Source organism: Flavicella sp. IMCC45668, from assembly GCF_057219105.1.
Genome location: NZ_CM170114.1, coordinates 922,067 through 979,737, shown reverse-complemented (window position 1 = coordinate 979,737; position 57,671 = coordinate 922,067). Strand labels below are relative to the sequence as shown.

Sequence of the window (57,671 nt, the reverse complement as noted above, 5' to 3'; positions counted from 1 at the left end):
TACTAAGGCAACAATCGCTAAACCACTCTCTACTTGAAGAGGTTCTACTTTTCCTAATGCAATTTCGTAAGCAAAAGCTTCGTCAATGATTTGTTTCGCTTTCGCAGCATCTGAATCATTGATACCAATACAAATTGAATGTTCTGAAGAGGCTTGTGTGATTAGTGTTACATTTATTTTCTCTTGTGATAAAGTTTCAAATAAACGCTTAGAAAAACCAGGAATTCCAATCATTCCATTTCCTTCAAGGGTGATTAAGCTTACACCGTTGATATGGCTAATTCCCTTAATCAAGGTTTTACTTTCATTGTTGTTTTTTGAAATATAAGTTCCTGGAGCTTCTGCATCAAAGGTGTTTTTAATCACCATTGGAATTTCTTTTTTAAGCACAGGTTGTACCGTCGGAGGGTACAAAACTTTTGCTCCAAAATGAGATAATTCCATAGCTTCTTGATACGAAATAGCAGCAATTGGGTAAGCTCCTTTTACTAGTTTAGGGTTAGCAGTGTACATTCCACTAACATCTGTCCATATTTCTAAAATGGAAGCATCCAAAGCAGAAGCAATAATTGCAGCAGTATAATCAGATCCTCCACGTCCTAAAGTTGTTGTTTCTCCTTCTTTGTTTGCAGCAACAAATCCAGGCATCACGATAATTTGAGAATTATTTTCTTTAAAAAATGAAACGATGTTTTTAGAAGTAGTATCAATATCCACAGAAGCTTGGGTAAAGTTATCGTCTGTAAGAATTAATTCTCTACTATCTTTGATATCTACATTTTCTACTTTTGCTTTTAATGCATTTACTACAATAAAAGAAGAAAGTCTTTCACCAAAACTTACAATTTTATCATGGGTTTTGTTAGAAAATTCTTTCAACAAAGAAATTCCTTCCAGAGTGCTTTGTAATTCATTTAAGATTTTTTTCAAACCTCCAAGAACACCAGATTGTTTGTCGATAGGAATCAACGAACGTACTGCTTCAATATGTCTTTTTTCAATAGCTTCAAAGCTTGCCGTAAAGGAACTATCTCCGTTCTTCGCAAGGTCTCCAGCTTCAAGTAAAGTGTCTGTGGTACCTCCAAGGGCAGATACAACTACCACTAATTTTTCTTGTTGAGAACTTTCATTAAGGATATTGATTACCTTCGATATGTTTTCTGCATTTGCTACCGAAGTTCCTCCGAATTTTAAAACTTTCATTTTTTATTTTTTATAACCCTCATTTAAAAGAGAGTATTTGTATTTTCTTTGTGTTTTTTACCCGTGCTATAAGTTAAGTCTAACTTTTTAGACATAGGATTTGTTTGATATGTATAATGGATTAACCCCAAAGGGTAGTAGTATTTCCAGTAGTGAACATAGAAATATTTCCTAAAGAATTAGGAATGTATGTAGTATATGTATTTTTCTTTGAAAAAATCATGCTGCAAATATACAGAAATCTATTAAAAAGGCGCTTTGAATATTGAAAAAAAAAATCACCAAGTTTTTGAAGAAAATCAGTGGTTTTATAGGGAAGGTTTTGAGTTTATGAAAATGCCTATTCGGATCTTTATTTTATGCAATTATTGTTTTTGTGCTCAGAATTTATACGGTTATGCTAGGATATATTACAACAACGACTTAGGGCAAATTAAAGATGGAAGAAAAAATATCTTTGGATTCTACATATATTAAATTTATTATGAAAAAGAACAGATTAACAAACAATTTAAATTTATTCATGGTTGCGATATTTCTAAGTATTGTTGCCTGTAACAAAAAGGAAAAGCAGAAAATTTATAACGAAGTAAAAACAGAGCTAAGTTGTATTGCTGAGCCGAGCTGGTTTCCTCACAAGAATACCCCGGCTCCAAAAGAGGGAAAAGATAGTCCGTTTGCAAATGGTAAAACGGTAACGAATTTAGATTTTTACAAATGGTCTTGGCAAAAATTTTTATGGTTGACTAAACCTATAGAAGTTACTAGAAAGATTAATTTGATGGATGGGGCTAAACCGAAACCGTTATATGTTGTAGATACATTACCTCTATTTTTAGTAGAAGATAGAATTATTGCAATTGATGATGCTATGGGAGAAATAAAAACTAGAGCAGGGGCTAATCTACATTTGATTTACAATCAACAAGCATGCTCCAATGAAGTTTTGAAAAGTAATCCAAATTATAATTCAGAAAATACCTCTTTCGAAGTTTTATATTCTTTACATACAAGTCCGATCATGATGGATGCTGCTCATAAGTATATTAATGAAATGGATAAAGGTAAGTTGGACTCTGTTGTAAATTACAAAGGGTTTCCAGTAGGATCGTTAGAGTTAAAGGTTTCTTGGATTGAAGTGGCTGCGCTTCCAAAGCAGGAGGTTGCTGATTATTACGTAACTGCTGGTGCTATAAGTAGAGATGGAGGTAAGACTTTTACTGTGAAAAATGTGGCAATGTTGGGAATGCACGTTGTTGGAGTTGTTGAGAATCACCCAGAGTTTGTTTGGGCAACATTCCAGCACAAAGGAATGACAGTAGCCTATGATTTTCCAAAAAATAAAGCGACTTCAGCGAATGAAAAATTGTTGTTCAAAAAAGGAAGTACAACCGGAATTGATGGGGTTTTGTTTCCGCAAAACAAAAGGAAACCAACACCTTATGAGGCTTATGAGCTATTTGCCTACGGAGTTCCTTTAAACAAAGATGGTTCTTTTATGAAGACATCGCAAAGCGAGCCTAGCAATTTAAATAATATCAAAGATATTAATAGATGTGTTGCTAACAACTTAAATGATGTTTTCAAAAATTATTTCTGTAATGGTGCTGTATGGTTAGATACGGAGGATTATAAAACTGCAGAGGATCAAGGAAAAATGATCGTTGACTTAGGCAATAACATTGCATCAGCTGAGCCCAAAGGGAAGGATGAATTAGGACTTTTAAGAGGTTCTACGAACTGTGCAAATGCTACAATGGAGACGTTTACACAGACTTTTGAACCGAGTTTAGATTCAGTAAAGGTAAGTTCTTTGGCAAATTGTTTTTCTTGTCATACGGCTCCAAGTTTTAAAAACAGCAGTATAAAATCACCTTTGTATTTGAGTCATATTTTTGATGCTGCCGTGCAAAGAAGTAATGGTAGTACTGACAAACAAATTGAGTTGATGAAAAATAAACAGGTATTAATGCATTTTATTGAGCATAACTAAGTTAGTTTTAACAATAAAAAAGGCGCTATAATTATAGCGCCTTTTTTTGTGAATTATACTTTTTTAAAAGTTTGCTTCTATTTGATTTCTTAAAATATCATCCATAGTTTCTCTCTCTCTAATTAGATAGTCCTTACCGTTGTAAATCATTACTTCAGCTGGTCTAAACCTAGAATTGTAGTTGGATGCCATTGAAAAGCAGTAAGCACCTGCATTGTGAATGCATAAAACATCTCCTTCTGATACGGTTCCTAAATTTCTTTTTGCACCAAAGGTGTCAGTTTCGCAAATATAACCTACTACAGAATATTCTTGCTCCTCAGCATCAGGGTTAGAAATATTTGTGATATGTTGATAGGCATCATACATCATTGGGCGTATCAAGTGATTCAAACCACTATCAATACCGGCAAAAGTAATATTAGGTGTTTCTTTGATTACATTTACTGTAGCCAAGAATTTTCCTGATTCGCTTACAAGGAATTTCCCTGGTTCAAAAATCAAGGTCAATTCTTTTCCGTATTCTTTACAGAAATTATTAAAGCTGTCTCCTAATAAAACCCCTAATTTTTCAAGGTCTGTTTCATTATCGCCTGGCTTGTAAGGAACTTTGAAACCACTACCTAAATCTACAAATTCAATGGTCTTAAACTGTCTTGCAATTCCCAGTAAAATTTCAGTAGCTTCAACAAAAGCTTCTAAATTAGAAATATCAGATCCAGTATGCATGTGCACACCATTTATTGTCATCCCTGTCTTAGAAACTACTTCCAGAATAGCATCAATTTGAGAAACTGAAATTCCAAATTTAGAATCAATATGACCTACTGAAATTTTAGCGTTTCCTCCAGCCATTACATGTGGATTCATTCTAATTGCAACAGGATAATCTGGAAAGTCTGATCCGAATTTTTCAAGACTATATAAATTGTCTAAGGTTATTTTTACACCTAGATCTTTCGCTTCAACAATCTCTTGATAGGAAACACCATTAGGAGTGTAAGAAATATTTTTTACATCAAAACCTGCATGTATACACAATTTTACTTCTTGTATGGAAACACAGTCAGTACCAGAATTCAATCGATTTAAAACTTTTAAAACATTAAGGTTTGTATTTGATTTTATCGCATAGTTTATCTTTACGTTTTTGACTCCAGAAAAAGCATTCATCATACGATTGTACTGTGATTCAATTTTGTTTGCATCGTAAACATAAAGCGGTGCTCCATATTTTTCTACTAAAGATAAAAGTAAATGATTGTTCATTTTTATTGTGTTTATATTCTAGTGCAAAGATTCAACTATTCTTTAAAATAGAAAGTCTTTTTGATTGATTTTATCAAAATAATACAGATTGTTTAATTCTAAACAAATTGTGTGTTTGATTATGAGTGGGTTATAGGGAACTAAAATTGTTGGGAGTAGTTAAGAATTAACCTGCTCTGTATTTCCTACGATTTCTGCAATCTTGACAATCACCTCAGTTGCCTTGATCATAGATTCAACAGGAATATACTCGTATTTTCCATGAAAATTATGTCCACCCGCAAAAATATTTGGACATGGTAGCCCTTTGAAGGATAACTGTGAACCGTCAGTTCCTCCCCGTATGGCCTTAATAATAGGTTTTATTTCTAGCTGCTCCATGGCACGTTTTGCAATATCAACAATATGCATAACAGGTTCTATTTTTTCTTTCATATTGAAATATTGATCCTTTATTTCAATCGAGATGATATAGGAGTTGTATTTTTTATTGATAGTTTCAGCAAACTCTAATATTGTTTTCTTACGTTTTTCAAATAATTCAAAATCATGATCACGGATTATATATTCTAAAACAGTTTTTTCAATATCCCCTGAAAAGGTGTGTAAATGGAAGAATCCTTCATATCCTGTGGTTTGTTCGGGAACTTCATTGGTAGGTAACAAGGCAGCAAATTCATTTCCAATTAGAATTGAATTAATCATTTTACCCTTTGCATAACCAGGGTGTACACTTTTACCTTCGATAGTGACGGTGGCTCCTGCAGCATTAAAATTTTCATATTCTAACTCACCAATTTCACTTCCGTCCATGGTATAGGCCCATTCTGCCCCAAATTTTTCAACATCAAACAAATGTGCTCCTTTTCCAACTTCTTCATCAGGGGTAAAGCATATTCTTATTTTTCCATGTTTTATTTGTGGGTTTTTTATAAGATATTCCATGGCAGAAACAATTTCAGTAACACCGGCCTTGTCATCTGCCCCAAGCAAAGTTGTTCCATCTGTGGTGATAAGTGTCTGACCTTTGTATAAAAGTAGATCTTCAAAATAATCCGGAGATAAAATGATATTCTTTTCCTTATTTAGCACGATGTCTTTCCCATCATAGTTTTCGTGTATTTGTGGATTGACATTCGTTCCGGAAAAATCAGGGCTCGTATCAATATGAGCTACAAAACCAATGGTAGGTACTTCCTTGTCAATATTACTGGGTAGGGTAGCCATGATATAGCAATTGTCATCTAAAGAAACATCCTGCATACCGATGGTCTTTAATTCATCAACCAAAATATGAGCTAAATCCCATTGGTTTTTGGTACTTGGAAAATCAGGGTTGTTTGGGTCTGATTGCGTATCTATTTGAATGTATTTTAGAAATCGGTTTACAATTGGGTGCATAAGATATATTTTGTTCAAAAATAAGATTTCCAAAAATACTGACCATATAAAGAGGGAAGAATAATCAAATAAGAAACTTTCTTATACCAAATAAAAAAACGCTTATTCCTAAATTTTAGCGTTAATGGAATTAAAGAAAAATTGTAGAGCTTATAAAGCTAGTTTAGTGAAAGAAATATAGAAGGAAACCTTCTAGTGTAGCTACAAATATTTCTTTTGAATTGGTGTATTCCGAAAAACCAAAAAAATAGAGTAGGAACAATTAAATTATTAAATCAAACGCTATGAGTACAGTAACTGAATCGAAAACAAACATTGCATCTGCATATTTAACAAAAGGAACAATTGGAAATGTTGGGTTGCCAGGAGCACCTATTGCACATTTTTCTTTAGTGGTAGTAGCTGCAACGAATACAGTTTCAGGTGTAGTAGAAATTACACAAGCGATCGACGCAAAGCCTATCCAAGTTCATGTAACTGGAAATATTAGATATACAGGATATGGAAAAGTAACTAAAATTGTATCTTTAAAAGGACAATATGTAGTTTCAGTTCCACCTCCAGCAATTGGAAGTTATTTACAGGACTTTACAGCTTATATGGATATTGATGATAGCTGGAATGGAGTAGGTGGTTTTACATATGGTTCTACTGAGATAACTGATGTTCCTGTGAACTCTGATAATTAATTTTCTCTTTTATAGAGAAGAATATTTCTATTAATACGTTGTTTAAAATCGTTCCTTTTAAAAGGAACGATTTTTTTATTTCTATAATTTTGTAAATCTACTGTTGTAGAGGAAGTTATCTGTTGTGTAAAATTTGAGATTTTACTGTGTTTTATTTAGAAATAAATTCTATATTTGCAGCCTTAAAAATAATTTTAAATAATATTATTATGAATCATTACGAAACTGTTTTCATTTTGAATCCCGTTTTATCTGATGTTCAGGTAAAGGAAACAGTACAGAAGTTTGAGGACTATCTTGTTTCTAAAGGTGCCAAGATGATTCACAAAGAAGACTGGGGACTTAAGAAGTTAGCTTACCCAATCCAAAAGAAAAAAAGTGGTTTTTATCACTTATTTGAGTTTAATTTAGAAGGAGCTAATTTAGCTGCATTTGAATTAGAATTCAGAAGAGATGATAGCGTTATGCGTTATTTGACTGTAAAGTTAGATAAACATGCTGCTGCTTGGGCTGAGAAAAGAAGAGAACGTGTTAAATCTGCTAAAAAATAAGAATTATGGCGTCAATTGATCAACAAGCAAAAGGAGGAAAACAAGGTGATGTAAGATACCTTACTCCGTTAGATATCGATACTAAAAAAGAATCTAAATACTGTAGATTTAAGAAAAATGGAATTAAGTACATTGATTTTAAAGATGCAGATTATTTAATGTATTTAGTAAATGAGCAAGGTAAAATTTTACCTCGTCGTTTAACAGGAACATCTTTAAAGTACCAACGTAAAGTGTCTGTAGCAATCAAAAGAGCTCGTCACTTGGCATTAATGCCTTATGTTGGAGATTTATTAAAATAATAAAGTAGATACGACATGGAAGTTATATTAAAACAAGACGTAGAAAACTTAGGATTTAAAGATGATATCGTAGCTGTAAAAAACGGATACGGAAGAAACTTCTTAATTCCTCAAGGACATGCGGTTTTAGCAACAGGATCTGCTAAAAAAGTATTAGCTGAAAACTTAAAACAACGTGCTTTTAAAGAAGCTAAAGTTGTAGAAGAGGCTACAAAAGTAGCAGAAGCAATCAAAGGATTAGAAATTAAAATTACTGCTAAGGTTGGTGAAGGAACTAAATTATTTGGTTCTGTTTCTAACATAGATGTTGCTGAAGCAATTTCTAAAGCTGGTGTTGAAATTGAGAAAAAATTCATCAAAGTTACTGGTGGATTGATCAAAAGAACTGGTAAATACAATGCATCTGTAAGATTGCATAGATCAGTTGTTGCTGAGATCTCTTTCGAAATCATTGCTGAGTAATTTAAATTACACACATATTAAAATCCACCACTCGTTTGAGTTGGTGGATTTTTTTTGCAAAATAAAGTAGCTTATTTGTTAGGATGAATCAGATAACTGATATTTGCAAACAACAGAAAAATAAATGATAGCATTTTTACATACATCAGACATCCATATTGATAAATTTGAAAAATTAGTTAGGAAGTTTGACCAGGAGGTTGAGATTAGACATTTTGTAAATGAGGAGATTTTAACCACTGCTTTAGAAAAGGGAAGCACAGATTCTGATACATTTTCCGATGAAGTAGCCAAAATAAAAAAGATCAATCCAGCGTTGATAATTTGTACTTGTTCAACATATGGGGCAGAATGTGATGCAAATGATACTATTGAAAGAATAGATTTGCCTATCGCATCATTTTTGGTAAAAGAATATAAAAAAATCGGATTAGCATATACAGCAAAATCTACAAAAGCAATAAGTGAAAATTTACTTACAACGCAAGCCGAAAATCTAAATAAAGAAATATGCCTGATAAATATTGATTGTTCTGCAGCATGGCAATATTATGAATCTGATGATTTTGAAGCCTATTCGAAGACTATTGCGGATACTATTTTAGAGTATCAAGATCAAGTGGATGTTATTTTCTTGGCACAGGCTTCGATGGAAGGGGCCAAAAATTTCTTAAAAGAGGATTCAAAAAAGGTTTACTCTAGCCCAGAACATGGTGTGAAACACTATTTAATGCAATTGCATAGTAAATAATTATAGCCTATTAATATTATGAAATATAGACAACTTACGAAGGAACAGTTTGAAGAACTACATGAAGAATTTGCACGTTTTTTGGCTTCTCAAAAGATTGATGCGAAAGAATGGCAAACGATAAAAAAGGATAAGCCAGAAATGGCTCAGGAAGAGTTGGATATTTTTAGTGATTTAGTATGGGATGATGTGCTTACTAAAACTGAGTTTGTAGAACATTATTCCAAAACGAGTATCAATTTGTTCAAATGTCAGGAAACGTTGATAGAAAGAATTATGGTGAAAACGAATAACTCTGAAATAGATTTTTTGAAAAAAACAGGAATAGATTGGTTAAGTAAAAATGCCGGCGATGCTAGTTTGGAATATTTTTATGCACATAAAGATTATTCTAAAGACAGAAATGAGGAGATCTTTGGACTGATTGAAAAAGGTGGAATTATGACAAAAGGTCATTTATATACTTCGATAGCGGAAATTATTAAAAAATAAAACGTTATGGATACTAAAAAGTTAATTCAGTATTTGGAGAATATCGTTACTGAAGAAAGAAAGGAGATTTTCAAAAAGGTTTTAAAAGAAAGGACGAGGCATTTTACTGTTATTTTAGAGGATTTGTATCAAAAACACAATACAAGTGCAATCACTAGAAGCTGTGAAGTTTTTGGTATTCAAGATATCCATATTATTGAAAATAAGTACAAGACTTATATGTCTAATCAAGTAGGAAAAGGTTCACAAAAATGGATGACCTTTCATAAATACAACGATAAGATACATAATACGCAAGATTGTATAGACGCTGTTAAAGCGAAGGGATATCAAATAATAGCGACAACCCCTCATGAGTCTTCAAAATTTGTGGGTGATTTTGATGTGACTAAAAAATCAGCATTTGTATTTGGTGTTGAAAAAGAAGGAGTGTCAGATATGATGTTAGAACAAGCAGATGGTCACTTAAAAGTACCAATGTATGGTTTTACAGAAAGTTTGAATGTTTCGGTTGCTGCGGCAATCGTATTACAAGATGTCTCCACACGCATGAGAAAAGCAGAAATTGATTGGGAATTGAATGAAGAGGAAACGGATGAAATTTATTTGGCCTGGCTTCAAAAATCTATAAAAAGTATCGACGCGATTATGGAGCGATACGAAAAAGAAGAATCTCATAAGTAATATATAAAAATCCCTTTCCATAGTGAAAGGGATTTTTATTTCAAGGACATTCTAAGTCATTTGATTTGTGGTTTAGGTTATTTCACTTTGGTATTAATTTATTTGATTGATCACTTTATTAATTTTGATTCATATCAAAAGCTAATTTTTAGTTGAGGTTAGTTTTTGTAAGTTAATATTAGTTGATTTTTTTTTCAGCTGTAGTTTGGGAAATATTGTTGTGGTATAGGGGTTAGAACATACTATTACAGCAACTAGACTACCCTGAGATCGAAAAGGGTTCAATCATTTATTTGATTGGGCCTTTTTCTATTCTTAGGTATTTCGTTTAAGATTAAAATCACATAAAAATAATAAGAATTAACTTCAATAAGGTAAAATGTCACTTCACGTATTAAAAAAGACGTTTCACCCAGTTAGGTTGATATTGAAGACAGTTGTAATGTATCTTTGAGGTATAAATAAGTAAAAATTTTCATATTTAGGTTGGTTTAGTAATTTTGAAATTATTGACTTTTTGAAAATTAAAAAAGGAGTTGTTAGGTTCTCCTGTTTTATAGAAAATTCAAACCGATTTCAAAGTTTAAAAAAATCCTGGTTGTTAGGTTCCAGGATTTTTTTTATGCCTAAAATTTAGTTTTTTTTGAAGTGAGTTTTTTTAAAAATGCTTGAGATAGGTTCTATGTCACTTCACCTATTAAAAAAGACGTTTCACCCAGTTAGGTTGATATTGAAGATAGTTGTAATGTATCTTTGAAGTATAAATAAGTAAAAATTTTCATATTTAGGTTGGTTTAGTAATTTTGAAATTATTGACTTTTTGAAAATTAAAAAAGGAGTTGTTAGGTTCTCCTGTTTTATAGAAAATTCAAACCGATTTCAAAGTTTAAAAAAATCCTGGTTGGTTAGGTTCCAGGATTTTTTTTATGCCTAAAATTTAGTTTTTTTTGAAGTGAGTTTTTTTAAAAATGCTTGAGATAGGTTCTATGTCACTTCACCTATTAAAAAAGACGTTTCACCCAGTTAGGTTGATATTGAAGATAGTTGTAATGTATCTTTGAAGTATAAATAAGTAAAAATTTTCATATTTAGGTTGGTTTAGTAATTTTGAAATTATTGACTTTTTGAAAATTAAAAAAGGAGTTGTTAGGTTCTCCTGTTTTATAGAAAATTCAAACCGATTTCAAAGTTTAAAAAAATCCTGGTTGTTAGGTTCCAGGATTTTTTTTATGCCTAAAATTTAGTTTTTTTTGAAGTGAGTTTTTTTTAAAATGCTTGAGATAGGTTCTAAGTCACTTCACTTATTAAAAAAGACGTTTCACCTAGTTAGTTTAGAACACGGAGGATCAGTGTGATAACTTTGAATGAAATATAAATTTCATATTTAGATTGGTTAGTTTTTTTAGAAGTGGTTATTAAATTCAGAATTGTGTTTAGAGTTGTTAGGTTCTCTAATAGCAAAGAAATAATAACAAGCTTGAAAAATGAAACCCCAGTTATTTAGTTAGCTGGGGTTTTTCTATACAAGTGTAACTTATGTTACTGTACGCAATAAATTTTGCCTCTAATTTTGTCCAAAACAAAATTATGCTCAAACAATTTTTTCCGATTCTTAATTGGATCGGTAGTTATAAAGGTCGTTACCTGAAAAATGATTTGATAGCCGGTGCTACGGTTGGAGTATTGTTAATACCACAAGGAATGGCTTATGCGATGATTGCTGGGTTACCTCCTCAATATGGGTTATATGCAGCTTTGATGCCACAATTAGTCTATGCGTTGATGGGAACCTCACCCGTTTTGGCGGTAGGGCCTGTAGCGATGGATTCTTTATTAGTAGCAAGTGGTTTAGGAGCCTTAGGCATTGTAGGTATTGAAAACTATATAGCTGCGGCGATTTTTTTAGCATTATTTATGGGGATAATTCAATTGCTATTAGGTCTGCTTAAAATGGGAATTGTGGTTAATTTTCTTTCCAAACCGGTGATCAACGGATTTACATCTGCAGCTGCTCTCGTTATTGGAGTCAGTCAGATAAAGAATTTTTCTGGAATAGAGATTACCAATCAAGCTACATTTCTCAGCAAGTTGGGTTCTATAATAAGTGCTTTGGAAACGGTGCATATGCCGACTTTAATAATTGGTTCTATTAGTATTTTGAGTATTGTATTTCTAAAAAGAATTTCATTAAAAATACCGAGTGGCTTGCTATTGGTTGTAGTATCTCTAATAATATCTTATTTCATGAATTTAGAGGCTAAAGGGGTATCAGTTATTGGTTTTATACCAGAAGGATTACCAGAGGTACAAATACCAACAATGGCTTTTGAAAGAGTAAAACAGCTTTTCCCTATTGCTTTAACACTTGCTTTAATAGCTTTTATGGAGGCGATTGCGGTTAGTAAATCCTTTGAAGAGAAACAGTCCGATTATGAGGTCGACCCAAATCAAGAGTTGATAGCCTTAGGTTCGGCGAATATTATAGGATCTTTTTTTGGAGCCTATGCAACAACTGGTGGTTTCTCAAGAACAGCGGTAAACGTTCAGTCAGGAGGAAAAACAAATTTAGGTGCTTTAGTGAGTATGATAATTATTGGGTTAACCCTAATGTTTCTAACTCCTTTATTTTATAATTTACCCAAAGCTGTACTTGCCGCATTAGTAATGGTAGCAATTAGTGGTTTAATTGATTTTGAGTATCCAAAACGACTATACCGTAAGAGAAAAGATGAATTCTTTTTATTGATTTTTACTTTTCTAATCACTCTTATTATGGGGGTAAAGGAAGGAATACTATTAGGAGTGTTGTTCTCAATTTTTTTACTGATCTACAGAACGTCTAAACCACATATTGCTGTTTTAGGAAATGTAAAAGGAAGTGATTATTACAAGAACGTTTCTCGTTTTGAAAAGGATATTGCTATAAGAGAAGATCTTGTAATTATACGTTTTGATGCTCAGTTATACTTTGGAAATAAAGATTATTTCAAAAAAGAATTAACCAAATTAATTGCCGCCAAAGGAGATGGGTTAAAAGCTGTTGTTTTGAATGCAGAATCAATTAGTCATATTGATAGTAGCGCAAATTTGATGTTACTGCAGCTCGTTTCGAAATTAAAAGAACGTGGTGTGAAATTTTTCATATCAGGGGCTATTGGGCCAACAAGAGATATTATTTATTCAGGTGGTATTATTGATGTAATTGGAGCGGAGAATCTTTTTGTCAGAACTTCTGAAGCAGTTTGTTTTTACGATAGCAAATGCGCTCCTTCTTTAATTCAGAAAAAAATTACACAACAAAATAAAATGTAGTGTAACATATGTTACAACCAGGAATTTTAAGCGAAAGTATCTTTGTAATACAAAACGAATTATCATGAAAATAGAACAAATTTATACAGGTTGTTTAGCTCAAGGAGCTTATTATATTGAAAGTGCGGGTGAGGTAGCTATCATTGATCCTCTTAGAGAAGTAAAGCCATATATCGCTCTTACAAATAAGAATAATGCAAAAATTAAATACATTTTCGAAACTCATTTTCATGCGGATTTTGTCAGTGGTCATGTTACACTTGCAGAAAGAACAGGAGCGCAAATTATATATGGTCCCAATGCGGAAACTTCTTTTGAATCGTATAAAGCAAAAGACAACGAAATATTTCCTTTAGGGAACGTGCAAATAAAAGTTTTGCATACACCAGGGCATACTATGGAAAGTTCTACATTTTTGTTGATTGATGAAAATGGAAAGGAGCATGCAATCTTTAGTGGTGACACTCTTTTTTTAGGAGATGTGGGAAGACCAGATTTAGCTCAGAATGCAACGGGTATGACACAGGAAGAACTAGCTGAGACATTGTTTGATAGTCTACGTCAGAAAATTATGACCTTACCAGATGATGTTTTAGTATATCCAGGACATGGTGCTGGTTCTGCTTGTGGTAAAAATATGAGTAAAGAAACAGTAGGTGTACTAGGCGATCAAAAACGCAACAACTATGCTCTGCGGTCTGATATGACAAAAGACGAATTTGTGAAAGAAGTTACTTTAGGGTTATTGCCTCCGCCAGTATATTTCCCTCTAAATGTAAAAATGAATAGAGAGGGATATTCTGATATTTCTGAAATTATCAAAGAAGGATCTCATGCGCTAGAACCGGACGAATTTGAAAAAATAGCGAATGATTCAGAAGCATTGATTTTAGATGTAAGGACTCAAGATGAGTTTGCTAAATCACATATTCCAAACGCTATTTTTATTGGGTTAAACGGTGGATTTGCTCCTTGGGTTGGCGCTTTGATAGGGGATGTTAAACAACCGCTATTATTAATTACGCCTGAAGGTAAGGAGGAAGAAGCTATTACTCGTTTGTCAAGGGTAGGTTTTGATAATACACTTGGTTGTTTGAATGGTGGTATGGAAGCTTGGATGGCAGCAGGTAAAGAACACGACTCAGTAAAGAGTATTTCAGCGGAATCTTTTGCAGAAATAAAAGAAGAAGTAAACATTTTCGATGTTAGAAAGGAATCAGAGTTTTTGTCAGAAAGATTGGAAAATGCAACCAATGCACCTTTGGATAAGTTAAATGATTATCTACAATCATTTCCCGAAATGGAGGATTTCTATGTGCATTGCGCTGGAGGATACAGAAGTATGATAGCTATATCAATTCTTAAAAGTAGAGGTATTCATAATCCGATTGATATTTCTGGAGGTTTTGGGGCGCTTAAAGGAACGGGTATTAAAACAACGGACTTTGTATGTCCATCAACATTATAATTATGGAAGCAAATATTGAAATTCAGAATTTGAAATGTGGAGGTTGTGCCTCTTCAATTACCAAGAAAATAATGAAAATAGAAGGCATCTCTTCAGTTTCAGTTGATGTGAATGTTTCTACTTTATCTTTTGAATATTTAGAAGATACACAGTTACAGATGGTGATAAAAGTACTTTCAGAAATAGGTTATCCTATTGCAGGTGAAAAAAATACAATATCTAGAAAGGCAAAATCATATGTGAGTTGTGCTATAGGAAAAATAAAGAATTAATGGTTTTTGATTTAAAGGAACATTGGCAAAATGTATATAAAACAAAGTCTCCTCAAGAAGTTAGCTGGACACAACTTACGCAAGATATTTCTCTATCATTAATTGCGAAATTAAAGTTGCCTAAAACGGCTAAAATTATTGACATAGGTGGTGGTGATAGTTTGTTCGTAGATGAGCTTTTAAAGTTAGGGTATAGTAATATTACTGTGCTTGATATTTCTGAAAAAGCATTGGAAAAAGCAAAACTTAGATTGGGGGAACTTGCGGATAAAGTAATCTGGATAGTTGAGGATATTAATAAGTTTAAAACATTAGAAGTTTATGATTTATGGCATGATCGTGCTGTGTTTCATTTCTTAACCTCACCGGTTGATCAGGAGAAATATTTGCAGTTGGTTGCGACTGTTGCCAAAAATATTGTTGTTGGAACCTTTTCAAAATCGGGCCCCAAAAAATGTAGTGGTTTAGAGGTACAGCAGTATTCTCTAGAAACGATGAAAATTTTTTTTCAGCCATTTTTTCACAGCATCGGGTTAGAATCCCACAAGCATATAACACCTTTTGGAACGACACAGGATTTTGTTTTTGGTGTTTTTAGAAAAGAATTGGCGTAAATAATAGAATCAATAGGACATATAATTAAAAATAATAAAATGGAAATAATTTTAGAACCCTGGCCATGGTATGTAGCAGGCCCGGGGATTGCACTTGTAATGGGATTGTTAGTATATTTTGGAAAATCTTTTGGGGTTTCCTCAAATCTTAGAACTATGTGCTCCTTGGCAGGAGCAGGCAGATATGCGGAGTTTTTCAAATTTGAATGGAGAACTCAAATTTGGAATTTAATTTTTGTTGCTGGAGCAATGATAGGAGGGTATATCGCTCATAATTTCTTAACGTCTTCCCATGAAATTAGTCTGAATCCTAATACAATAGCTTCTTTAGCAAAATTAGGATTTACAAATATTGGAGAGGCTTATATGCCCCAAGGCATTTTTGGTATCGATGTTTTGTTGACAGTTAAAGGCTGGTTGTATTTACTTACCGGAGGTATATTGGTCGGTTTTGGTACCCGATATGCAGGTGGTTGTACATCCGGACATGCAATTAGCGGATTGAGTAATTTACAAGTACCCTCGTTAATAGCCGTTGTAGGTTTTTTTATTGGAGGATTGATAATGACACATATGGTATTGCCATATATTTTATAAGAAAAGAGAATGAGGTATTTAAAGTTTTTATTAGTAGGTGTTTTGTTTGGTATCGTATTAAGCAAGGCAGAAATAATTTCATGGTATAGAATATATGAAATGTTCCGTTTTGAATCTTTCCATATGTATGGCGTAATTGGTTCCGCTGTTGCTATTGGTGTTGTGATGGTTCAAATAATGAAGCGCATGGAGATGAGGGGGACCAATGGAGATAAAGTACTGTTTGTACCTAAAACGTTTAGTATTCCTAGGTATTTGTTTGGTGGAGCAATATTCGGCTTGGGATGGGCGATGGTAGGGGCATGCCCAGGACCTATTTTTATTTTGTTAGGTAAGGGAGTATTTTCAATAGTCGTAGTAATTTTAGGTGCTTTAATGGGAACCTTTTTGTACGGTTTGGTGAAAAACAGAATAATACATTAATACGGAAATCATATAAAATTGATTTCTATTTTAATAAATAGAAATAAAAAAATTAAAGCGGCAACTTTTTAAAGTTTTGCCGCTTTTTTGATTTTTAAAAACTGGTTCCTGCTCCTATAACTAAATTGGGCTCCCACTGTTCGTATGGGGAATTTTTATCATTCAACAAATCAAAAAGTACATGTACCGATACCCAAGATCTTTTGCTTGTTCTTTTTCTTATTCCGGCTCCTGCCCATAAATAAGGTACCCATTCCTTTCTTGAGGTTACATTGCTATTGTTATCAACGGTTAAATATTCGTAGCTAAATACTTCGGGGGCTACATGAAGGTATAGGTCACTAAAGGCAAACCATCTTAAAAAGGTTCCAAATCCATAATTATGGTAGTCGTATTTTTCACCCTGTATTTTTTGAGAAGAATACGTGTAATAAACTTTCAAACCAGTATAAACAGAAGGTCTTAATCTATATCCTACAGTAGGCGCAACGGTGATAGAGGTGTAGTTTCCAAAAGTAGCTCCGAATGTTCCCCCAAAATAAAATTTCTTAATAAACGGAACAGCAGATTTTTTTTGATTTTCGTTTTTAGCTTGTTTGGAGCTTGTATTCTTGTTTTCTGTGGTTGTATTGTTTTCTGGAGTTTGACTAGGTTGCTGAACTTGAGTGTCAGGGGGGACGTTTCCTTGATTAGCCGAGGTCTCTTGTTGTATTTTATTTGCTTCTTCAGGAGATATAGTAGTGGTTTTTGTATCATTTTGTGCATAGGAAAGCGCACTAAATAAAAGAACAATTGTAAAGAATGTTTTTTTCATAAGAATTAGGTTTTAAAGTAAATATACAAACATTGGGTTTAAAGGTCAATAAATTAGTTTTAACGATATCAAATAATATCGCTTATAACTTCTCTTATTCCTTTGAATCCTTTTTCAATATTGGTAAAATTTTGTTTACCATTTTTCTTTAAGTAGGAAATGGCAATGACACTTCTATAGCCGCCACCACAAAATAGAAAATAGTGATTGGAATTTATAAAGTTAGACAGAAAATCTTTATCAATTTTTAACGGTATCAGTGAGCTATTCGGGATGTGATCCTTTTCAAATTCAGATTCTTTTCTTACATCAACGGAAATGGATTTGGTGTTTTCTTTGAAGGATTTATATTCCTTTGGGGATATGGATTTTATAGTATCGGTCTTGTGAAATTTACTCCAGTTAGAAATTCCTCCTTCCAAAAAACCAATAATATTTGTATATCCTAAGGTTTTTAAGATTTCTAAGCAGGAGGTGATTTTATCTTGTGGTAAAACAAGCAAAAGCCTGGCATTTTTATTGGGTACCACAAGTTGTATCCATTTTTCAAAAGGTCCATCAATACCAACAAAAAGTGAATTTGGAACATGTTTTTCGATAAAGTCATTTTGATGTCTAAGGTCTACTAAAATATATTTGTTGGTTTCAAGTTTGGTTTTAAAAACTGTTAAGGATAATGGATTCGACATAATAGGGGGTTTAGTACCGATGCAAATTAAAACTAAATATTTTTAGAAAACTGTATGAGGGATTGAAAATATAATTTGATGTGTTAGATAATATAGAACTGGTCTTTGGTAATTTTTCACCAAATTTAACTCCTCTAAGTGTTTATTTTTGTTACAAAACTATTATTTTTTAGATCATAATTGAATATGAAAAAATTACTTTATTTGGTGGTATTGTGCTCAATCTTCTTTGGATATGCACAAAAACAAAAGAAAAATGTTTTATTTATTGCTGTAGATGACCTTAAAACAGAGCTTGGATGTTATGGTTCTAATGTGGTGAAATCTCCAAATATAGACAAGTTAGCTGAAAGTGGAATTATGTTTTCTAGAGCATATTGTCAGCAGGCAATTTGCGGTCCTTCAAGAGCAAGTATTATGACAGGTGCACGACCGGAAACGATTAATGTAACAGATTTATTTCAAGATTTTAGAGCAAATGTTCCGAGCATTGTTACGATTCCTCAGCATTTTAAAGAAAATGGGTACGAAACAGTTTATACCGGAAAAGTTTTTCATGGTAAATATACAGATGATGAAATGTCGTGGTCTAGAAAAGCAGTAAAGCCACAACGAAGTGCAGACGCCCCTGAAACCAAAGGAGGGTATGCTTTGAAAGAAAGTCAAGATATGTATATGGCGAATAAAATAGCTCTAGAAAAACGATATGGAGCTAAGGTAATTAGAGAAAATTGGTTAGCGAAGGGACCAGTAACCGAATGTGCGGATGTACCCGATGATACTTACGAAGATGGTTATAATACAAAAGCAGCAATTGCTACGTTGCATGAATTGGTTAAAAATGAAAAACCATGGTTTTTAGGGTTAGGATTTAAGAAACCACATTTAGATTGGATTGCTCCAAAGAAGTATTGGGACATGTATGATAGAAATTTAATTGCTTTGGCAAGTCATTCGAATGCTCCAATAAATGGTGCTGCAATTGGCTTATCTGAGTCTATGGAGGTTCGTGTTGCAGCAGACATGCCAAAAACAGAAGAGTTTTCAGAAGATTTGCAGAAAAAGTTAAGACATGGCTATTATGCATGTACTAGCTACATTGATGCTCAGATTGGGATGATGATAGAAGCCTTAAAAGAATCCGGTCAATATGAAAACACCATTATTGTATTATGGTCTGATCATGGTTTTAATTTAGGAGAAATGGGCTATTGGGGGAAAGCTACAAATTATGAAGTTGCAACCAAAGTTCCATTTATTATTGTAGCTCCGGAGGTATCGAAGAAAGTTAAGGGTCAAAAATCGGAGGCGCTTGTGGAGTTAGTTGATGTTTTCCCAACACTTTGCGACTTGGCAGCTTTGGATAAGCCTGAACATCTAGAGGGGACTAGTTTGGTTCCTTTATTGAAAAACCCAACAAAAAAATGGCGTGAAAACGCGTTTAGTATATTTCCTACACCAGCATTAAGAGAGTGGGCGGCGCGTCCTTTTACTCCTCCTTTTAGAACTGCATTTTATGCTCCTTTAATTGTAAAGATAGAGGATAGAATTTCCGCTCAAATGGGAGATAAGTGGGATAGGAAAACATTTGAGGAGTTCGTAATGGGATATGCCATGCGTACAGATAGGTATAGAACCATTGTTTGGAAAGATCGAAGAAAACCAAAGGAAGAACCTTTATTCATTGAATTATATGATCATTTAGAGGATCCAAATGAAACTAAAAATATTGCAGCTGAAAATTCTGAGTTGGTCTCAAAACTGTTGCGAAAAATGGAAAAGGCTGGCTGGCAAGGGAAATAGTCTTCTTAAAGTTTAAAATTACTTAAATATGAAGTTTTTTTAGGGATTAGGGTTTAATTAGCTAAACTTTTGTTTAGAATTGTTCATTTAGACGAAATGGGTAGAGTAGTGTTTTTATTTTAGAAAAAATATTTTTAATTTAAGTTTCTATTAATTTAAATTATAAAATATGATGAGAAAATTACTTTTCACAATTTTGTTAGTTGTTGGTTCTTATGGATATGCTCAAACCTTAGCATGGGAGACAGCACCAACAGAAAATCAATCTTTAGGTTTAGGTGATCCTCTAACATTAGAAACTCTTTTTGATGCGGGTGATGATGGAGGAAGTACAGATTATGTGGTTGGAGGATCGAATTTAAGCGCTATTCAATATAGTTTGCAGACAAGAACAGGAACTGGAACCGAAGGAGACCCTTATATGAGAGATTGGGTCTCAGGATTTAATGAAACTACATCGACAGGTAGTCATTCAGGTACATCTACATTAAATTGGACAGTTCCAAACACTACTTTATCTGCAGATTTACCTGCAGGAACAATACACATTATTAGAGTTGTGATGCAAAATAGTAATGATTCATGGGCTAGTGGTGCAGATGATATTCCTGTTATTTTGATTGCTGGTGAAGTAGCTCCTACTACAGCATGGGTAACTAAACCGAATGACAATGCTGTGCTTACGGTAGGAGATCCATTCAATTTATCTGCTACGTATGATGCAGGGAATTCTTCAGGGTTAGTGGATTATACCGTAGGAGGAACGAACTCAGCTCATGTTCAATTTTCAATCTCAGAAAAAACGGGTAATGATTATCAATGGGTAGCTGGGAATAATGATTCTTCAACAGGTGGTACTCATGATGGTACAGCTGCTGTATCCTGGACTGTACCAAATTTTGTTTCTGCTGACCTTCCTGATGGTACTACACATGTTTTACGCGTTGGGTTCAGAAATAACCAAGACACTTGGGCGAGTGGAGCAGCGGAAATACCAATTACAATAGAAGCTGCTGTTGCAAGTACAGAACAGGAATTGAAAAAAGACTCTAATATTTATCCAAACCCAACAAAAGGGATATTGACAGTAGCTAATAGAGGTAATGGACAAGTTTCTATTTCGAATTCTGTTGGAAAAGTAGTACTTGAATTTGGATCAAAAGAAAAAATAGATATTTCAGAGTTACCGTCAGGTGTTTATTACCTTGAGGTAAATGGTGGAGTTAAGCAACAAATCATAAAAATATAATTATGCTTGACTGAGATTAAAAAGAATCTTTCAAGAGATATTTTAAGAGGTGTTTTAATTTTAAGGCACCTCTTTTATTATAATATAGTTGAAATTATATTTATAACTCGTTTCCAATTCTCAGGAAAATCAGTTTCCAATTCAATAGCTTCTTCAGTAAATGGATGAATGAAAGATAAGGTTTTTGCATGCAGAAACATGGCTTCATTTTGGAATTCATTTTCAAACATACGATTGTGAAAGCGATCTCCGTACTTTGAGTCTCCAATAAGCGGATGACTAATTTTATTCATATGGATTCTTAATTGATGTAATCTGCCTGTTTTGGGGGTTAATTCAACAAGGCTGTAACGGGATTTTTCATAAGGTCCAACTTTGACTGGTATTTCAAATGTTTTTTTTCTTACATAATAGGTAAGCGCATCTTTATGTGTATTTGCATCTCTTCCTTTAACAGGACTGTCAATTTTACCAGCTTCAGGAATAAAGCCTCTAACGAGTCCCATATAAATTTTTTCAATTTGATTATTATGAAAAAGAGCTTGAAATTTTGAGACAAATTCCTTTTGTTTTGAAAATAAAATGATTCCAGAAGTTTTTCTATCTAATCGATGAACTGGATAATATTTATGCTCTAACTGGGTTTGTAGAAGTTGAACCATAGATTTTTCTTCTAATTTATTATTCGCCATTGTAGAATGATGAACCAACATATTATTAGGTTTATGAATTGCGATGCAATAGGCATCTTCATAAATAATTTCTAAAACCATATTGAGTAAAAAATTGTTGTTTTTTTAGGAAAAGCTCAAAAATAAACTAATTTTAAATGTTAGAGATTGTTGTAAGAAAAAGATTGGCAGTCCGACATATCTAATCCTTATAGAAAGAATATTATGAAAGAAAAGTTAAAGATAGATATAGTTTCTGATGTTGTTTGCCCTTGGTGTACCGTTGGCTATAAGCGTTTAGAAAAAGCAATAGAAGAATTAGGTGTTCAAGATAAAATTGAAATAGAATGGCAACCATTTGAATTGAATCCAAACATGCCGTTAGAAGGACAAGATTTAAATGAACATTTAACTGAAAAATATGGTTCTTCGGAAGAGCAGCTGGAAGCATCAAAAAATATGTTGGTAGAAGCAGGTGAGGATTTAGGATTTAAGTTTGATTATTTTGACAGAATGAAAATTGTAAACACATTTGAAGCCCATGTGTTGTTAGAATATGCGAAAAATTTTGGGAAACAAACAGCTTTAAATATGCGTTTGACGACAGCTTATTTTAGTGAAGGAAAAAATGTTTCAAAAAGAGCGGTGTTGGAACAAGCGTTAATAGATGTAGGCTTAGATGCTGCAGATGCTTTAAAACAATTAGATATTGAAGAGAAAAGAAGAGAAGTGTCAGAAGCACAAAATTATTGGAAAGGTTTGGGTGTAAATTCTGTTCCCACTGTTGTATTTGACAGAAGAAGTGCTGTTACAGGTGCACAACCCATTTCAGTATTCAAACAAGTATTACAAGAACAGTTGAAGCATAAGGATTAAAAATATTTGATTTGCGTTAACCTTTTACTATTTTATAAAGTTTGATTTTAGCCTAAAAAAATATGAGATTTGGTGTTGTAGCAGAGATGGTTACCTCATAAAAAAAAATTAGAGAGAAAGGCCACTGCAAAACATCTTCAAAATATTAAGGATAGAATGTTTAGAGAAAATAAAAAGTCTCTGCTACGTTCTATCCTTATTATCTTTATAACTATATTATATTGATTAGTATTTACTTTTTACTTGAAAGCTTGTTTATATAAATAGGAATTAAGGGTATTTCAATTAAGGTTATTATTTTAAGTACACTGTGGTATGTAATAACAATCAAATTATCTTTCACACAATCAGGTTTTTATTTATTGAAATTTAACATTTGTAAATTTGATTTTTTTTAATACTTTTGGTTTTCCAGTTTGGTAAACCATACTGGATAACCAAAAACCAGTATTATGAAAAAATTATTTGTAAGCAAAAACAACCTTTTATTGCTTATTTTTATTTGTGTATCCTTATCCGTAAAAACACAAAACAAAACCTATGAAATTGATGATCCAGAGGATGTTAGGAATGTATTCTATCAACCCGGAGATGTAATTATTTTAAAAAATGGTACCTATAGTACCGATGAACGAATTCGGTTTCTCGGTTCTGGTACAGCCGAGAATCCAGTTGTATTACGTGCTGAAACACCAGGTGGAGTAATTTTTACAGGAGGACCAAGATTAACAATTGGGGGAGAATCAGATGATGGGATAAATGCCACAGGTGAGTATTTGATAGTTGATGGTTTTCACTGGAAAGGAGGATATGGCGCGAGTAATTTTATTGAGTTTAGGAATGGTTATGATTATGCGCACCACAGTACAATTCAAAATTGTGTAATAGATGGATTAGCTGCCGAACCTTCTGAACTTGCTGAAGATTTGGCAGATGGTCAGATAACCAAACATAGATGGATTGTATTGTACGGTACTTATAATACGGTTATCAATTGTTCTTTTATGAATAAAACAACTGCAGGAGCGCTTGTTTTAGCCGAGTATTCTTACAATGCTTTTCCTAATGTGGAGGATGGTGAGGAAGAAGTTAATAATAGTTGCGAATTGGTTGGACATACGATTAGTAATAACTATTTTTTTAATTTTGAAAAAATGGACTCCTCTTTAAGTAATGCGGGGGATAGTGAGACTATTCGAATTGGAACTAGCGAGTACCAAATGGTAAATTCTGGTGCCACGGTCAGTAATAATTATTTTGTTCAAGCTGATGGTGAAAATGAAATAATTACGAATAAAAGTAAAAACAATACTTATTATAATAATACATTTAGAAGATGTAGAGGTTCTTTGGTATTGCGTCATGGTTCACATGCTACAGTAAATCAAAATTATTTTTTAGGTGAAGATATTGATGGTACTGGGGGAATCAGAATTACAGATAGTGAACACACAATAAGAAATAATTATATTCAAGATTGTATTGCCGTTGAAAATCAAGCAAAGTGGAATAATGGAATTACTTTTATTGGTGGTTCCGCAAACCATGCTGTGGCATGTACATCTACAAATGTTTCCAATGGTTATCAAAAAACAGAAAATATTGATGTTTCTAACAATACGATAATAAACACCAATGCTCCTTTGTTTTATAATACTGACAAAGGTTCGACAGATCCGTTAGGAACCGTTAACGATAATTTAATTTATTTCGAAGACGGTGATTCAAACATTTCAGAAGTCATTTCTGGTGAATATTCCAATTTAGGAACCGCATTAAGTTATTCTGGTAACGTGTTTCAAGGGACAACTTTAGGTGTAAGTAATGCAGGCTTTAGTGAAGATAATGGAATTATAGCAACAGTTAGTGGTGAGATTTTTACGTTTACAAATACCTCTGGAAAAGGGGCAAATATGGGAAGTTACCAACCTACAACAGATGCTATGGTTGGATATGGCATCGGGGCATGTTTTGTCGATTATTCCGGGGCAAACATAACTGATGGTGATTGTACTATCGTAGTTCCTGAGCCTGGTAATTATTTGTCTATCGGAACCATAGATAGTTTTTCATCAGAAGGAGGTAGTAAAAATGTTTCAGTATCTGCGAATGTTGAATGGACAGTGGGTACAGATGACAATTGGCTTTCTGTGGATCCTGGTTCTGGTTCGGAAAATGGAACTGTAACAGTTACGGCATCAGAAAATACTTCTTTTACCGCTAGAAGCGGAATGATAACTTTTTCTGAAGTTCAAGGAGGTGATGATATTGTTAAAACTTTGACTGTATCACAGGGAGCTGCCGACCCTCGATCAAGTTTTACGTTGATTAATGATGGAAGTGAAGGTGATTTAGTTACGGTAGCATCCGTTTTTCATGAAGAAATAACAGATACTAAAAACAATATAGCAAGCAATAGTTTAGATAAAAATTTTGACACTCAGTGGTCTGGTGAAGGGGTACCTGGTGAAATTGTTTATAATTTAGGAGGGGCTTTTGAATTGGGATTAGTTGATTTTGCTACGACTAGTGGTAAAACGTATGAATTTCAAATTTGGGTGTCGTCAACAGGAACAGATTCAGGAGATTTTATCAATGCCTTTTCTGATCAAGGAAATAATTCAGGTAATCTTGTAAGTAATTCAACAGGTGAGTTTGAAAGCTATATTTTAACGAGTCCTATCCCTGATGTAAGATATGTAAAGGTTATTGGGTTTGGGCAGCCAGCCCGACCAAGTGATTGGAATACGATAAAAGAAATTGAGTTTTATAAATCAAAAGAAACTTCAGTGATTGAGGATAGTGATGGAGATGGTATAAAGGATGATATGGATTTGTGCGACAACACTCCTTTAGATACGGAAGTTGATGAAAATGGATGCCCTTTGAGTTTTAGTCTTCCTTCTGATAATTTTACAATAAAGTCTATAGGAGAATCTTGTGAAGATAAACATAATGGAGCTATTGAAATTACTGCAAAAGAAAATTTGGTGTACACCGCATTGTTGGATGGAACTGAGTATGAATTTTTAGGTAAAGAATGCCAGATTGTTGACTTAGAGCCAGGAACCTATGAACTTTGTATAGAAGTAGAAAGTGAAAGTTATTCACAATGTTATACAGTAGAAATAAGTTCAGCTACGCAGATTAATGCTAAAATATCAACAGGTGCTAGCCATTCTAATATTGAAATTATTTCGGGAACAGCACCTTATTCTGTATTTAAAAATGGTGAAACTGTTTTAGTGACTTCTGAAAAGAATATTAGTTTATTTACCCAAGATGGAGATGTACTTGAAATAAATACAAAAAATGAGTGTGAGGGTGTTGTATATGAAAAGATTAATTTATTTCAACAGATAGAAGTATTTCCAAATCCAATTACATCAGATGTTTCTATACGAGTTACTTCTGAAAAAAAATCTTTGTTTGTTGAGGTTTTTAATGCCTTTGGGAAGTTGGTTCACTCTAAAAATGAATCCATAGAAGATAATGTTTTAAAGTTTAGTTTAGGAAATAACGCAAAAGGAGTTTATTACATAAAACTTAACTTAAATGAACCGGTAATTTTAAAAATAATTAAAGAATAAATTATGAAGAATTATATATATAGTTTTTTTGCATTTGTAATTTTAGTGTCTTGCGGTAGTGATTCTACTGAACCAGAAGATGACAAGAATACAGCTCCTAGTGTTCCAAGTTTATTAAGTCCATCGAACAATGAAGTATGTACTGATTTGTCATTAGTTTTTAATTGGAGTCCATCGATTGATAGTGAAGGGGATGCAGTTTCTTATTTGTTTCAAGTGGCTACTGATGTTAATTTCACAAATGTATATCATCAAGAAACAGTTAAGGGTACAAGCAATGAGATTACGCTAACAAAAAATCAAGGTTTTTATTGGCGTGTTAAGTCCATGGACGAGGAAGAAGCTAGTGGTGAGTTTTCATCAATAAATAGTTTCTATACTGAAGCTGATGGGATTGAAAACCATGTTCCTTTTGCAGCCGAACTGGTAGCACCAGAGCAGCATAGTTCGTTAACAGCTGGAACCATTAGATTAGAATGGTCAGCAATGGATTTAGACAATGACGCATTGATTTTTGATGTTTATCTGGGGACTTCAAAAGACAATTTAGAAAAAATAGCTACAGATATAAGTGATTCTTTTTTGGAAGTTGTTACCATTTCCGCTGAAAATTATTTTTGGAAAGTAGATGTAAAAGATTCAAATGGCGCGAATTCTATTGGACAGGTTTGGAGTTTCGTAACCATGTAATTAGGTTTGAGTTTAGTAAAAAGTATCTATAGTAATATAGATACTTTTTTTATGAATTTTATTTGCTAGGCGCTCTAGGGGGATTTGTTTAGATAGTTTTACATTTGTAAGATAAAAATGCATCATTAATTAAAACATGTCTTCAAAAAGAAATAAAACTCCTTGGCCCACTGATAAGGCAATGGCACAAATTTATAGAAATAAATTGTGGGGTGATAACGGTGATGTATTTTATTCAGGAGAAGGTTCGCACGAAACCAGTATTATTAGTCCTTACCTTAAGGACGTTTCTGAATTTCTAGATTCATTTGAAGAAGCAATTTCAGTTTGTGATTTGGGATGTGGTGATTTTAATATAGGAAAACAGCTCGTTCATAAAACAAAGAGATATATAGCAGTAGATATTGTTCCGGAACTAATCGAGCATAATAAATTGAAGTTCCAATCAGAAAAATTAAAGTTTGTCACTTTAGATATTGTAAAGGACGATTTGCCCATGGCAGACTGTTTGATTATTAGACAAGTTTTGCAGCATTTATCGAATGCTGAGGTTATTCGTATTTTACAAAAAATTAAAAAGTATAAATATATCATATTAACAGAACATGTTCCTAACGGTAATTATATTCCTAATTTGGATATCATTTCTGGACAAGGTATTCGAATAAAAAAGAAGAGTGGCTTAGATATTCTAAAGCCACCCTTTAATTTTAAATGTGTTGAAAAAGTTGAATTAGCTTCCATAACCCTTGGAGAAGGTAAAGGGCGCATCCAAACTTATTTGTTTTACATGCTATAATATCTATTCTAGTTCTGTAATGGTGTAGATGCTAACCCCTCTTGTAGAGGCAATTAATAGATTGTTGTCACTGATAGCAACACTGTTTACAGATTCTCCTTCAGGTAATTCTACCTTAGAAAATGATGTTTTGAATTGATTTTGTGTAGTATTGTAATCAATTAAAAAGAAACCTGCACCACCAGCAGCAACATAAAAAGTTTTACTTTTATAAACGAAGGAGTTCACCACATGAGATGAATTGTTCGGGTTTAATAATTCAGATTTAAGTTGTTGCGTCAAAATAGCTGATTTTTCTAGATTTTCATCGGTTTGGATTTTAAAAACAGCAATACCTTCAGCTCCTAAACTTGCAATTAAATAATCTTTTTGGATGGCATAAATACTATGTTTAGCTTCTACATCTGTATTAGGATAGCTGCCTAACGTAACAGCATAGCTATAAGTCATGATATCAGTTTCTTTTAATATATCGTAATAAAAAGCTTTTAAAGAATTATCTATGTTGTTATAAGTCAGGGCAACAAATTTATAATTTTTACCTTCTTCTTCGATAGAGGTGTCAAGTATATACAAACCCTGTGTTTCTCCAGAAGTATGTTCAATAATAGTGTTATCCTTTTCATTATAAGCAAAAATGATTCCTGAATTACCACCACCAGAACCTGTTATGATACCATTAACGGTTTTTATATTTCTAAGTTTATTTCCAAAAATTGAATGATATAAAGTATTTTCTGTTAAACTGAGTTCTTCAGTCTCTTCATTAACTTTAATTTGATATCTACCCAAAAAAGAAGGATGATTTCCTCCATAGTGAACTTCAGCATCAAAACCACCACCGACTAATAAGTGGTTTCTATTGATGAAGTCTACGGCGTCAACATCCCTGTCGGGTAGTAGTAAAGTTCCAGCAAGATTCGGAAATTCACCTTCCGGCGCTTCTATAATATCCACCGCACCAGAATAAGGAGCCCCAATTAAACTGTAAGATGCTGCGATTCTTTTATTTTTTACATCCACATGATTGGCATTTAACAAAACGTTTTCACCGGCATGTGTTACATACAATGGATCAACTATGGCATTTAACGTCAATTCAACACTGTTAGCCGAAGCCTCACTTTTTGAGGCTTGATTGCCCACAGGAAGTAGACCTACTTCTTGATTGTAATGAGAAATACGACTGTTGTCCTTGGTTACTTGAATATTGCAATTCTCACAAATTAAATCTTCATTATTTGTGTTGATTGCATCATTTTCTTTGTCACATGATATTACAAACAGTAACAGAGTCCCTAGAATAAGTTTAATCTTTTTCATGATTTTTTAGGTTGATTATGTTAGCAATACTATAAGTTAGTCAATTTTGAGGAGAAAAATTAAGATTTTTTGGTTAAAATATCTTTAACTGTTTTTCTTTTAGCATGTTAAAGTGCACTGTTTGAGTTTCGTGTGTGGTAGAGGTTTTGAACTTGGACTAGCTTAATGAACTAGATTCTATTGTATCATTTCTTTATGTGTTGTTAATTTATGAAGAGTAGTTTTATATATGTTGTGTGTTAATCTTTTGTGATTGCTATGTTGATTATACTAAATAAAGAGTGTTAGGACTAGATAAATACTTATACATGATTTTTGAGTTGTCTCAATTTTCTGAAATTCATGTGGTTAGTTTTATACTTAATATATATAGAAGCCGATTTCTACCATTTGTTTTGTTGAGATATTCACTTAAGTATTAGTTTTAAAGCAACTAACCAAAACCAATATAAATGAAACTTAAACCAAAAAAGGCCTTAGAATTAAGGTTTATTGTATTGTTCTGCTTTTGTTTTAATTACATAAGTTTTGCAAATGAAATTCATGTAGCAAAAACAGGAATAAATGCTAAATCAGGGAGAGGTTCTGAGAACTTACCCTATAAAACAATTAATTATGTTTTTCAACATAGTTTAATCCATTCAGGTGATGTATTGATAGTACATGCTGGGACATATAGAGAAACGGTAACAGCCAATGTTCCTGGGATTACGATTAAGGCTTTTAATAACGATTATGTTGTAATATCTGGTGCTAATTGGTATGCTGGTTCCAGTTGGGATGAAGATAGTTCTCGTCCGGGGGTTTTTAAGATGACCCTTAATAGTAATGAGGTTGAAACAGATTATACCCAATTGTTTGTAAATGGCATTCATCAACAAATTGCGCGTCATCCAAACAATATATCTGATTATCAAACCTATGTATCTGGAACTAATAGGGAAATGTTAAATCCCCTGAATCAGAAAAGTGGATTTGCAGTTTTGTTAAACGGTAGTAAACCAACAGGACAGCATGCAAAATCAAAAGTTACTTTTTCATGGCATGATGGAACACAAAAGATTCCAAATGTTAGTTTTTCTGATGAGGCCATACTAAGAGGGTTTATTGGGAAATTAAGAAATAATATATTTTCCAGTTCCCAAGATGGCGGAGAAATTAGCCGTTCTGGAGATAGACTTGTTGAGTTTAAGGCATATAATACACAAGGAAATGCTTGGGGTGATCAAGCAGCCTATTCAGCGCCAGAAGGATTTGGATATGTAATGGATTTGTCTTTGTTAGATTATCCAGGAGAGTGGTTTTATAAAAGTAAGGCTAATACTATTTACTATATGCCAGAAGGAGGTAGTATGGAAGGCAAAAATTTTGAAATTAAAAAAAGAAAGTTTGCCATAAAGGTAACTTCAGATGATATTCTGTTAGAAAACATCAATATCAAAGCCGCAACGATGCAAGTGGAAAATGCAAAAAGATTTACAGCTAAAAATTGTTCTTTCACGTATTTATTACCTCATCATTATAGAAGAACCTATGGTGTTTTAAAAGAAGGTATCATGCTTGATAATGCAGATAATACAACCTTTGATACTTGTTATATTGCTCATACATGGGGGAGTGGTATTATTATAGAATCAGGTTCTGATAATACTGTAATTACTAATTGCAGGATTGAGGATATTGGATGGATGGGACAATTTACAATTGCCGTTTATAACAACGGGAATAATACGCAAATGACAAAAAATACTTTTGGTAGATGCGCTCGATTTCATATAAGAACAACGGAATCTGTTTATGCGAAAATTGTTGATAATGATTTTTACCAAGCTATGGCAATGGGAGAGGATGCAGGTTCTATAATGTTTACAAGTACTGGTAAATCAGAACAATTGAATATGCAAGGAACATTGATAGCCTATAACAAGATTCATGATATTTCAGGTATTCCGGCGTATGATACAGATCCTATTTATAAAAGACAAAAGGTGGTGGCTTTGTATTTAGAGGATGTGGATAATTACACGGTGCATCATAATTTAATATATAACATTAAAGGAGATACTTATGTTAGTAAAAGGCTACAAAGTAACGGACTACCGATAGAAACTCAGAGTAAAGGAGACGTGATGTACTTAGGGCCTAGAAATAGAAACCTAACTCGAAAAATGTATTATTACAACAATAGTTGTTGGAACTATGATAATTTTCTAACCTTTTGGCAGCATGATGGTGGAGGTGTAAATGACTTACAATTCAAAAATAATATTATGATGCAAGGCAAAGGATACTTGTTGAGTGCTGGTGCTAATAGTATTTCGGAAACAGATTTATATACATTTACCCAAGAAGCTGCTAAAGCTCCTTTGAACTATACTATTGTTACTGCAAAAAATAAAACAGTGGCTACAGGAGCGGATCATTTTGTAGATGTAGATTTAGGTGATTTAAGATTGAAATCGGGATCGGAATATAACTCAGGAGGAATTGTTGTGGCAGGTGTAACGGTAGAGGCAGATCCTGCTATCGGTGCTTGGGAAGGAAAAAATAATTGGTGGAAGGAAAGGGTTTTTAATGCGGGGTCATCTTTGGAAACGACTTTCTTAAAATCTGAAGACAGCAAAAATGATAATGATGCTTTAAGTATTGAGAAGGAAGATTTTCTTAGTAATATTTTAATTTATCCTAACCCGTTTAAAGAAAAAATCTGTATTAGCCTAAACCGCATTGACCTAACAAATGAGGTTTTTATAAGAATGGTGAATATAAATGGTGTTTTGGTTTTTGAAAAAAAATCGATTTTAACGGAAAGAATTGATACAACGATAAGCACAACTAAGCTAAGACCGGGGGTCTATTTTATTGAGATCAGTGATGGAAATAATCGCCTTCTAAAAAAAATAGTCAAATTATAAGAAAATGAAAAGCCAGCGACAAAAGTCACTGGCTTTTTTTATTTAAATGAATATTTTTTGAGTTTTCAACGAGATGTTTTTTATCACCTAAACCTCAAAAAAGTCTACTGCCTTTTCCTTGTTGCTATCAGTACCCCAATGAATCTTTTTTACTTTTTTTTCTAATTTAGGAACATGTTTAGAACAGTGTATATATGCCTCATCAATATTTACAATAACCCATTGTTCTATGGGGACCAGAATATTTTTTGAAAACTCTAATATTCGTTCTTGGTATATTTTTGGAATTTCATAATCTTTATAACTATTGGCTGCACCATTCACATGCAAGCCAACGGTAGAATCAAAAAAATCAACAAACACAATTCCGATATGAGGGTTTTCCGAGATATTTCCTAAACTTGCGAAAACACCGTTTCCTCTGTATTCAGGATAGGCCAATGTTTTGTCATCTAAAACTTTAATGAATCCTTGTTGACCGAACCTAGGAGAGCAATCACAATTGCCATTCGCATCAGAGGTAGCGATAAAAAACATTTCTTGACGATCAATCAAAGCTTTCATTTTATTACTAAGCTGATCTTTCATTTGAGAATCGTAAAATTTTGTCGCTCGTCTACTTGTCCCTTGTTGTCTTTGCAACTCTCTTTCTCCCTCAGTTCCCGTATGCATTTGTGTGGTTCTATTTTCCAATACAGAAATTCGCAAAAATATTCCCTAATAATTCATCATTGGTAACTTCACCAGTAATCAAACCAAAATAGTACAAGGCTTCTCGAATATCTATAGCTAACAAATCGCTAGAAATTCCTAATTGTGTACCTTCATCAACTTTGTTTATTTCATTTAAGGCTTTTAATAATGCATCATAATGACGTGAATTGGTTACAATAGTATCATTATTATTCAAAGCCCCCATATTCACCAATTTTGTCAATTCATTGGTCAAGGTTTCAATACCTGATTTTTCCTTTGCTGAGATACTTATTATTTCAGGTATTTCACTTTCAATATTTGAACGTTCTTTGTCAGTTATCTTATCTGCCTTATTTGCGATAATGATCAACTGCTTTTGTGGATATTTATTTTTAATGACTTCTAATTCAAGTTTCAAAATATCACTCTTGATCTTATATTTCTCTGAGTCAAATAAATAAATCACTACTTGAGCTTGGGTTATTTTCTCAAAGGTTTTTTGAATTCCAATATTTTCAACAACATCTGATGTTTCTCTAATCCCAGCAGTATCAATAAAACGATAGGTAACACCGTCGATTATTATTTCATCTTCTATCGCATCTCTAGTAGTTCCAGCGATATCAGAAACAATGGCTCTCTCTTCGTTAAGTAAAGCGTTTAATAGGGTAGATTTACCAACATTTGGTTCACCAACAATAGCAACTGGAATTCCGTTTTTTATAACATTACCGACTGCAAAAGAATCAATCAAACGTTTTAACACCAACTGAATTCTTTCAATTAAAGTTTTAAACTCAGATCTATCCGCAAATTCAACATCTTCTTCTGCAAAATCTAATTCTAATTCTATCAAAGAAGCAAAGTTTAAAAGCTGTTCTCTTAACAACTGTATTTCGTTAGAAAAACCACCTCGCATTTGCTGCATGGCTACTTGATGAGAAGCTTCAGAATCAGAAGAAATTAAATCAGCTACAGCTTCTGCCTGACTTAAATCTAATTTACCATTTAAAAAAGCTCGTAAGGTAAATTCACCTGCATCAGCCATTCTACAACCTTTTTTTAAGAATAATTGTATTATTTCTTGTTGTATATAAGTAGAACCATGACAAGAAATCTCAATTGTATCTTCACCGGTATACGAATGCGGGTTTTTAAATACAGAAACTAATACTTGATCTATAGTCCGAGTTCCATCCATAATATGACCCAAGTGCAACGTATGTGACTTTTGGTCTGTTAATGATTTATTGTTTTTTATAGATTGAAAATTAGCTGAGACTAATTGGATAGCTTCGGGTCCTGATAAACGAATAACAGCAATGGCACCAACCCCTGAGGCCGTTGCTAAAGCAATAATGGTATCTTTATGATTCATGTTGCAAAAATAGTTCTTTTTTGAATAAATTAGAGAGATTAAACGAGTCTAAATCCTAGAATTTTATATGTATGAATTGAGATTAACTTCAATTATTTTTCTGTGTGGTTTAAAATATTGTAGTATTTTTACGTTCTTGTTTAGTATCTCTATTGATGTTAAATTTTTAATGAAGAAACTACTGTTAACCGTAACTTTTTTATCTTGTCTTTGCTCATACGCTCAAGTAGGTGGGGAAAAGGTATATAGTTTTTTAAACCTTCCTTCATCTGCACGTCAGTTGGGTGTTGGTGGTGCAGCGAATACTATTGAGGGAGATGTTAACATGCCTTTATGGAATCCCGCCATGTTGGATGCTTCTATGAATAATCAATTTGCGGTAAATTACACATCTTATCTTGCTGGTATCTCTTTAGGTTCTGTGAGTTATGCTGCCAATGTAAACGAAAAGTTAGGGATGTTTTACGGCGGAGTTCAATACTTAGATTATGGTTCCTTTACAAGGGCCGATGAAGATGGAACCATTACCGGTGAGTTTAAAGCTTATGATTTGGCAATTACTGCTGGATATGCCTATACTTCAAAAGAAAGTAATTTTACTGTGGGGGCAAATATCAAGTTGATCAATTCTTTGATAGATACTTTTTCTTCCTTTGGAATTGCTGCTGATTTTGCAGCACTTTATCGACATTCAAATGAAAGAACATTATTTAGTTTAGTTGTTAGAAATGTTGGGACACAATTAAAATCGTACGATGGAACTTTAGAAGAGTTACCCTTGCAAATAAATTTTGGAATCTCTTCTAAGCTAGAGCATTTACCTTTATTATGGTATGTAAATATTGAAAATCTACAACAATGGAATGTAGCAGTTCCAAACCCTTCAAATGGTGAAATTGACATAGAAGGTGTTTCGAATCCCGAGGAAATTTCTGCGCTAGACAATGCTGTTAGGCATTTGGTAGTAGGGGCTGAGCTATTTCCTGATAAAAAAATTACCATTAGAGGTGGGTATAATTTTAGGCGTGCTAAAGAATTGGCCATAAACGGCACCAATACTTATGGTGGTTTTTCATATGGATTAGGTTTGAACTTGAAAAGAATTCAATTCAATTATGCAGTAACTAAATTCCATCCAAGTGCCAATTCAAATACCTTTAGTTTGGTGGTTAATTTATTTTAGAATATGAATAATACAAACAGAATTATCATTGCAATAGACGGGTTTTCGTCTACAGGAAAATCTACAGTTGCAAAGGAACTTGCCTCTAAATTAGGCTATATATATGTTGATACTGGTGCCATGTATAGAATGGTTGCTTTATTTGCGGTTGAAAATGGTTGTATAGATGCTAATATAGTTGATGCTGAAAAATTGATTGAATTCTTACCACAAATAGAATTGAATTTTGTTTTTAATCTAAAGGTTGGTTTTGCGGAGGCTCATTTAAACGGTGTTAATGTTGAGACAAGAATTAGAACTTTAGAAATTTCTAATTATGTTAGTCGCGTGGCAGCTATTTCTGAAGTACGTAGCAAATTAGTTGAAATACAACAAAATTTGGGGGTAAATAAGGGATTGGTAATGGACGGTAGAGATATTGGTACCGTCGTGTTTCCTGAGGCTGAATTGAAATTATTTATGAATGCTTCTGCAGCTACCAGAGCGCAAAGAAGATATGACGAATTGCTAGCAAAAGGAGAAACGGTTACTTATGAAGCAATTTTAGAAAATGTGACTTCTAGAGACGCTCAAGATACATCGCGTAAAGATTCTCCCTTGATAAAGGCTAAAGATGCTATTGAAATTGACAATTCTGAGCTTTCCAGAGAAGAACAGTTTCATATGATTTACAATTTAGCTAAAGCAGCAATTGAAGCCTAATTAAAAATCGAGGCCATAAGGGAAACTTTGTTGTTTAATCTTCGTTATTTCTGATTCTCTTACATCAGAAGCTTTGCTTAAAGCATTGTTGAGTGCTGTTATTAGATGTTCTTCTAAAACAGTTTTGTTATCCATAACACTGGAATCGATTGCAATATTTACAACTTGTTTGTTACCGGTAATTGTAGCCACTACTAAACCATTTCCAGATTCACCATCAATAAATACGGTTCGTAAATGTTCTTTTTTAGCGACTATTTCTACTTGGGTGAGTTTTAATTCATTTAATAAATTTGCTGCATCTTTTTCCATATCTGAGGTATTTATAATTCAATTATTGTAACTTGTATTGATACAAGCTAACGATCTATATAAATGTATAAAATAAATTTAGGTTTCGGGTTTTTAAGTCTTATTTTTGTGCTCTCTTGTAATAAAAATAATATGTCAAAAATACCTGCGAAAGCACCTGTAGCTAAGAAGATTCCAACAACATTTGAAATACATGATGATCAACGTGTTGACAATTATCATTGGATGCGTTTGTCTGATGCTCAAAAGAATTCAAAAGAACCAGACGCGCAAACAAAAGATGTTTTAGACTATTTAAATGCGGAGAATGATTTTTTAGAAGCTGCGTTAAAGCATACTGAAGATTTTCAGAAGGATTTATTTGAGGAAATGAAAGGCAGAATTAAAGAAGATGATGCTTCAGTTCCCTATAAAAAGAATGGATATTTTTATATTACAAGATTTGAAAAAGGGAAACAATATCCAATTTATACGAGAAAAAAAGAACGTCTAGATGCAAAGGAAGAGTTGTTGTTTGATGTGAATCAAATGGCAGAAGGTTATGATTATTATACGCTAGGAGGATTGTCCATTAGTCCGGATAATACAAAAGCGGCTTTTGCTGTTGACACCGTAAGTAGACGTCAGTATATTATTTATGTAAAGGACCTGATTACTGGAGAAATTTTAGAAGATAAAATAGAAAATACTACAGGAGGCGCCGTATGGGCAAATGACAGTGCTACCTTTTTTTATACAGAAAAAGATCCAGAGACATTAAGAAGCACGAAAATTAAAAGACATTTAGTTGGGACCAAAACAGATGATGATGCATTAGTTTTTGAAGAAAAAGATGAAACTTTTGGTACATATGTAACCAAATCTAAATCGCAAAAATATTTATTGATAGGATCTTATAGTACGTTGTCCACGGAATATCAGTTATTAGAAGCTGATAATCCAACAGGGAAATTCAGATTGTTTCAAGCTAGAGAGCGTGATTTAGAATATAGCATTGCACATTATGAGGATCATTTTTATGTGTTGACCAATAAAGATAAGGCGACCAATTTTAAATTAATGAAAACTCCGGTTTCTCATACAGAAAAGGAAAATTGGGTGGATTTAATTCCACATAGAAAAGATGTACTGCTTGAAGATATTTCAATATTTAAAAATCACTTGGTTTTAGAAGAAAGATCAAATGGTTTGAATTTGATTAGAATTAAAAAATGGGATGGATCTGAAGATTATTATTTGCCTTTTGGTGAAGAAACCTATTCTGCTTATGTATACGCGAATCCTGAATTTGATACAGAGGTTATCCGCTATGGTTATAATTCAATGACTACACCTAGTTCTGTTATTGATTTTAATATGATAGATCAATCCAAAGAAATAAAAAAAGAACAAGAGGTGTTAGGAGGTACTTTTGACAAAGAGAATTATACATCCAAGCGTGTTTGGGTAACTGCCAGAGATGGTAAAAAAGTAGCCATTTCTTTGGTTCATAGAAAAGATACTGAGTTGAATGAAAACACGCCGTTTTTGCAATATGCTTATGGCTCTTATGGCCATACAATAGATGCAAGTTTTAGTACCACACGCTTAAGTTTGTTGGATAGAGGATTTGTATATGGAATTGCGCATATCAGAGGAAGCGAGTACTTGGGGAGAGATTGGTATGAAGATGGAAAGTTATTGCGTAAAATGAATACGTTTACAGACTTTATAGATTGCAGTAAATTCTTGATTGAAAACAAGTATACTTCTGCTAAGCATTTATATGCTATGGGTGGCTCTGCTGGTGGTTTGTTGATGGGAGCTGTAATCAATATGAATCCTGAATTGTACAATGGGGTTCTTGCTGCTGTGCCTTTTGTAGATGTGATTTCTACCATGTTAGATGAATCGATACCTTTAACAACTGGTGAGTTTGACGAGTGGGGGAATCCAAAAAAGAAGGAATATTATGATTATATAAAAGAATATTCTCCGTATGATAATGTAGTTGCCCAAGTGTATCCAAATTTATTAATTACAACTGGTTTGCATGATTCTCAAGTGCAGTATTGGGAACCGGCAAAATGGATTGCTAAATTACGTGACTATTCAACAGGTACAAATAAATTGTTGATGCATACGGATATGGAAACAGGACATGGAGGTGCGTCAGGTAGGTTTGATGCTTTGAAAGAAACAGCTAGAGATTATACTTTTATATTGGATTTGGAAGGAAAACTAGAATAAGATGGATTTATTTAATTCAGATATTCATACAAATCAATTACCATATGATGGGGACGTAATATATTACGGCCCCATTTTTTCTTTGCAAAAGGCACAGGAATATTTTGATGTTTTATATAAGAACATTGCTTGGAAGAGGGATACTTCAATTATGTTTGGAAAATTGATCACAACGGATAGAAAAGTGGCGCTCTATGCAGAAGAAAAATTAAGTTATACATATGGGAGGATTAAAAAGACGACACTGCCTTGGACTTCAGAATTGTTGGTGTTGAAAAATTTGATAGAGGAGAAAACAGGGGAGACTTACAATTCTTGCTTGTTGAATTTATACCATAACGGTAATGAAGGAATTGGATGGCATACGGATGCTGAAAAGGAATTAAAAGAGAGTGGAGCCATTGCTTCCTTGAGTTTTGGTGCAGAACGTAATTTTGTATTCAAACATAAGGATTCAAAGCAGAAAGTAAGCATTCTTCTTCAGAAATCGGGACTCTTAGTAATGAAAGGAGAAACTCAAAAACATTGGTTGCACAGTTTGCCAAAAACAACAAAAATTTCAACCCCACGTATCAATTTGACATTTAGAACTATTCATAATCTAGGAGAGTAAAACTTTTAATTTTACTGATTTAATTCTAGCTGAGTGAGAATGGGTAACAATTGTCACTTCGAGTGATTTAGAAGAATGAGATATCGTATCGAGAAGTGCATATCACTGTTCTCGATACAAAATTATTCTCCACTACGTTTCTAATTATTTCACTCGAACTGAAAAGTTGAAATAGTTGTCACTTCGAGTGATTTAGAAGAATGAGAAATCTTATCGAGAAGTGCATATTGCTGTTCTCGATACAAAATTATTCTCCACTGCGTTTCAAATTATTTCACTCGAACTGACAGGGTGAAATCATTGTCACTTCGAGTGATTTAGAAGAATGAGAAATCGTATCGAGAAGTGCATATCACTGTTCTCGATACAAAATTATTCTCCATTACGTTTCTAATTATTTCACTCGAACTGACAGGCTGAAATAATTGTCACTTCGACTAATTTAGAAGAATGAGAAATCGTATCGAGAAGAGTATTTCGTTGTTCTCGATACAAAATTATTTTCAACTACGTTTCTAATTATTTCACTCGAACTGACAAGTTGAAATAGTTGTCACTTCGAGTGATTTTGTAATACGAAAAAAAGCATTGAGAAGTGGATTATGAGAATTTCTTTTTCGACAAGTTTTGTAAATCAATATATTTTCCAGAAATCAGAGCTTGTTTCTTTAATCGTGACCACTTTTTTATTTTCTTTTCGTAGCCAATCGCAAGGTTTACATCGCTGAAATCACAATAGTAAACCAAGTTTATTGGTCTTCTATTAAATGTGTAGCATGTTTTGTTGCTTCCAGATTCGTGTTCGATTATTCTACGATTAATATTATTAGTGATACCTGTATAATAGGTTTTATCTGAGCATTCCAATATGTAAACAAAATACTTTTTCATTGTATAATAAATATACATAGAAAAAGGGTTCAATTCTCGATACAAAATTCTTTTCCACTGCGTTTCAAATTATTTCACTCGAACTGACAAGTTGAAAAAGTTGTCACTTCGATTGATTTTGAAGAATGAGAAATTGTATCGAGAAGTGTAGGTCGTTGTTTTTGGTACAAAATTATTTCCACTGCGTTTCAAATTATTTAACTCAAACTGACAGGGTGAAATAGTTATCACTTCGATTGATTTTGAAGAATGAGAAATTGTATCGAGAAGTGTAGGTCGTTGTTTTTGGTACAAAATTATTTCCACTGCGTTTCAAATTATTTAACTCAAACTGACAGGGTGAAATAGTTATCACTTCGTGTGATTTAGAAGAATGAGAAATTGTATCGAGAAGTGCATATCGTTGTTCTCGATACAAAATTATTCTCCACTGCGTTTCAAATTATTTCACTCGAACTGACAGGGTGAAATAATTGTCACTTCGATTGATTTTGAAGAATGAGAAATTGTATCGAGAAGTGTAGGTCGTTGTTTTTGGTACAAAATTATTTCCACTGCGTTTCAAATTATTTCACTCGAACTGACAAGTTGAAATAATTGTCACTTCGATTGATTTTGAAGAATGAGAAATTGTATCGAGAAGTGCATATCGTTGTTCTTGGTACAAAATTATTTCCACTGCGTTTCAAATTATTTCACTCGAACTGACAAGTTGAAATAATTGTCACTTCGATTGATTTTGAAGAATGAGAAATTGTATCGAGAAGTGCATATCGTTGTTCTTGGTGCAAAATTATTTCCACTGCGTTTCAAATTATTTCACTCGAACTGACAAGTTGAAATCATTGTCACTTCGAGTGATTTTGAAGAATGAGAAATTGTATCGAGAAGTGTAGGTCGTTGTTCTTGGTACAAAATTATTCTCCACTGCGTTTCAAATTATTTAACTCAAACTGACAGGGTGAAATCATTGTCACTTCGAGTGATTTTGAAGAATGAGAAATCTTATCGAGAAGTGTATATCGTTGTTCTGGATATAAAATTATTCTCCATTACGTTTTGAATTATTTAACCAGAAGGGAGAGAACGTATTTTAAAATTATTTAAACAAAAAAAGGTGCTAAAATAATGTAGCACCTTTTCTTTTCGTTTTATTCAAGGATTATTTCATCGCTCCAATCATGTCTTCCGGTTTTACCCATTCGTCATATTCAGCCTCTGTAACATAACCTAACCTTACAGCTTCTACTTTCAACGTTGTTCCGTTTGCATGTGCAGTATTTGCAATTTCAGCAGCTTTATAATATCCAATTTTAGTATTTAAAGCAGTAACCAACATCAAAGAATTGTTCAATAATTTTTCAATTACTGGGTAGTTTGGTTCAATACCTACAGCGCAATTTACATCAAATGACACACAAGCATCACCAATCAAACGTGCAGATTCAATTAAGTTTTTAGCCATTACTGGTTTAAAAACATTCAATTCATAGTGTCCTTGTAGACCACCAACACCAATAGCAACATCGTTACCCATAACTTGCGCAGCGACCATTGTGATTGCCTCACATTGAGTTGGGTTAACTTTTCCAGGCATAATTGAAGAACCTGGTTCATTAGCTGGAATAATCAATTCTCCAATACCTGAACGTGGTCCTGATGCCATCAATCGGATATCATTTGCAATTTTATTCAATGAAACAGCAATTTGTTTCAACGCACCATGTGTTTCTACAATGGCATCATGTGCTGCCAAAGCTTCAAATTTATTCTCAGCAGTTATAAATGGTAAACCTGTGAATTCCGCAATTTTTTCAGCAACTAGAACATCATAACCAGCAGGGGTATTCAATCCTGTACCCACAGCAGTACCTCCTAAGGCCAATTCAGCTAAATGAGCTAAAGTATTGTCTAAGGCTTTTAAACCATGATCTAATTGAGAAACATAACCAGAAAATTCTTGTCCGATTGTCAAAGGAGTCGCATCCATTAAGTGTGTACGACCAATTTTTACAACATCTTTAAAGGCTTCCGATTTGGCTTGAAGTGTATCTCTTAATTGTTTCACTCCTGGAATTGTTGTTTCTACAACAACTTTGTAAGCAGCAATATGCATTCCAGTAGGGAAAGTATCGTTTGATGATTGTGATTTATTTACATCATCATTTGGTTGAATAACTTTTTCACCTTCACCAATCACTCTACCTGCAAGCTCTTGTGCTCTATTAGCTATCACTTCATTTGAGTTCATGTTTGATTGCGTACCAGATCCCGTTTGCCAAACTACTAAAGGGAATTGATCATCGTGTTTACCAGCTAATATTTCATCACAGGCTGTTGAAATCAAATCTCTTTTGTCTTCTGCTAAAACTCCTAATTCACAGTTAGCATGTGCGGCAGCTTTTTTCAAATAAGCAAATCCGTAAACAACCTCTAAGGGCATACTTCCTGCAGGACCAATTTTAAAGTTATTTCTTGAACGTTCTGTTTGAGCACCCCAATATTTATCGGCAGGGACTTTTACCTCTCCCATGGTGTCTTTTTCAATTCTATATTTCATAATGATACTATTTTATTTCTAGTCAATTAGGCTTTGGTAAGGCCTTTTATTTGTCCTCAAAAATGTTTTTTTGAAGCTTCACAAATATAAGGAATCAGAAGGTTTTTACCTTGTGATTTAGGGAGTTTTTAAAGATGTTTTACTCTTTTATTAACCCTTAAAAATATCCTAAAAAAAAATGGTAATACTTTGAAAAAAATACTATTTTTGCTGCATATTTATAATTACAGATAAAATTATTATGGACGTTTCTCAATATTTAGGATTTTTATTATTTCTTTTTGTATTCACAGCTGGATTTTGGTTGTTGATATTTTTGTTGACATTTGTAGTTCCTTACTGGATTGGTGGAACTTTGTTAGAAAATTTAACAATGAAAAAAGAGGAAAAATCTAAAAAGTAGATTGTTCTTAAATTATATAGAAGGGATTGCATTTTTTGCAGTCCCTTTTTTTATGTAAAAGATTTGTACTTTAGTGCGTATTTTAATAAAAATCGTTTTATAAAACCTTCTATGAAAGCAGCTTCTTTAAAAGAGTTAAAAGTTGAATTATCGCATGCTAGCCATGAGCAACTTTTACAGTTGTGCTTGCATTTAGCAAAATTTAAAAAAGAGAACAAAGAATTGTTGACTTATCTTTTGCTAGAGTCAGAAAGTGAAGAAGGATATATAGAAACAGTAAAAGAGGAAGTAGATCTTTTGTTTGAAACAATCAATACGAAGAGTTATTTTTATATGAAAAAAACGATTCGTAAAATTTTAAGAACTATCAAAACCAACATCCGTTATTCTAAGAAAAAAACAACGGATATTGAACTGATTTTATACTTCTGTACAAAGTTAAAAGTGGTAAAACCCTCAATTCAACATAGTACGGTGCTCAAAAATTTATATGATAGAGAGTTAGCTTCAGTAGAGAAAAAGATCAAACAAGTGCATGAAGACTTACAGTTTGAATATTTAGAAGAGCTAAATCAATTAAAATTTTAAGCTTGGTGTTTTAAAAAGTGATATGCTTCTAATAAAGTAGGAAAACAAAATACACTACCTGCTTGAGTCATTTTTTCTTTAGAATTCATAGTTAAAATTCCAATAGGTAACATACCTGCTTCTTTTGCCGATTGTGTGCCTGTAATACTATCTTCAAAAACCCAGGTGGTTTTGTAATTTTCTTTTGGAATACGCAAAGCCGAGGCTAAAGTAATATACGCTTCAGGATCAGGTTTCGGTTTTTTATAATCTTCAAGTCCAAAGCAGGTGATAAAACCAAGGTTTAGTTGAGAAACACTGTTTTTAACGAAGGCTCTTGTTGCATTGCTAGCGATACCATGTGGTATACTTTTCTTTGCTAAAAACTCTTGAATTTCTTTTACTCCGGGAAGTAAATCTGGCGGAGTAGTACTTCTGTGCAAACAGTCTCCTTTTTTTAGAAAAAGCTCGGATGCTTTTTCTGGAAACCCAGCTTCATCACAAAAGTGCTGTGCAATAATATGTGGTGATTTTCCAGAGAGTTTGTCATGTGGAAAATGAGTGATTTCTTTAGAGAATAAATTTTTATGTGCAGTATTCCAAGCTCTAAAATGACTTTGAAAACTATCAACAATAACGCCATCAAAATCGAACAATACACCTGTAGGGAACTCTAAATTATTTTTCATTAAAAATCGTTTTTAAATAGCTATTTAAGAATTTGTTTGTTGGGTCAAGTTCTTGACGTAATTTTTTAAAATCATTCCATTTTGGATACAAAGTATCAAGCTCTTTGTCCTTTGCTTTAAATCTTTTTCCCCAATGTGGTCTGCCACCATGTTTGATGAAAATATTTTCTACTGTTTTAAAAGCTTCATAGCTATCAGCTGTTTTTGCATTTCTCGAAACACATCCTACTGTAACTGTATCTTGACCGTAGGCATAGCTTAACCAAGAATTGTCTTTTTTAACAAATCTAACATCCATTGGTATATGGATAAAGGCTTTATTACCCCAATTATTAATCACATGTTTGAGTTCATTGAAAACTTTAGGGAAATTATCAATACCTATAGTCCACTCGGCTAATTCTAGTGTAGACCCTCTAGATTTTGTTACCGTAGCCTCATATAAACTTCCTTTGTGTTCTTTTTTACTGTTAAAAAAAGCATAAGCTAAAATTTTATTAGCTATGGAAGTAAGCCAGGGTAAAATGTGCGTATATTTATAAAGAATTTTTGATACGTCTCTTCTGTATTTTAAGTAGGAAGGCCCGTTATTAATAGTGACAGATTGATTTTCTGGAATTTTATCGCCAGTTATAACATATCCTTTGCCAGTATGAGGCATCCATAGTACTCTTAAAAAATCAAATTGATCGATTTTTTGTTTCAAATTATCCATCCAAACAGCATCCTTTTCAGGTCCTTCTTTTATGTGTAAGGTGAATTTTTCTTCACATCTAAAAGTGACTGTTGAAAAAACACCAAGTGCACCAATAGATACCCTTAAAGCATCCATCAACTCATCATTTTTATTCACTTCTTTTATACTACCATCAGCTAAAACCAAACGAATATTTTCTACGTAACTGGCAAGCAATTGTCCGCTTGTTCCATGTGTACCTGTTGCCAATGCACCTCCAACAGTTACAGTATTGATATCTGGTAGACAGGGGATACACCAGTCTTTTGCTTCAATAGCTTCAATTAAGTCAACAAGTTTGATTCCAGATTGTACTGTAATTAGTCGTTCTGTATCGTTGTAAGAAATTATTTTATTGTATCCTCTAATATCAATTAAAGCGTCTACACCTGCTGAAATATCTGCGGAAGACTGCTTGTTTCCAAAAGATCTTACTTTTTTTGATTTTCTTATAATTTCTTGTAGTTCTTCTTCGGTGACTACTTCATATAGTCTGTTGTAGTCGTGCTGAATATTTTCGTTCCAGCTAACCCACACGCCGTTTTTTAATTTATTCATTTTATGGAGAGATTGTAATAGGATGCAAAGATAAAAAACGTTTAATTAAAAATATATAACATTAAACAGAATTAATATTATTTATCATGATTGTTTTGATTTTGTTTAAGTGCAGATTTTTATATTTACAGCAAAAATAATTGCAATGGAAGAAATATTAAAACTCATAAGTGGTGTTTGTTGGTCTACAGTATATGTAGTAATGATTTACCAAGGCTTTAAAATTAAATCTTATGGAATGCCTTTTGTGGCTCTGGGTTTAAATATTGCGTGGGAGTTCTTATACAGCTTTCATAACTTTAACTGGGAGTCGGTTAGTTTGCAAAGAGGAATTAATATTTTCTGGTTTTTATTGGACTTAGTGATAGTATATCAGTATTTTATATATGGAAGGAAACATTTTTCTAAAAAAATTAAACCTTTATTTTTTATTCCGTGGTCGCTTTTAATTTTAGTGAGTTGTTTTATTATTCAATTTGCGTTTTTAAAAGAGTTTCCAGGTGGGCAAGGGGCTAAGTATGCTGCATTTTTGCAAAATCTAATCATGTCGATATTGTTTATTGATATGTTGCTGAAACGAGATGACCCGAAAGAGTTTTCTATGATTGTGGCTGTAGCTAAGTTTTTTGGAACCTTGGCGCCAACAATTTTATTTGGGCTGGAAAATTCATTTATTTTAACCATAGGAATATTATGTGCCGTTTTTGACATACTTTATATTTACCTAGTATTTGGTAGGAGAACAAAAAAAAAAGCTTAACATATTGTATTAAGCTATTCTTGTAATTTTATTGAATCAAATCTGTGATAAGTTCCGTTGGTCTGCCAACTACGGCTTTGCCGTCTTTTACTACTATAGGTCTTTCAATAAGTTTAGGGTTTTCTATCATTGCCTGTATAATGTCGTCGTCAGATAACTCTTTTCCTTTATAGTTTTCTTTCCATATTTTTTCGGTTTTTCTAACTAATTGAATAGGAGAAAAGCCTAATAAGTTTAAAATTTCTTTTAGTTCCTTTTTATCAATGGGAGTGTCTAAATATTTGATGATATTAAAATCAACTTTAGCCTCTTCTAAAGCAGCTACACCTTGACGGCTTTTGGTACATCTTGGGTTGTGGTATATTTTTATCATGTTTTTAGTTTTTTAGAGTAAAATGTGTTGAAAGCTATTTATTAGTAATTAACTCCAATCGATTTTAGATCTTGCGCTAATTGTTCGGGTGATTTAAAATGAATTCCGTGTAATCCTAGTTTGATAGCTGTATCTATATTGGCTTTGCTATCATCAATAAATACGGCAGTTTTCGGATTGATTTTGTACTTTTGGAAAAGATGATGATAAATATTATCAAAAGGTTTTCTCATTTTTACTTCACCAGAAACAACCATTCCTTGAAAACTATTTAAAAAAGGAAATAGTTTCACTGCCGTTGGCCAAGTTTCGGTACTAAAGTTTGTGAGCGCATAATACTTATAATTATCAGATCTTTTGATTGCCTCAAATATTTCTAAGGTTCCTGCTATTGGACCTTTACACATGGTTTCCCATTGTCCATAATAGGCCTTTATTTCTTTTTCATATTCAGGAAACTCAGCGATTTTTATTTGATTTGCAGTATCAATAGTTCGTCCAGCATCTTGCTTAATATTCCATTCGGGGGTACAAACATGTTTTAAAAACCAGTCCATTTTTTTAGGATTGTTTTTAAAGATGTTTTTATATAAATATTCAGGATTGTGATCAATCAGAACTCCACCTAAATCAAAAATAATGGTATCTATATTTGCCGTCATATAACTTATAGTTCGTTGCTTTCTTCTTGTCCAGAATTCAACATCAGATATGCCTTTAAGAATTCATCAATTTCACCATTCATCACGGCATCTACATTTCCTGTTTCATGTGCAGTTCTCACATCTTTTACCATTTTGTATGGGTGCATAACATAATTTCTAATTTGGCTACCCCATTCAATTTTCATCTTTCCAGCCTCTATATCATTACGTGCTTCTTGTTGTTTTCGTAGTTCAATTTCGTATAATTGAGATTTAAGCATTTGCATAGCTCTATCTCTATTTTCATGTTGAGAACGCGTTTCAGAACAAGAGATTTGAATTCCTGATGGTTTATGTGTAAGCTGTACTTTGGTTTCTACCTTATTTACATTTTGACCACCTGCTCCACTAGACCTAGCGGTAGTGATGTTGATATCGGCAGGGTTGATTACAATTTCTATAGAATCATCTACCAATGGATATACATAAACAGAGGCAAAGCTAGTATGTCTTTTGGCATTGCTATCAAAAGGGGAGATTCGTACCAATCGATGCACTCCGTTTTCTCCTTTAAGATACCCAAATGCAAAATCACCCTCTATTTCTAATGTAACTGTTTTTATTCCAGCTGCTTCTCCTTCTTGGTAGTTCAATTCTTTAAGCTTAAAACCTTGTTTTTGAGCCCACATCATATACATACGCATCAGCATCTGTGCCCAATCACAGCTTTCAGTTCCACCTGCCCCCGCTGTAATTTGTAAAACAGCACTTAGTTGATCTCCTTTTTCAGAAAGCATATTTCTGAATTCTACATCTTCTAAAAGCGTTTTCAGCTTTTCCGTTAATTCTTCAACCTCTTCTTCTGTAGCTTCTCCCTCCTTAAAAAACTCTAACAGTACAGAAAGGTCATCTTCAAGAGTTCTAAGTTGATTATAATCTTCTACCCATTTTTTTAAGGTTCTTAGGTTTTTTAAAACAACTTCTGCTTCTTTAGGGTTGTTCCAAAATTCAGGATTAGCACTTTTTTCTTCTTCATTTTTGATAAGAATAATTTTCCTATCAATTTCTAAATAGCCTTTTAAATTTTGTATTCTTGTAGTGTATTTTTGGAATTGCTCAGTTGTAATCATAGAAACAAAAATAACAATTATCTTTAGCAGACAGGTGAACGAAACTTGTTTTTTGTAATAAAATTAAGAATTAAAAATATCTTGAAAACTACAGTTGTAATAAAATTAAATTTTAACCGACTGAGGGGTCAATTTAAAGTAGGAATAAAATAGGTTATTATGAATTTGGAAATAGCAACATTAGGAAATGGATGTTTTTGGTGTACAGAGGCAGTATTTAAAAGATTGAAAGGAGTCCATAGTGTATTGCCTGGATTTAGTGGAGGTGCGATAAAAAATCCTGCTTATAGAGAGGTTGTTACGGGTAGGACAGGGCATGCGGAAGTTCTACAAATAACATATGACCCAACTCAAATTTCATTTGAAAAATTAGTGTCAGTTTTTTTTGCAACTCATGATCCGACAACATTAAATAGACAAGGAAATGATGTAGGTACTCAATATAGGTCTGCCATTTTTTACCATGACGACATTCAAAAAGCTACAGCTGAAAAAATCATGGATACTTTGCAGCGTCAAAGTGTATTTGAAAGTCCTATTGTAACAGAGTTGACTAGGTTTGATGCCTTTTATGTGGCTGAAAGTTATCACCATGATTATTTTGAAGGTCACCAAAAAGAACCTTATTGCAAACTTGTGATCAATCCCAAATTGAATAAATTTTTAAAGCAATTCTCGGCAGATTTGAAATAAAAAAAATCCTCTTCAAACGAAGAGGATTTTTTTATTTTACAGTGAAAGTACTTATGGTAGAAAATGGTGTTCCAGTGTCTGAAATTCCTTGGATATCTATCACAAAATCTCCACGCGTATCACAACTAAAAAAGGATATTTCTGCTTTTTTATCAGGGAGTATTCTAATATAAGGTTCCCAATGCAATGTAGTTCTTAGATCTACCTTTCCCATTTCTTCAAAACCATTGATGTGGTCAGGTGCGTAGAATTTTCTGGTGGTGTAGTAACCTTCTGCTTGGAAATCAATTATTCCTGGTTTTCTTTTGATATTTCTGCTTGAAATATTGCTACCAATCTTGGAATACATGGCAATGACTCCATTTGCAGCATTTGAATACACTGCAGCATCAGCTCCCGTAAGAACATCAATAAAATCAATATCTGAACCATATAATGATTCAACAAATGTAGAGTCAATAGGCATTCCGTCTAAATAAAATGCAGGACTACCACCACCTCGAATACTAACACTTGTACCGGCTACACTTACACCAGCCAACCCCTGTAAAAGATCAAATATAGTGTAGGTTTCAGCTCCAATGATGTCTTCAGGTACAACTCTTTTTTCTGAGTAACCATGTAAGGTTCTATTGTCAAATTCTTCGTTTCTTATTTCTTCTTCTGTTTTTCTTTGTCCTACAACCACAACTTCATCTAATAACTGCATTTGTTGCTCGTATTCTAGGTTTACTTGCTCTATGTATTTAGAAATTTTTAAATACGCTTCCAATTGATCTTCATCAGAAATATTTGATTGAACAATTTGTTGTCTTTCTATTTCAGGCTTTTCTGGTTCATTGTTGTCTAATAAAATAACAACGTTTCTATTTCGATATCTTTCTGATTTAAAACTATAAAGCCTTGCTTCAATAAGCGTTGGTATTGTGTCAAAGAAGATGAAAGGACCATATGAAAAATTTCCTAATGAGTCAGATTGCTGAGGCTCTTGATGAAAGGTTTTTCCCATAAAAGTGATTCTAGTTTCCATACTTTTAAAATCATATGGTTTTTTCAAAGCTTTGGTTCTTCCTTTGATATAAATTCCCTTTTCTAACGGATATTGTCTTTCTTTCTTTGTACTGTTTAACAAACTTTGCCAAGTGAATCGTCTCCATCCATGAGTCATCATCGTAAGGTCAAGTAAATACCTTCTTTTTGGATCATTCGGTTTTTCGAAGAAATAACCAGGGTTTTCTACAGTACCTCTAAGATCTGAATTAAGTAATAAATAGGTTTTAATATTCTCAGCAAAATTATTTTGAGGTACCGCTTGCATATCCCTAACAGCCATAGATAAAGAACTTGGAGCAACGTTACCATCAATGTCTTTTGTGTCAATTGTAAGCGTTATTTTCTCTCGAATTCCTAATTTATTTTTATCCGGTGTTACGCTAACAGATATATTGTTATTTGCGTTTTCAACAAACATCAATCTTTCTGCTAAAGGATTTCCATCTGCATTAAAAATAGTTATATGAACAATTCCATCGTCCATACTTTTAGTTGGAAAATTTAGTTTATAACTATCAACATCACCAGATTCTATTTTGCTATAAAGGTGTTTTCCCCTTTGATGCGCAACAAGAAATGTCTCTTTAAGCCCTCCTTCTATATTTGAAGCAACATTAATAGAAATATTTGTTCCGTTATTCACGGCACTGATGATACATCCTGATGGCAAAGCCTTTGGTAAAGGATAAGTTTCTTCAGATCCATTCACATCTACAATGGCAGTATATGATTTTCCTGCCTCTGGCGTTATGATAAACAATCCTAAACCAAATTTAACAGTGCTAAAAGAAAAAACTTCATTCCCGTCATTGTCAACGATTGTTCCTTTGACAATTTGATTTTTAAAAATTGGGTCTGTAACTTTAATTGCTACTTTATTACTTAGACCTTCAACAAGGTAACCACCCTCTGGGTAAAAATTTAATTCTGGCCTTGGGATTTTATAGACGGTTTCCTTTTCTTCTTTTTCAGTAGCATTTTCTTCTATGGACGTTGTATTCGTTAGGCTATCGTTTTCCGAGGTTGCCAAAACAGTAATTTCCTTTTGAAAGAAATCTTTGGCATCCATATTTCTCATTTCATTGGTATAAGCACGCAATAAATATTTACCAGGTTTCCATTTTTTTGAAATTTTAAAATCTCCTGCACCAGTAACGCGAGCGACAAATATATTTTTCGAATCCATGATACTGTCGTTGCTGTCAATTAAATCGACATGCATTACCATGCTTTTGTTACTTTTTAAATGACTGATACCATTTACCAAATATCCAGTAAACCATATAGATTCATCTAAAGAATAATAAGGTTTGTCTGTATGGAGATAAATTTTTTCAGGGAAATTTTTTGTGTCATACTCTTTAAGTTTGGACACAATTAAGTCATTTAAAACTTCTTTGTTAGCAACTGTAAAGGATACTAAACAAAGGAGCAATAAAAGGACTGGGTATGCTGTTTTTTTCATAGAGGTTTATATCTGGTTTGGTTAAGACTCAAAATCTTACCTATGGTTTAATTAGTGAACATGAATTATATCAAAAATTTTGCCGTTTTTAATAAGTGCTGTAAAATAGTCTATTTATTTGTTTTATTTGTTTGAAATATAATTTATTGAGTAGGATATATAACAAAAAAGCCGATACGTAAGTATCGGCTTTTTTTAATATTTGTGAGAATTCTTATAAGTGAATTACTTCATCATATGCATCTGCTACAGCTTCCATAACCGCTTCACTCATAGTAGGGTGAGGGTGAACTGTTTTTAGTACTTCATGTCCAGTAGTTTCTAACTTACGACCAAGAACTGCTTCTGCAATCATGTCTGTAACACCAGCTCCAATCATATGGCATCCTAGCCATTCTCCGTACTTAGCATCAAAAATAACTTTTACAAATCCATCTTTGTTACCAGCAGCACTTGCTTTACCAGATGCTGAGAATGGGAATTTTCCTACTTTGATTTCGTATCCTGCTTCCTTTGCTTTTGCTTCTGTTAAACCAACAGATGCAATTTCAGGAGATGCATACGTACAACCAGGAATATTTCCATAGTCGATAGCTTCTGTATGTAACCCGGCAATTTTTTCAACACAAGTAATTCCTTCTGCAGAAGCAACGTGTGCTAAAGCTTGTCCAGGAACAACGTCTCCAATTGCATAGTATCCAGGAATGTTTGTTTGATAGAAATCGTTCACTAAGATTTTATCTCTGTCTACTACAATACCAACATCCTCTAATCCAATATTTTCAATATTAGATTTGATTCCTACTGCAGATAATAAAATATCAGCTTCTAATTTTTCTTCTCCTTTTTTTGTTTTTACCGTAGCAACAACTCCTTCACCAGATGTATCAACAGATTCTACAGAAGAATTTGTCATTACTTTGATTCCAGATTTCTTTAAAGATCTTTCAAACTGCTTAGAAACATCCGCATCTTCTACAGGCACTACATTAGGCATAAATTCAACAATAGTTACTTCAGTTCCCATTGAGTTGTAAAAGTGTGCAAATTCAACACCAATAGCTCCAGAACCAACAACAATCATTTTTTTAGGTTGCTTAGGTAAAGTCATTGCTTGGCGGTATCCGATTACTTTTTTACCATCTTGAGGTAAATTTGGTAATTCACGTGACCTTGCTCCAGTTGCAATAATGATATGATCACCACTGTATTCAGTAACCGTACCATCTTCTGTAGTAACGTCTACTTTTTTACCAGTCTTGATTTTTCCAAAACCTTTGATTACATCAATTTTATTTTTCTTCATTAAGAAGTTAACTCCTTTACTCATTCCATCAGCAACTCCACGACTTCTTTTGATAACCGCTTCAAAGTCTTTATCGATCGCTTCTGCTTTCAGACCATAGTCATCAACATGCTTTAAGTAATCATATACTTGAGCACTTTTTAATAATGCTTTAGTTGGGATACATCCCCAGTTCAAACAAATTCCACCTATTTCAGCTTTTTCTACTACAGCAGTTTTAAATCCTAACTGAGAAGCTCTAATCGCAGTTACATAACCACCAGGTCCACTTCCAATAACTATTACGTCGTATTTCATTGTATATGATTTTTTGTTTTCTAACTTTTTCAAAATCTATGTTTTTTGATATCAAACATAGATGCCAAATTAAAGGCACGCAAATTTAATGAATCTATATTTATTTTTACAATTCCTCTACTTATTTATGAAAAATGTAAAATAATATCACAGTATTAATTTTATGATAAAAAAGAACGCTTTTTTCTTATAGGTATATTGATTCTAGTGTTTCAAAGTAGGTTTTTTGTAAAAAACACCACTAGAAAAAGTAAGAGATTTTCTTAGTAAAAGGTTAAATCTGATCTGAATCTGTAGGTATGTTATTAAAAACAACATCGTTAATATTCCTTTTTTTGCAAATTTTAAAAAGGAGTAAGTTGATACAAATATGTAGTAATGGAAGTACCAAAAAGGCTAGAAATGGAACCCCAAAAAGTTGGTAGGGTACATAGTAAGTCCATACCCCCAAGGCAATGGTAATCATTTCACCAAAGGCTGGGAATACACAAGCGATAAACCCGATGATAAACAACTTGTTTTTTAATGATTTATCTGAAAGTGTTTCAATGAGTTTCTTTTCAATTTTATAAATAAATGGAAAGGAGAGTAGCCATGCAAATGGTAGCCAATAAGGTAATTTGGGTGTAATATTATGGTATTCCCAAAGATTGAAACTGACTCCAATGTATTCTACAATCAAACCGCTAATAGCAGTGAATAGCATTCCTATAGGTAAAATCCAATTTTTCACACCATTTTTAAAAGATAGGGTATAAGTAACTTGTATGGTTCTAGCCGCTAATAGTAAGGCTAACACAATATGGTGCTTATGTAAAACTCCTAAAACCACCCCAGCGATAGTTATTTTTAGGGTTGCTTTTAGGAGCTCTATAAAGAATGTTTTTTTATCAGAAATCATGGAATCGATTACATGCGTTCAGGAACATCAATTCCAAGTAATTCAAAAGCCGATTTGATAACCTCTCCAACTTTTTTTGATAATTGTGTTCTGAAGATTTTTAAATCTTCGTCCTCACAACCTAGTATATAGGAGCTTTGATAGAAAGAATTGTATTCTTTCACTAAATCATATGTGTAATTTGCAATCAAAGCAGGACTTTGATTTTTTGAGGCTAATTGAACCGTTTCTGGAAACAATTGAAGCTGTTTGATTACAGCACGTTCTTTTTCGCTAATTGAAATTGAATTGATAGGAGTGGAGTATTCAAAAGTAGCCTTTCTTAAAATAGACTGAATTCTGGCATAAGTATATTGAATAAATGGTCCTGTGTTTCCGTTAAAGTCAATGGACTCTTTAGGGTCAAATAAAATTCTTTTTTTAGGATCTACTTTTAAAATATAATATTTTAGGGCACCCATCCCAATTATCTTATATAACTCTTCTTTTTCTTCATCAGAATAGCCATCTAACTTCCCTAATTCTTGAGAAATTTCTCGAGCTGTATTTGTCATTTCCTGCATAAGATCATCTGCATCTACAACAGTACCTTCTCTAGATTTCATTTTTCCAGAAGGTAAATCTACCATACCATACGATAGGTGAAACATATTATCTGCCCATGAAAATCCAAGTTTTTTAAGAATTAAGAATAATACTTTAAAATGATAATCTTGTTCATTTCCAACTGTATAGGTTAAAGAATCAATGTCATAATCTTTAAAACGTTCAATAGCAGTACCAATATCTTGTGTGATATAAACTGAAGTTCCATCAGATCTTTGAACAATCTTTCTGTCCAATCCTTCTTCAGTCAAATCAATCCAAACAGAGCCGTCAGCATCTTGCTCAAATATTCCTTTTTTCAAACCTTCGGCAACAACATCTTTTCCTAAAATATAAGTATCGCTTTCATAATAGTTTTTGTCGAAAGCTACCCCAAGGTTTTTGTAAGAAATATCAAATCCGTCATATACCCATTGGTTCATTTTTTTCCAAAGTTCGATCACAGCTTCATCACCAGACTCCCATTTTAAAAGTATTTCTTGCGCTTCTATTAAAAGAGGAGCTTGTTTTTTAGCTTCCTCTTCAGTAACACCACTTGCAATAAGTTCATTGATTTCTTTTTTGTACTCTTGATCAAATTTCACATAGTAGTTACCTACTAATTTATCACCTTTTATACCAGTGTTTTCAGGATTCTCTTTTTTACCATCATTCCCATTGGGAGCAAATTTTTCCCAGGCAAGCATACTTTTACAAATATGAATTCCTCGGTCATTGATAATTTGCGTTTTAAAGACTTTTTTACCTGCCCCTGCAATAATGTTTGATACAGAGAAACCTAATAAATTATTTCTAACATGGCCTAAATGCAAAGGTTTATTTGTGTTAGGAGATGAGTATTCTACCATGACAGCCTTATCCTCCTTGTTAGGAGTAACAATTCCAAAATTTTCTGTTGGGAAAAATGAAGCGAAACTGTCAATAAAATAATTTTCAGAAATAACAAGGTTTAAGAATCCTTTAACCACATTAAAATCTTCAACAAGAGCTATGTTTTCTTTTAGGTAAGTTCCTATTTGTTCACCGATAACTGCAGGATTTCCTTTAATTGTTCTTAACAAAGCAAAGATAACTATGGTGATATCACCTTCGAAATCTTTTTTCGTAGCTTGAAATTCTACATTTTCTATTTCTTTATCAAAAATTTTAGCCGCAGCTTCCTTTACGGCAATTGTTAAAGTGTTTTGGATACTCATTTATCTTGAAATTTTGAGCTGCAAATTTAACAATAATTAGATGGCTCTAAATAATTATTCAGTAAAAATATTCGGTTCGAGGATACAAGTATTCAAAAAGGGTTTTTTACTGCGGCAATAAGCTTATATTTGCTGTCTAATTAAAGCGAATTGTTATGGCAAATATGGAAGCTAGACTAGCAACTTTACACAAAGATGCTAAAGATGTTGAAAAAGACACATTAAAATATTTTCAACGTTTAAAAAAGCGTACTCCAAAAACATTGGATTTAACAATGCGTGATTTGCATGATAAGGAGTTTGAGAAAACGGATTGTATGACATGTGCAAATTGTTGTAAAACTTCAAGTCCAATTTTTACAGAAAAAGACATTCAAAGAATTTCTAAGCATTTTAAGATGAAAGAATTCAAATTTATAGAGCAGTTTCTAGAGCGTGATTCAGATGATTTTTACGTGCTGCAACAGGTGCCTTGTCATTTTTTAGATGAAAATGATAACAGCTGTATGATCTATGATGTTCGTCCAAAAGCTTGTAGTGAGTATCCACACACAAATCGCAAAAAATTTATTCAAATAACGGATTTAACCGTCAAGAATGCTGAAATATGTCCTGCCACTTTTAATATAATTGAAAATCTTAAAAAAGCCATCCCGTTAGGAGGAAAGGCAAGTCCGGAGTCTAAGTTTAAATAGTTTGTTATGTCGCAAGAATTAATAAAACGATCCGGTTTTTCTTTTTATGCATTTGGTGATGCCTCTTCTGAAAAAGATTTTTTTGCTAAAAATTTTGTTTTTTTTGCAAAAGGAAAATCTGCCTATTTTAGTTTTGATTTGATGAAAAAGCTGGATTATTTTTTCTTCCTAACCGATAAAGAAGATTATGATACGTATGTATTTGAAGAGTCTTTTGTGATAAAAAAAATAATTTCTATTCTAGAAAAAGGAGAAGAATATGATCATTTTAAACTTCAAATAAAAACGGATACCGTTTTTGAATTGAACCTAAGTAATATAAAGGTTCAACATAATGCAATCGTTTTTCAGTCTTTTCAATAAAGTTGATTCTTTTATTTGTTTTTTTCTCAGTATTTTTGAAAGTATATAAAAAATGAGATGCTATGAGTACAACTTCAAAATGGATTGCAGGTTTAATGGTTGGACTGTTCGTTGGAGCAGTCGCAGGAGTCCTATTAGCACCAAGTTCGGGTGATGAAACACGTGAAGAATTATTAGGTAAAATAGATTTGCTTAAAGAAAAAATAAATGAACTTATTGAAAAAGGTGGTGAGTTTACTACTGAAAAAGTTGCCTTGTTAAAAGATAAAATAAGCGCTTTAGAAAAGGAGATTGAAGGACAAGAAATAGTCTAAAAGAACTTGATTAAATGAAGGAAGAAATTACTAAATATATAGAGCTTAAATTAAAGTTATTCAAATTTGAAGCCACCGAAAAGGTAGCTGATATCAGGGCGAAATTATTTTTTGATATCGTGTTTATTTTTTTATTTTTCTGTTTTTTGCTGTTTTTAGGGTTTACCATGGCGTTATTGCTCAATGCGGCATTTGATAGTACTTATTTAGGATTTGTAGCCTTTACCTCGTTGTTATTAGTAACAATGTTGTTTTTAATATGGAAACGAAAAAAAATAATTCGTAAAATATTTACGAATTACCTTGATAGAAATATACCCTCTTAAATTGTTTTGATATGAAAAAATCAAATTTTCACTTGCAAAAAGAAATATTAAAGACAGAGATATCTCTTCAAGAAAAAATATTGGAGCAAAAATTTCAAACTACTGTAAATCCTCAGAATTTAGTTTTGAA

At 33.0% G+C, this 57,671-nt stretch carries 55 protein-coding genes (2 of these 55 running past the window's edge); 34 read left to right on the top strand and 21 right to left on the bottom strand.

The genetic code is table 11. The features are described from left to right. Nucleotides 1-1,203, bottom strand: the 5' end (the start) of a protein-coding gene (gene thrA, locus AC2DZ0_RS04595; RefSeq protein ID WP_484643970.1) for a bifunctional aspartate kinase/homoserine dehydrogenase I. 1,248 nt of this gene lie to the left of the window's left edge; the window shows 1,203 of its 2,451 coding nt (coding positions 1-1,203); it begins with the start codon at nucleotides 1,201-1,203; its stop codon lies off the left edge, out of view. Nucleotides 1,204-1,687: 484 nt separating this feature from the next. Here thrA and AC2DZ0_RS04590 point away from each other — a divergent pair, with 484 nt between their 5' ends. Next, nucleotides 1,688-3,196 carry a hypothetical protein gene (locus AC2DZ0_RS04590; RefSeq protein WP_484643968.1) on the top strand — a complete coding sequence of 503 codons (1,509 nt, stop codon included), beginning with the start codon at nucleotides 1,688-1,690 and terminating at the stop codon, nucleotides 3,194-3,196. 63 nt (nucleotides 3,197-3,259) lie between these two features. On the opposite strand, the gene lysA is transcribed toward AC2DZ0_RS04590, so the two are convergent. Both lysA and pepT read right to left on the bottom strand, forming a co-directional pair. Then, nucleotides 3,260-4,465, bottom strand: coding sequence for a diaminopimelate decarboxylase (gene lysA, locus AC2DZ0_RS04585; protein WP_484643966.1), 1,206 nt, complete (start codon nucleotides 4,463-4,465; stop codon nucleotides 3,260-3,262). A 159-nt stretch (nucleotides 4,466-4,624) separates the two neighbouring features. Further along, entirely contained in the window at nucleotides 4,625-5,866 is a 1,242-nt protein-coding gene (pepT, locus tag AC2DZ0_RS04580; protein ID WP_484643965.1) for a peptidase T, read from the bottom strand. Between the two features lie 284 nt (nucleotides 5,867-6,150). Here pepT and AC2DZ0_RS04575 point away from each other — a divergent pair, with 284 nt between their 5' ends. The 13 genes from AC2DZ0_RS04575 (at nucleotide 6,151) to AC2DZ0_RS04515 (ending at nucleotide 16,483) form a co-directional block, all read left to right on the top strand. After that, nucleotides 6,151-6,555, top strand: coding sequence for a DUF1842 domain-containing protein (locus AC2DZ0_RS04575; protein WP_484491837.1), 405 nt, complete (start codon nucleotides 6,151-6,153; stop codon nucleotides 6,553-6,555). A 209-nt stretch (nucleotides 6,556-6,764) separates the two neighbouring features. After that, nucleotides 6,765-7,106: a 30S ribosomal protein S6 gene (gene rpsF, locus AC2DZ0_RS04570; RefSeq protein ID WP_152287384.1), complete on the top strand. Its 342-nt coding sequence runs from the start codon at nucleotides 6,765-6,767 to the stop codon at nucleotides 7,104-7,106. A gap of 5 nt (nucleotides 7,107-7,111) precedes the next feature. Then, a complete protein-coding gene (gene rpsR, locus AC2DZ0_RS04565; protein ID WP_300320598.1) occupies nucleotides 7,112-7,408 on the top strand; it encodes a 30S ribosomal protein S18 in 297 nt (98 codons plus the stop codon). Between the two features lie 15 nt (nucleotides 7,409-7,423). Next, on the top strand, nucleotides 7,424-7,870 hold the full coding sequence (gene rplI, locus AC2DZ0_RS04560; RefSeq protein ID WP_484643962.1) for a 50S ribosomal protein L9: 447 nt from the start codon (nucleotides 7,424-7,426) through the stop codon (nucleotides 7,868-7,870). Nucleotides 7,871-7,994: 124 nt separating this feature from the next. After that, complete coding sequence (locus AC2DZ0_RS04555) at nucleotides 7,995-8,621, top strand: hypothetical protein (protein ID WP_484643960.1); 627 nt, start codon at nucleotides 7,995-7,997, stop codon at nucleotides 8,619-8,621. A gap of 18 nt (nucleotides 8,622-8,639) precedes the next feature. Continuing rightward, nucleotides 8,640-9,113, top strand: a complete 474-nt coding sequence (locus AC2DZ0_RS04550; RefSeq protein WP_484643958.1) for a DUF6495 family protein — start codon at nucleotides 8,640-8,642, stop codon at nucleotides 9,111-9,113. Nucleotides 9,114-9,119: 6 nt separating this feature from the next. Next, nucleotides 9,120-9,797, top strand: a complete 678-nt coding sequence (locus tag AC2DZ0_RS04545; RefSeq protein ID WP_484491833.1) for a TrmH family RNA methyltransferase — start codon at nucleotides 9,120-9,122, stop codon at nucleotides 9,795-9,797. Nucleotides 9,798-11,384: 1,587 nt separating this feature from the next. Then, on the top strand, nucleotides 11,385-13,109 hold the full coding sequence (locus AC2DZ0_RS04540) for a SulP family inorganic anion transporter (protein ID WP_484643957.1): 1,725 nt from the start codon (nucleotides 11,385-11,387) through the stop codon (nucleotides 13,107-13,109). A 64-nt stretch (nucleotides 13,110-13,173) separates the two neighbouring features. Beyond that, the gene (locus AC2DZ0_RS04535; RefSeq protein WP_484643955.1) at nucleotides 13,174-14,577 is read left to right on the top strand and encodes an MBL fold metallo-hydrolase; all 1,404 of its coding nucleotides are present in this window, start codon (nucleotides 13,174-13,176) and stop codon (nucleotides 14,575-14,577) included. Between the two features lie 2 nt (nucleotides 14,578-14,579). After that, nucleotides 14,580-14,849 (top strand): heavy-metal-associated domain-containing protein, encoded by a 270-nt coding sequence (locus AC2DZ0_RS04530; protein WP_484491830.1) that lies wholly within the window; start codon nucleotides 14,580-14,582, stop codon nucleotides 14,847-14,849. Further along, nucleotides 14,849-15,463 carry a class I SAM-dependent methyltransferase gene (locus AC2DZ0_RS04525; RefSeq protein WP_484643953.1) on the top strand — a complete coding sequence of 205 codons (615 nt, stop codon included), beginning with the start codon at nucleotides 14,849-14,851 and terminating at the stop codon, nucleotides 15,461-15,463. Before AC2DZ0_RS04530 ends, AC2DZ0_RS04525 begins: the two co-directional genes overlap by 1 nt. 39 nt (nucleotides 15,464-15,502) lie before the next feature. Then, on the top strand, nucleotides 15,503-16,060 hold the full coding sequence (locus AC2DZ0_RS04520) for a YeeE/YedE family protein (RefSeq protein WP_484491828.1): 558 nt from the start codon (nucleotides 15,503-15,505) through the stop codon (nucleotides 16,058-16,060). A gap of 9 nt (nucleotides 16,061-16,069) precedes the next feature. Further along, nucleotides 16,070-16,483 carry a DUF6691 family protein gene (locus tag AC2DZ0_RS04515; RefSeq protein ID WP_484643951.1) on the top strand — a complete coding sequence of 138 codons (414 nt, stop codon included), beginning with the start codon at nucleotides 16,070-16,072 and terminating at the stop codon, nucleotides 16,481-16,483. A gap of 94 nt (nucleotides 16,484-16,577) precedes the next feature. Here the strand turns inward: AC2DZ0_RS04515 and AC2DZ0_RS04510 are convergent, their stop codons facing one another. Together AC2DZ0_RS04510 and AC2DZ0_RS04505 are read right to left on the bottom strand one after the other, a co-directional pair. Beyond that, on the bottom strand, nucleotides 16,578-17,297 hold the full coding sequence (locus AC2DZ0_RS04510) for a hypothetical protein (protein ID WP_484643949.1): 720 nt from the start codon (nucleotides 17,295-17,297) through the stop codon (nucleotides 16,578-16,580). Between the two features lie 68 nt (nucleotides 17,298-17,365). Continuing rightward, nucleotides 17,366-17,986, bottom strand: coding sequence for a rhodanese-like domain-containing protein (locus tag AC2DZ0_RS04505; protein WP_484643948.1), 621 nt, complete (start codon nucleotides 17,984-17,986; stop codon nucleotides 17,366-17,368). A gap of 186 nt (nucleotides 17,987-18,172) precedes the next feature. On the opposite strand from AC2DZ0_RS04505, the gene AC2DZ0_RS04500 reads away from it, so the two are divergent. Next, nucleotides 18,173-19,789, top strand: a complete 1,617-nt coding sequence (locus tag AC2DZ0_RS04500; RefSeq protein WP_484643946.1) for a sulfatase — start codon at nucleotides 18,173-18,175, stop codon at nucleotides 19,787-19,789. A gap of 169 nt (nucleotides 19,790-19,958) precedes the next feature. Next, nucleotides 19,959-21,038 (top strand): T9SS type A sorting domain-containing protein, encoded by a 1,080-nt coding sequence (locus tag AC2DZ0_RS04495; protein WP_484643944.1) that lies wholly within the window; start codon nucleotides 19,959-19,961, stop codon nucleotides 21,036-21,038. 77 nt (nucleotides 21,039-21,115) lie between these two features. Here AC2DZ0_RS04495 and AC2DZ0_RS04490 read toward each other — a convergent pair whose 3' ends face one another. Continuing rightward, a complete protein-coding gene (locus AC2DZ0_RS04490; RefSeq protein WP_484643942.1) occupies nucleotides 21,116-21,811 on the bottom strand; it encodes a pseudouridine synthase in 696 nt (231 codons plus the stop codon). Nucleotides 21,812-21,934: 123 nt separating this feature from the next. Here AC2DZ0_RS04490 and AC2DZ0_RS04485 point away from each other — a divergent pair, with 123 nt between their 5' ends. The 4 genes from AC2DZ0_RS04485 (at nucleotide 21,935) to AC2DZ0_RS04470 (ending at nucleotide 27,664) form a co-directional block, all read left to right on the top strand. Then, entirely contained in the window at nucleotides 21,935-22,585 is a 651-nt protein-coding gene (locus AC2DZ0_RS04485; protein WP_484643941.1) for a DsbA family oxidoreductase, read from the top strand. 452 nt (nucleotides 22,586-23,037) lie between these two features. Further along, nucleotides 23,038-26,175 carry a chondroitinase-B domain-containing protein gene (locus AC2DZ0_RS04480; protein WP_484643939.1) on the top strand — a complete coding sequence of 1,046 codons (3,138 nt, stop codon included), beginning with the start codon at nucleotides 23,038-23,040 and terminating at the stop codon, nucleotides 26,173-26,175. A gap of 3 nt (nucleotides 26,176-26,178) precedes the next feature. Then, on the top strand, nucleotides 26,179-26,865 hold the full coding sequence (locus AC2DZ0_RS04475; protein WP_484643938.1) for a hypothetical protein: 687 nt from the start codon (nucleotides 26,179-26,181) through the stop codon (nucleotides 26,863-26,865). 136 nt (nucleotides 26,866-27,001) lie between these two features. Beyond that, on the top strand, nucleotides 27,002-27,664 hold the full coding sequence (locus tag AC2DZ0_RS04470) for a methyltransferase (RefSeq protein ID WP_484643936.1): 663 nt from the start codon (nucleotides 27,002-27,004) through the stop codon (nucleotides 27,662-27,664). Between the two features lie 3 nt (nucleotides 27,665-27,667). Here the strand turns inward: AC2DZ0_RS04470 and AC2DZ0_RS04465 are convergent, their stop codons facing one another. Continuing rightward, nucleotides 27,668-28,987, bottom strand: a complete 1,320-nt coding sequence (locus AC2DZ0_RS04465) for a hypothetical protein (RefSeq protein ID WP_484643934.1) — start codon at nucleotides 28,985-28,987, stop codon at nucleotides 27,668-27,670. Between the two features lie 452 nt (nucleotides 28,988-29,439). Here AC2DZ0_RS04465 and AC2DZ0_RS04460 point away from each other — a divergent pair, with 452 nt between their 5' ends. After that, nucleotides 29,440-31,902 carry a right-handed parallel beta-helix repeat-containing protein gene (locus tag AC2DZ0_RS04460; RefSeq protein WP_484643933.1) on the top strand — a complete coding sequence of 821 codons (2,463 nt, stop codon included), beginning with the start codon at nucleotides 29,440-29,442 and terminating at the stop codon, nucleotides 31,900-31,902. A gap of 87 nt (nucleotides 31,903-31,989) precedes the next feature. Here AC2DZ0_RS04460 and AC2DZ0_RS04455 read toward each other — a convergent pair whose 3' ends face one another. Together AC2DZ0_RS04455 and mnmE are read right to left on the bottom strand one after the other, a co-directional pair. Continuing rightward, complete coding sequence (locus AC2DZ0_RS04455) at nucleotides 31,990-32,574, bottom strand: pyridoxamine 5'-phosphate oxidase family protein (RefSeq protein WP_484643932.1); 585 nt, start codon at nucleotides 32,572-32,574, stop codon at nucleotides 31,990-31,992. 10 nt (nucleotides 32,575-32,584) lie between these two features. After that, the gene (mnmE, locus tag AC2DZ0_RS04450) at nucleotides 32,585-33,976 is read right to left on the bottom strand and encodes a tRNA uridine-5-carboxymethylaminomethyl(34) synthesis GTPase MnmE (RefSeq protein WP_484643930.1); all 1,392 of its coding nucleotides are present in this window, start codon (nucleotides 33,974-33,976) and stop codon (nucleotides 32,585-32,587) included. A 169-nt stretch (nucleotides 33,977-34,145) separates the two neighbouring features. On the opposite strand from mnmE, the gene porQ reads away from it, so the two are divergent. Then, entirely contained in the window at nucleotides 34,146-35,159 is a 1,014-nt protein-coding gene (gene porQ / locus AC2DZ0_RS04445) for a type IX secretion system protein PorQ (protein WP_484643929.1), read from the top strand. 3 nt (nucleotides 35,160-35,162) lie between these two features. Continuing rightward, nucleotides 35,163-35,861, top strand: coding sequence for a (d)CMP kinase (gene cmk / locus AC2DZ0_RS04440; protein ID WP_484643927.1), 699 nt, complete (start codon nucleotides 35,163-35,165; stop codon nucleotides 35,859-35,861). Here cmk and AC2DZ0_RS04435 read toward each other — a convergent pair whose 3' ends face one another. After that, on the bottom strand, nucleotides 35,862-36,173 hold the full coding sequence (locus AC2DZ0_RS04435; RefSeq protein WP_484643925.1) for a YbaB/EbfC family nucleoid-associated protein: 312 nt from the start codon (nucleotides 36,171-36,173) through the stop codon (nucleotides 35,862-35,864). It lies immediately after the preceding gene. A 132-nt stretch (nucleotides 36,174-36,305) separates the two neighbouring features. On the opposite strand from AC2DZ0_RS04435, the gene AC2DZ0_RS04430 reads away from it, so the two are divergent. Continuing rightward, complete coding sequence (locus tag AC2DZ0_RS04430) at nucleotides 36,306-38,402, top strand: S9 family peptidase (protein WP_484643923.1); 2,097 nt, start codon at nucleotides 36,306-36,308, stop codon at nucleotides 38,400-38,402. Between the two features lies 1 nt (nucleotide 38,403). Then, nucleotides 38,404-39,015 (top strand): alpha-ketoglutarate-dependent dioxygenase AlkB family protein, encoded by a 612-nt coding sequence (locus AC2DZ0_RS04425; protein ID WP_484643921.1) that lies wholly within the window; start codon nucleotides 38,404-38,406, stop codon nucleotides 39,013-39,015. A 600-nt stretch (nucleotides 39,016-39,615) separates the two neighbouring features. Here the strand turns inward: AC2DZ0_RS04425 and AC2DZ0_RS04420 are convergent. Beyond that, a complete protein-coding gene (locus tag AC2DZ0_RS04420) occupies nucleotides 39,616-39,906 on the bottom strand; it encodes a GIY-YIG nuclease family protein (RefSeq protein ID WP_484643920.1) in 291 nt (96 codons plus the stop codon). A gap of 1,162 nt (nucleotides 39,907-41,068) precedes the next feature. Next, on the bottom strand, nucleotides 41,069-42,466 hold the full coding sequence (fumC, locus tag AC2DZ0_RS04415; protein ID WP_484491808.1) for a class II fumarate hydratase: 1,398 nt from the start codon (nucleotides 42,464-42,466) through the stop codon (nucleotides 41,069-41,071). A 241-nt stretch (nucleotides 42,467-42,707) separates the two neighbouring features. On the opposite strand from fumC, the gene AC2DZ0_RS04410 reads away from it, so the two are divergent. Then, a complete protein-coding gene (locus AC2DZ0_RS04410) occupies nucleotides 42,708-42,869 on the top strand; it encodes a hypothetical protein (protein ID WP_484491807.1) in 162 nt (53 codons plus the stop codon). 111 nt (nucleotides 42,870-42,980) lie between these two features. Then, the gene (locus tag AC2DZ0_RS04405) at nucleotides 42,981-43,457 is read left to right on the top strand and encodes a hypothetical protein (protein ID WP_484491806.1); all 477 of its coding nucleotides are present in this window, start codon (nucleotides 42,981-42,983) and stop codon (nucleotides 43,455-43,457) included. Here the strand turns inward: AC2DZ0_RS04405 and AC2DZ0_RS04400 are convergent. Then, nucleotides 43,454-44,125 (bottom strand): HAD family hydrolase, encoded by a 672-nt coding sequence (locus AC2DZ0_RS04400; protein WP_484643918.1) that lies wholly within the window; start codon nucleotides 44,123-44,125, stop codon nucleotides 43,454-43,456. The two genes, AC2DZ0_RS04405 and AC2DZ0_RS04400, sit on opposite strands and share 4 nt — an antisense overlap. Next, nucleotides 44,115-45,419, bottom strand: coding sequence for a D-arabinono-1,4-lactone oxidase (locus tag AC2DZ0_RS04395; protein WP_484643917.1), 1,305 nt, complete (start codon nucleotides 45,417-45,419; stop codon nucleotides 44,115-44,117). The genes AC2DZ0_RS04400 and AC2DZ0_RS04395 overlap by 11 nt, the downstream gene beginning before the upstream one ends. Nucleotides 45,420-45,564: 145 nt before the next feature. Here AC2DZ0_RS04395 and AC2DZ0_RS04390 point away from each other — a divergent pair, with 145 nt between their 5' ends. Then, nucleotides 45,565-46,179, top strand: a complete 615-nt coding sequence (locus tag AC2DZ0_RS04390) for a transmembrane-type terpene cyclase (RefSeq protein WP_484643915.1) — start codon at nucleotides 45,565-45,567, stop codon at nucleotides 46,177-46,179. A gap of 28 nt (nucleotides 46,180-46,207) precedes the next feature. Here AC2DZ0_RS04390 and arsC read toward each other — a convergent pair whose 3' ends face one another. The 3 genes from arsC to prfB are packed head-to-tail and all read right to left on the bottom strand — an operon-like array spanning nucleotide 46,208 to nucleotide 48,326. Continuing rightward, nucleotides 46,208-46,552 carry an arsenate reductase (glutaredoxin) gene (gene arsC, locus AC2DZ0_RS04385; protein WP_484643914.1) on the bottom strand — a complete coding sequence of 115 codons (345 nt, stop codon included), beginning with the start codon at nucleotides 46,550-46,552 and terminating at the stop codon, nucleotides 46,208-46,210. Between the two features lie 41 nt (nucleotides 46,553-46,593). Next, a complete protein-coding gene (locus tag AC2DZ0_RS04380) occupies nucleotides 46,594-47,214 on the bottom strand; it encodes an HAD family hydrolase (protein ID WP_484643912.1) in 621 nt (206 codons plus the stop codon). Between the two features lie 5 nt (nucleotides 47,215-47,219). Continuing rightward, entirely contained in the window at nucleotides 47,220-48,326 is a 1,107-nt protein-coding gene (gene prfB, locus AC2DZ0_RS04375) for a peptide chain release factor 2 (RefSeq protein ID WP_484643910.1), read from the bottom strand. Between the two features lie 159 nt (nucleotides 48,327-48,485). On the opposite strand from prfB, the gene msrA reads away from it, so the two are divergent. Continuing rightward, a complete protein-coding gene (gene msrA / locus AC2DZ0_RS04370) occupies nucleotides 48,486-49,019 on the top strand; it encodes a peptide-methionine (S)-S-oxide reductase MsrA (RefSeq protein WP_484643909.1) in 534 nt (177 codons plus the stop codon). 31 nt (nucleotides 49,020-49,050) lie between these two features. Here msrA and AC2DZ0_RS04365 read toward each other — a convergent pair whose 3' ends face one another. The 4 genes from AC2DZ0_RS04365 to argS form a co-directional block, all read right to left on the bottom strand. Beyond that, complete coding sequence (locus AC2DZ0_RS04365; RefSeq protein WP_484643908.1) at nucleotides 49,051-51,537, bottom strand: TonB-dependent receptor; 2,487 nt, start codon at nucleotides 51,535-51,537, stop codon at nucleotides 49,051-49,053. Between the two features lie 214 nt (nucleotides 51,538-51,751). Further along, nucleotides 51,752-53,140 carry a dihydrolipoyl dehydrogenase gene (gene lpdA, locus AC2DZ0_RS04360; RefSeq protein WP_484491797.1) on the bottom strand — a complete coding sequence of 463 codons (1,389 nt, stop codon included), beginning with the start codon at nucleotides 53,138-53,140 and terminating at the stop codon, nucleotides 51,752-51,754. Between the two features lie 274 nt (nucleotides 53,141-53,414). After that, nucleotides 53,415-54,041, bottom strand: a complete 627-nt coding sequence (locus AC2DZ0_RS04355; RefSeq protein WP_484491796.1) for a hypothetical protein — start codon at nucleotides 54,039-54,041, stop codon at nucleotides 53,415-53,417. Nucleotides 54,042-54,049: 8 nt separating this feature from the next. Next, nucleotides 54,050-55,843, bottom strand: coding sequence for an arginine--tRNA ligase (gene argS / locus AC2DZ0_RS04350; protein ID WP_484491795.1), 1,794 nt, complete (start codon nucleotides 55,841-55,843; stop codon nucleotides 54,050-54,052). Between the two features lie 164 nt (nucleotides 55,844-56,007). Here argS and AC2DZ0_RS04345 point away from each other — a divergent pair, with 164 nt between their 5' ends. The 5 genes from AC2DZ0_RS04345 to AC2DZ0_RS04325 form a co-directional block, all read left to right on the top strand. After that, a complete protein-coding gene (locus AC2DZ0_RS04345) occupies nucleotides 56,008-56,538 on the top strand; it encodes a YkgJ family cysteine cluster protein (RefSeq protein WP_484492482.1) in 531 nt (176 codons plus the stop codon). Nucleotides 56,539-56,544: 6 nt separating this feature from the next. Further along, nucleotides 56,545-56,901, top strand: coding sequence for a hypothetical protein (locus AC2DZ0_RS04340; protein WP_484491794.1), 357 nt, complete (start codon nucleotides 56,545-56,547; stop codon nucleotides 56,899-56,901). Nucleotides 56,902-56,963: 62 nt separating this feature from the next. Beyond that, entirely contained in the window at nucleotides 56,964-57,215 is a 252-nt protein-coding gene (locus AC2DZ0_RS04335) for a YtxH domain-containing protein (protein ID WP_484491793.1), read from the top strand. Between the two features lie 14 nt (nucleotides 57,216-57,229). After that, nucleotides 57,230-57,541: a phage holin family protein gene (locus AC2DZ0_RS04330; protein WP_484491792.1), complete on the top strand. Its 312-nt coding sequence runs from the start codon at nucleotides 57,230-57,232 to the stop codon at nucleotides 57,539-57,541. 11 nt (nucleotides 57,542-57,552) lie between these two features. After that, on the top strand, nucleotides 57,553-57,671 hold the beginning of the coding sequence (locus AC2DZ0_RS04325; RefSeq protein ID WP_484491791.1) for a hypothetical protein. 202 nt of this gene lie beyond the right edge of the window; the window shows 119 of its 321 coding nt (coding positions 1-119); its start codon is at nucleotides 57,553-57,555; its stop codon lies beyond the right edge, outside the window.

What these genes read in the sequence shown, in the direction of transcription:
- AC2DZ0_RS04425 (WP_484643921.1), top strand. Translation starts at nt 38,404, where the DNA reads ATGGATTTATTTAATTCAGATATTCATACAAATCAATTACCATATGAT.
- rpsF (WP_152287384.1), top strand. Translation starts at nt 6,765, where the DNA reads ATGAATCATTACGAAACTGTTTTCATTTTGAATCCCGTTTTATCTGAT.
- AC2DZ0_RS04575 (WP_484491837.1), top strand. Translation starts at nt 6,151, where the DNA reads ATGAGTACAGTAACTGAATCGAAAACAAACATTGCATCTGCATATTTA.
- AC2DZ0_RS04490 (WP_484643942.1), bottom strand. Translation starts at nt 21,811, where the DNA reads ATGGTTTTAGAAATTATTTATGAAGATGCCTATTGCATCGCAATTCAT.
- AC2DZ0_RS04540 (WP_484643957.1), top strand. Translation starts at nt 11,385, where the DNA reads ATGCTCAAACAATTTTTTCCGATTCTTAATTGGATCGGTAGTTATAAA.
- cmk (WP_484643927.1), top strand. Translation starts at nt 35,163, where the DNA reads ATGAATAATACAAACAGAATTATCATTGCAATAGACGGGTTTTCGTCT.
- prfB (WP_484643910.1), bottom strand. Translation starts at nt 48,326, where the DNA reads ATGATTACAACTGAGCAATTCCAAAAATACACTACAAGAATACAAAAT.
- AC2DZ0_RS04500 (WP_484643946.1), top strand. Translation starts at nt 18,173, where the DNA reads ATGAAAAAATTACTTTATTTGGTGGTATTGTGCTCAATCTTCTTTGGA.
- AC2DZ0_RS04410 (WP_484491807.1), top strand. Translation starts at nt 42,708, where the DNA reads ATGGACGTTTCTCAATATTTAGGATTTTTATTATTTCTTTTTGTATTC.
- AC2DZ0_RS04485 (WP_484643941.1), top strand. Translation starts at nt 21,935, where the DNA reads ATGAAAGAAAAGTTAAAGATAGATATAGTTTCTGATGTTGTTTGCCCT.
- lpdA (WP_484491797.1), bottom strand. Translation starts at nt 53,140, where the DNA reads ATGAAATACGACGTAATAGTTATTGGAAGTGGACCTGGTGGTTATGTA.
- AC2DZ0_RS04535 (WP_484643955.1), top strand. Translation starts at nt 13,174, where the DNA reads ATGAAAATAGAACAAATTTATACAGGTTGTTTAGCTCAAGGAGCTTAT.
- AC2DZ0_RS04365 (WP_484643908.1), bottom strand. Translation starts at nt 51,537, where the DNA reads ATGAAAAAAACAGCATACCCAGTCCTTTTATTGCTCCTTTGTTTAGTA.
- AC2DZ0_RS04590 (WP_484643968.1), top strand. Translation starts at nt 1,688, where the DNA reads ATGAAAAAGAACAGATTAACAAACAATTTAAATTTATTCATGGTTGCG.
- AC2DZ0_RS04460 (WP_484643933.1), top strand. Translation starts at nt 29,440, where the DNA reads ATGAAACTTAAACCAAAAAAGGCCTTAGAATTAAGGTTTATTGTATTG.
- AC2DZ0_RS04400 (WP_484643918.1), bottom strand. Translation starts at nt 44,125, where the DNA reads ATGAAAAATAATTTAGAGTTCCCTACAGGTGTATTGTTCGATTTTGAT.
- AC2DZ0_RS04470 (WP_484643936.1), top strand. Translation starts at nt 27,002, where the DNA reads ATGTCTTCAAAAAGAAATAAAACTCCTTGGCCCACTGATAAGGCAATG.
- AC2DZ0_RS04510 (WP_484643949.1), bottom strand. Translation starts at nt 17,297, where the DNA reads ATGAAAAAAACATTCTTTACAATTGTTCTTTTATTTAGTGCGCTTTCC.
- rpsR (WP_300320598.1), top strand. Translation starts at nt 7,112, where the DNA reads ATGGCGTCAATTGATCAACAAGCAAAAGGAGGAAAACAAGGTGATGTA.
- AC2DZ0_RS04480 (WP_484643939.1), top strand. Translation starts at nt 23,038, where the DNA reads ATGAAAAAATTATTTGTAAGCAAAAACAACCTTTTATTGCTTATTTTT.
- AC2DZ0_RS04355 (WP_484491796.1), bottom strand. Translation starts at nt 54,041, where the DNA reads ATGATTTCTGATAAAAAAACATTCTTTATAGAGCTCCTAAAAGCAACC.
- AC2DZ0_RS04520 (WP_484491828.1), top strand. Translation starts at nt 15,503, where the DNA reads ATGGAAATAATTTTAGAACCCTGGCCATGGTATGTAGCAGGCCCGGGG.
- AC2DZ0_RS04405 (WP_484491806.1), top strand. Translation starts at nt 42,981, where the DNA reads ATGAAAGCAGCTTCTTTAAAAGAGTTAAAAGTTGAATTATCGCATGCT.
- AC2DZ0_RS04455 (WP_484643932.1), bottom strand. Translation starts at nt 32,574, where the DNA reads ATGCATACGGGAACTGAGGGAGAAAGAGAGTTGCAAAGACAACAAGGG.
- AC2DZ0_RS04395 (WP_484643917.1), bottom strand. Translation starts at nt 45,419, where the DNA reads ATGAATAAATTAAAAAACGGCGTGTGGGTTAGCTGGAACGAAAATATT.
- AC2DZ0_RS04340 (WP_484491794.1), top strand. Translation starts at nt 56,545, where the DNA reads ATGTCGCAAGAATTAATAAAACGATCCGGTTTTTCTTTTTATGCATTT.
- msrA (WP_484643909.1), top strand. Translation starts at nt 48,486, where the DNA reads ATGAATTTGGAAATAGCAACATTAGGAAATGGATGTTTTTGGTGTACA.
- AC2DZ0_RS04390 (WP_484643915.1), top strand. Translation starts at nt 45,565, where the DNA reads ATGGAAGAAATATTAAAACTCATAAGTGGTGTTTGTTGGTCTACAGTA.
- AC2DZ0_RS04420 (WP_484643920.1), bottom strand. Translation starts at nt 39,906, where the DNA reads ATGAAAAAGTATTTTGTTTACATATTGGAATGCTCAGATAAAACCTAT.
- AC2DZ0_RS04515 (WP_484643951.1), top strand. Translation starts at nt 16,070, where the DNA reads ATGAGGTATTTAAAGTTTTTATTAGTAGGTGTTTTGTTTGGTATCGTA.
- arsC (WP_484643914.1), bottom strand. Translation starts at nt 46,552, where the DNA reads ATGATAAAAATATACCACAACCCAAGATGTACCAAAAGCCGTCAAGGT.
- AC2DZ0_RS04530 (WP_484491830.1), top strand. Translation starts at nt 14,580, where the DNA reads ATGGAAGCAAATATTGAAATTCAGAATTTGAAATGTGGAGGTTGTGCC.
- pepT (WP_484643965.1), bottom strand. Translation starts at nt 5,866, where the DNA reads ATGCACCCAATTGTAAACCGATTTCTAAAATACATTCAAATAGATACG.
- AC2DZ0_RS04495 (WP_484643944.1), top strand. Translation starts at nt 19,959, where the DNA reads ATGATGAGAAAATTACTTTTCACAATTTTGTTAGTTGTTGGTTCTTAT.
- AC2DZ0_RS04345 (WP_484492482.1), top strand. Translation starts at nt 56,008, where the DNA reads ATGGAAGCTAGACTAGCAACTTTACACAAAGATGCTAAAGATGTTGAA.
- AC2DZ0_RS04330 (WP_484491792.1), top strand. Translation starts at nt 57,230, where the DNA reads ATGAAGGAAGAAATTACTAAATATATAGAGCTTAAATTAAAGTTATTC.
- rplI (WP_484643962.1), top strand. Translation starts at nt 7,424, where the DNA reads ATGGAAGTTATATTAAAACAAGACGTAGAAAACTTAGGATTTAAAGAT.
- AC2DZ0_RS04550 (WP_484643958.1), top strand. Translation starts at nt 8,640, where the DNA reads ATGAAATATAGACAACTTACGAAGGAACAGTTTGAAGAACTACATGAA.
- AC2DZ0_RS04430 (WP_484643923.1), top strand. Translation starts at nt 36,306, where the DNA reads ATGTCAAAAATACCTGCGAAAGCACCTGTAGCTAAGAAGATTCCAACA.
- AC2DZ0_RS04335 (WP_484491793.1), top strand. Translation starts at nt 56,964, where the DNA reads ATGAGTACAACTTCAAAATGGATTGCAGGTTTAATGGTTGGACTGTTC.
- AC2DZ0_RS04435 (WP_484643925.1), bottom strand. Translation starts at nt 36,173, where the DNA reads ATGGAAAAAGATGCAGCAAATTTATTAAATGAATTAAAACTCACCCAA.
- fumC (WP_484491808.1), bottom strand. Translation starts at nt 42,466, where the DNA reads ATGAAATATAGAATTGAAAAAGACACCATGGGAGAGGTAAAAGTCCCT.
- AC2DZ0_RS04465 (WP_484643934.1), bottom strand. Translation starts at nt 28,987, where the DNA reads ATGAAAAAGATTAAACTTATTCTAGGGACTCTGTTACTGTTTGTAATA.
- AC2DZ0_RS04380 (WP_484643912.1), bottom strand. Translation starts at nt 47,214, where the DNA reads ATGACGGCAAATATAGATACCATTATTTTTGATTTAGGTGGAGTTCTG.
- argS (WP_484491795.1), bottom strand. Translation starts at nt 55,843, where the DNA reads ATGAGTATCCAAAACACTTTAACAATTGCCGTAAAGGAAGCTGCGGCT.
- AC2DZ0_RS04525 (WP_484643953.1), top strand. Translation starts at nt 14,849, where the DNA reads ATGGTTTTTGATTTAAAGGAACATTGGCAAAATGTATATAAAACAAAG.
- porQ (WP_484643929.1), top strand. Translation starts at nt 34,146, where the DNA reads ATGAAGAAACTACTGTTAACCGTAACTTTTTTATCTTGTCTTTGCTCA.
- AC2DZ0_RS04555 (WP_484643960.1), top strand. Translation starts at nt 7,995, where the DNA reads ATGATAGCATTTTTACATACATCAGACATCCATATTGATAAATTTGAA.
- lysA (WP_484643966.1), bottom strand. Translation starts at nt 4,465, where the DNA reads ATGAACAATCATTTACTTTTATCTTTAGTAGAAAAATATGGAGCACCG.
- AC2DZ0_RS04545 (WP_484491833.1), top strand. Translation starts at nt 9,120, where the DNA reads ATGGATACTAAAAAGTTAATTCAGTATTTGGAGAATATCGTTACTGAA.
- mnmE (WP_484643930.1), bottom strand. Translation starts at nt 33,976, where the DNA reads ATGAATCATAAAGATACCATTATTGCTTTAGCAACGGCCTCAGGGGTT.
- AC2DZ0_RS04475 (WP_484643938.1), top strand. Translation starts at nt 26,179, where the DNA reads ATGAAGAATTATATATATAGTTTTTTTGCATTTGTAATTTTAGTGTCT.
- AC2DZ0_RS04505 (WP_484643948.1), bottom strand. Translation starts at nt 17,986, where the DNA reads ATGTCGAATCCATTATCCTTAACAGTTTTTAAAACCAAACTTGAAACC.